Genomic DNA, 57,671 nt, shown 5'->3' with positions numbered 1-57,671 from the left:
GGCGGTGGTGGCGCCGAGGCCGTAGGCGCCGTGACGGGCGGCGGCCCAGGACGCCCAGCCGCGCAGCGCGCGGTCCGCCTCGTCCTCGCTGCCCCGCATCGCCCTGGGGCCCCACTTGTCCGGGTCGCCCGCGCTGTCCAGGACCACGCGGTCGGTGCGGCCGGGGAACAGCTGGGTGTAGACCGCGCCCAGGTAACTGCCGTAGGAGTAGCCGAGGAAGGAGATCCGGCGCTCCCCGAGGGCGCGGCGCACGAGGTCGAGGTCGCGGGCCGTGTCGCGGGTGTTGGCGTACGGGAGCACGTCGGCGTGACGCTCGGCGCAGCGCTCGGCCAGGTCGCGCTGCACCGCCACCTGGTGATCGAACCGGGCGCGGGTCGCGCCGGCCGAGCGGACCCACAGGCCGATGGGCCAGCCGCAGTCGAGCGGCGTGCTGCGCCCGACGAAACGCGGGTCCAGCCCGACGATGTCGTACCGGGCGGCGACGTCCTTCATGGCCGCGCGGGTCCGCAGGGGCATGTCCAGCGTGCTCTCGCCGGGGCCGCCGCTGTTGAGCACCAGAGTGCCGATGCGGTGGGCGCGGTCGGCGGCGGGGATGCGGGACAGCGCGAGTTCGATCGTGCGGCCGCCCGGCCTGGAGTGGTCGAGCGGGACGGTGAGCGTCGCGCAGCGTGCGCCCGCCCGGTCGAGCTCCTTGCCCACGGCGTCGTCGGAGCCCTGGGCGCACGGCTTCCAGTCGAGCGACGGGGGCGCGACGGCGTCGGCGCCGGCCGGGGGCGCGAAGGCGGACAGGGCGATCAAGGCGGTCAGGGCGGCGGCCGGGACCAGGCGTCTCGCACGTGTCGGTTTCATGGCCGGGGACGCTATTGCGGCCGCAGGCCCGGCACGATACAGCCGGCCGCACGCGCCTTGGTACAGCCCGCTGTAGTGTCCGGCGGGACATGGTGACAAATACTGGGATCCGTACGGAGTCGTGAGGAGGTGCGCATGCGTGACCGTGCGTTCTCCGGCTCGATCTACCTGCTGGGCACGCTGGCCACCGCCGTGGCCACGGCGCTCGCCCTGCCGGTGCTGCTCGCGCCGGCGGCCGGGCGGGGCTGGGCGGCCTGGCACCGCCGGCGGGCCGGCGGGCTGCTCGGCGTCCCGGCCGACGGGCGGCCGGGCGGGCGGCGGGATCTCCCCTGGGCCCTCGCGCACGTCGCCGCCGGGTTCCCGCTCGGGCTGGCCGCCCTGCTGTGCCTGGGCAACATCGTGGTCGCCGCGGTGGCGATGTCCCTGTGGTGGGCGTTCCCCGTCGGCGTGCGGCCCACGTTGTTCTCCTTCTACGACGTCCAGGTGGGCGACTGGGTGACCGCGCTGGTCGGGGGCGCCACGCAGATCGCCGTCCTCGGCGCGGCGGCCTGGTGGGGGCTGCCGGTGCTGGCGCGGCTGCACGCCCGGCTGTGCCTGGCGCTGCTCACGCCGTCGGCCCGCGAACGGCTCACCGAGCGGGTCGACGTGCTGACCAGGAGCCGCGTCGGCGTGGTCGACGCCCACGGCGCGGAGCTCCAGCGCATCGAACGCGATCTCCACGACGGGACGCAGGCGCGCCTGGTGACCATCGCCATGCATCTGGGCCTGGCCCGGGAGTCGCTCGCCGACGACCCGGAGACGGTCGCGGCGCTGCTCCGGCAGGCGCACGAGACGGCCGAGGAGGCGATGGCCGAACTGCGCACGGTGCTCCAGACGATCTACCCGCCGATCCTGGCCGACCGCGGGCTCGACGGCGCGCTGACGGCGCTGGCCGCCCGGTCGGGCGTGCCGGTCCACATCGAGCTCGCCGAGCTGGGCGTGCTCCCGGCGTCCGTGGAGACGGTGGCCTACTACGTGATCGCCGAGGCGCTGACGAACGTGGCCAAGCACGCCGCCGCCACCCGGGCGGCCCTGCGGGTCGAGCGGTCCGGCGACGTGCTGTCCATCGAGGTCACCGACGACGGGAAGGGCGGCGCCGACGAGGCGCGCGGCACCGGGATCCCCGGGATCCGCCGGCGGGTCGCCGCCCTCGACGGCGTGGTCCGCCTCGACAGCCCCGCGGGCGGCCCCACCACGCTCGCCGTCCGGATGCCGTGCGCATTGTGATCGTTTCAGGAGGTTCCGTGCGGGTCGTGATCGCCGAGGACAACGTTCTGCTGTCCAGCGGGCTGAAGCTGCTGCTGGCGGCGAAGGGCTGCGAGGTCGTGGCGGTCGTCGGCGACGGGGAGGCGTTCCTCGACGCCGTCGCCGAACACCGCCCCGACATCGCCATCGTGGACGTGCGGCTGCCGCCGTCGTTCCGCGACGAGGGGATCCACGCCGCGCTGCGGGCCCGCCGCGAGCACGGCGCGCTGCCGATCCTGGTGCTCTCGCAGTACGTCGAGCGCGAGTACGCCGGCGAGCTGCTCTCCGACGGCCGCGGCGGCATCGGCTACCTGCTCAAGGACCGGATCGGCCGGGTGGCCGAGTTCGTCGACGCCCTGCGCCGCGTCGCGGCCGGCGGCACCGCCATGGACCCCGAGGTGATCGCCCAGCTCTTCGCCCGCCGCCCCGACGACCCCCTCGCCGCCCTCACCGCCCGCGAGCGGGAGTCCCTGGCGCTCATGGCGCAGGGGCACGACAACGCCACCATCGCCGAGCGGATGCGCATCTCCGACAACGCCGTCCACAAGCACATCGGCAACGTCTTCGCCAAGCTCGGCCTGGCCCCGGACGACTCCGGCCACCGCCGCGTCCGGGCCGTGCTCGCCTACCTGGACGGCACCTCCCCTCCGGCCGAGCCGGACCCCGTCCGGGGGACGCGGCGCTGACCAGGCCGCACCCGGCGGACCGGCCGGGTCGTCAGAGCAGCGCGGCGAGGTCGTCCGGGCGCGAGAACATCGGCCAGTGGCCGGTCGGCAGCTCGACGAAGGTCCATTCGGGCGTGCCGAGCGGGGCGAACGCCGGGTTCCCCGAGGCGATCAGCTCGTGGATCAGCGCCACCGGCATCGTCGAGGCGACCATGGTCTTCGGCGTCGCCGGGATGTCCTGAGGCCGTTCGATCGGCTGGGTGACCGCGCCCCACGGGTGCGGCGTCGCCCTCTCGCGGACGCGCTCCCAGTCCTCCTCGGTCAGTCCGCCGAACCTGCCCGCCCCCTGCTCGTAGGCGGGCACGTCGAGCGCGTAACCGTCGCCGACCTGGGCGCGCCAGGCCTTCTGGGTGACCTCGTCGTTGAAGTCGATCACCGCCACGCCGGACGGCAGCGACGCGGTGTCGACGTACACGATCCGGGCGATCCGCTCGGGGTGCCGGTCGGCGACCGCGGTCACCGGGACGTTCGCGCCGCTGTGCCCGACCAGGACGACCTCCTCCCATCCGTCCATCGCGGCGAGGATGTCGGCGACATGCGTCTCCACGCCGACCTCCGGCGACAGCTCCGCGGCCCGCTCGGCCACCCCCGTCAGCGTGACCGCCCGCACCCGGTGCCCGGCGGCGCGCAGCCTCTCCGCCACCTGGTCCCAGGCCCAGGCGCCGAGCCAGAGTCCGGGCACCAGTACGTAGTTCGCCATCTCTTCGTCCTTCCAGTGAGCCGATGTCGCTACGCTAGAACCGAAAGCGGACAGAATCCGCCCGGATAAAGTGGGTGACCTGTGTCATATCCGGCGACCCGGATGCTGGCGATGCTCGAACTCCTCCAGGCGCACCACGTCCTGGGCGGCAGGGACCTGGCGCAGCGGCTCGGCGTGGACGAGCGGACCGTCCGGCGCTACGCCGCCCGGCTCGCCGACCTGGGCATCCCGGTCGCCGCCGAGCGCGGCCGCTACGGCGGCTACCGGCTGATGCCCGGCTACAAGCTGCCGCCGCTGATGCTCACCGACGACGAGGCCACCGCCGTGGTCCTCGGCCTGCTCGCCGGACGCCGCCTGGGCCTGGCCGCCGAGGCCACCGAAGCCGCCCTGGCCAAGATCCGGCGGGTGCTGCCGGCCACGCTGCGGGAGCAGGCCGGCGCGCTGGAGGAGACCCTGGACTTCACCCTCGCCGAGCGCGCGACGCCGACGCCCGCGAGCCGGGCCGTGCTGACCCTGGCCGCCGCGATCCGCGACCGCCGCCGGGTCACGCTGGCCTATCGCTCCTGGAAGGGCTCACGAACCGAACGCGAACTGGACGGCCACGGCCTGGTCCTCCACTCCGGCCGCTGGTACGTCACCGGCCTCGACCACCTGTCCGGCGAGATCCGCACCTTCCGCCTCGACCGGATCTCGTCCGTCGTCCCCGGGACGGCGTCCTATGAGATCCCCGAGGAGTCCGACCCGGTGCGGCAGGTCACCGCGTCGCTGGCGCGGGTGCCGTACGCGCACGCGGTCGAGGTCCTTCTGCACGTCCCCCTGGCCGAGGCGGCCCGTCGCATCCCGCCGTCGGTGGCCACGCTCACCGGCGCCCCGGACGGGACCCTCCTGCGGATGCGCGCCGAGTCGCTGGACGGCATGGCCGCCATGCTCGCCGGGCTCGGCTTCCCGTTCACGATCCGGTCGCCGCGCGAGCTGGGCGACGCCGTTCGCCGGCTGGCCCGGGGCCTGCTGGAGCAGACTCCCGAATGAGGCCGGCCACCCGCTCCCTCGATCTCACCCAGGCGGTGAAGCCCTCGACCGCGTCGACGACCGCCTCGAAGCGGACCGAGTGGTACAGGTCGAAGGCGTGGTTGCCGCCGCGCAGCTCGGCGTACACGACGGGGGACGCCGACGTCCGGCGCAGGCGGTCGGCGAAGTGCCGGGCGTCCGCCACGGGCACCAGCGGGTCCAGGTCGCCGTGGGCCACCAGGAACGGCGGTGCGTCGGCGGTGATGTGGGCCGGCGGCGAGGACTCGGGCCCCTGTCCGAAGTAGGGGCCGTACCAGCCGTTCAGATAGACGGCGCCGGTCACGGAGGTGTCGGCGTGCTCGAAGCCCGGCTGGAAGGCGGGGTCGTTGGGGGTGAGCGCGGCCAGCGCCGCCATGTGCCCGCCCGGCGAACTGCCCGCGACGAACAGCGTGGACGGGTCGGCGCCGTACTCGTGGGCGTGCTCGCGTACCCAGGCGATGATCTTCTTGAGGTCGATCAGGTGGTCCGGGTGCTGGGCCTGGGGCCGTAGCCGGTAGTTGGCGCTGACGCACACCCACCCCTGGGAGGCGAACCGGTAGAGCAACGGCAGCGACTGGCTGTTCTTGTGGCCCCCGGAGTAGCCGCCTCCGTGCAGGTGGATCAGCACGGGCGCGCCGGACGGGCGCGAGCGGTGGTGGTAGACGTCGAGCCGGTTGCGGCGGCGCGCCAGCCCGCGCCCAGCCCTTCCGTCATGGCGCGCTCGATCCTGGCCCGCTCCCCCAGCGCGCGGCGGGCGATGACCGTGAGCCCGATCGTGGTCACGACGGCCAGGGCGACGACGGCCCAGCCGCCCGCCGTGTGGATGTCACCCTCGGCGAACGCCAGCGCCGTCGGGAGCAGCAGCAGCCAGAAGAAGGCCGCGAACGGCAGTTCGTTGGCGGCCAGGCCGAAGGAGTAGCTCGGCCGGCCCCCCTCGGAGACGCTGCTCACCGTCACCGAGGCGGTCAAGAGCTTCATCGCCGAGCATCCCGGCGTCGCCGTACGCCTCTTCCAGGCGACCCCGCAGGTCATGGCCGACCGGCTGAGCGAGGGACAGGTCGACTTCTGCCTGGCCTCCGAGGAGCTGGAGGGGCCGGGGCTGGGCCATGAGGTGCTGGTCCGCGAGGAGGTCATGCTGGGCGTGCCGCTCGGGCACCGGCTCGCCGGACGGAGCGAGGTGACCATGGCCGACCTCGCGGGCGAACCCGTCGTCACCACCCGGCCGGGGATCTGGCAGCGCACGCTGGCCGAGCGGCTGTTCGCCGAGGCCGGGCTGGAGCTGGTGGTCGCCTGCGAGATCGACGAGGCGTCCACGGGCATCGAGATGGTCGGCGCCGGTCTGGGCGTGGGGTTCGGGCCCGCGTGGTATCTCCGCTCGCCGATGGCGTCGCGCACGCCGTTCGCGCCCGTACGGCTGGCCGCTCCCGGCGCCGAACGGGTGCTTCGGCTGTACTGGCGGGAGGGCGCGTACGTGTCCGAGGCGGCCCGCCGCTTCCGCCACCACCTGACCGCCTCGCTCACGCCGCCCTAGTGGGCCAGACGAGTTCGTCCGGGTCCGTCCAGCCTGCTGTCGGACACCCCGGCGGGCCCGCTTCCGTGGTTCGCGAGGCAGCCGACCGCCCCGCCCGCGCCCCGGCACCCGCCGGTGGCGCGGGCGGGAGCGCCGCGTCAGTTCGCCTGCCTGCCGGTCACCAGCTCGACCAGGTGCACCAGCACCTTGCGCCCGATGTCCCTGACCATCTCGGGCTCCCGTTTCCCGAACGCGGCCGCGACCTCCTCCGGGGTCCGCCTCGCGTCCTCGTTCGCGATCTCCCGGATCGTCGGCACGGCGCCCCTCGGCAGATCCGGAAGCCGGCCCTTGGAGTAGCGCACCCTGAGCGCGCGATGGGCGGTCGGCTGATCGGTCACGATGAAGTGGAATGTCGGCGCGCCGGTGTCGTCCATGAAGACCTCCTAGCGTGGGGTGCCCTCGACGGTAGGAAGCGCCTCGGGGGCGGGTCCACGAACAATCACCGGCAGGAACCTGACACCGGGCCGCGCGAAGCCGCCGGACCGCGTCGCCGGTCCCGGGCCATTGACAGGGCTGATATCCAGGCTGAAGCGCGTTCGCGCCGGGCCGTCGCGCGTCCACCGGCCATGAGCGACCGCGACAGCCGTCGAGAAGGGAATTCCTGCCACCGGTGGCCCTCCATGTCGCGGTCGTCGACCCCCTGCCCATGTACCGCGAGGGGGTCGCCGCAGTCCTGTCCGCGGCGGGTCATCGCGTCGAGGCTCCGGCGGAGGTGCTGGCCTGGGTACGGCAGGTCCAGCGCGGCGTGGTGCTGCTGACCCTGGAGCACGAGCGGGACTGGGACGTCCTCGGCCGGCTGCGTGACGTGGCCGCGACGCACGCCGTGATCGCGCTGATCGGGGAGGAGCCCGCCGTACTGGGGACGCGGGCGGTACGGGCCGGCGCCCGGTCGGTGCTGACGCGCGACGTGGCGGCGGGCGTGCTCAGGCGTACGGTGGAGGCGACCGCCGAGGGGCAGGCGGTGCTGCCCGCGGTCGTGGCCACGGCCCTAGCCACCGGCGCACACCGGACGGGCGGGGACACGAAGCCGCCGAGTCCCCGGCAGTTGTCCTGGCTGCGGCAGCTCGCGGAAGGCTCGACCGTGGCGCAGCTCGCCGGACGGGCCGGCTACTCCGAACGCGCCATGTTCCGGCTCCTCCAGGCCCTCTACCAGGAGATGGGCGTCGCCACCCGCGTCCAGGCGATCGTCCGGGCACAGGAACAGGGTTGGTTCGGCGCGGGGACGGGCCTCTCGGAAGACCTCGGCACCGGGCCCGGCCGGGTGCGGCGCTGAGCGGCCCGGCTCAGGCGGACGGCTCCTCGAAGGTCAGGACATCGCAGACCGGTTGCAACCGTCCGGGGGTCCGGCCGTACCCGTCGAGCTGCTTCAGCAGGAACAGCAGGCGGCCCACCAGCCCCGGGGTGGCGCGTGACGTCCTGTCGCGCGCCACGAGGAACGCGTGCATGGCCCCGGCCAGGGTGTCCTCGCTGTTCAGATGGAGGCCGCAGAGAGCGAAGCCCTTGAAGTTCCAAGCGGTGACGTCGTCCTCGTCTCGTTCGATGCGCCGGTTCGTCTCGTCCAGAAGCTCGCGGAACAGCCTGACCGCGTCGCCGGCCTGGCCGGACCGGGCGAGCGAGACCAGCGCCCGCAGGGCCGGGGTGAGCAGCGGACGGCCGACATAGCGGTATTGGGCGGCGCTCTCGATCTGCTGGAAGGCGTCGGCGAGGTCGTGCCGGGTCAGGTGGATCTGGCAGAGGGTCGTGCGCGCCCGCAACAGGATGATCGGATCGTTGTACCGCCGCGCGAGCTCCACCGCCTTCTGCGCCGCCCGCATCGCCTCATCGTCGTCGTGGCCGAGCCGTGCCTGGGCGATCCCGTCCTGGTAGCGGCTGTGCAACCAGTCCTCGTCGTGTCCGGTCAGCCTCTGCTCGACGGCCATGAGGGCGCCTTCCGCGGCCGCCAGATCGCCGAGCTCGGCGTGCCAGCGGGCCAGCTTCAGGTCGATGGAGACGCTTCCCGACAGGGCGAGGGCGTCGTCGGTGTCGGGATATCCGGTCGTTCCGGGCACGGCGCGTGCTTCTTCGGCGTACTGGATGGCCCTGTCGTAGTCGCCCCATTGACGATGGCAGTCCGCCAGCCCTTCCAGCGCGCTCATCCGGACCGGCAGCAGGGCGAGGTGTTCCTGCCGGCCGCTCCGGGCCAGCTTGTCGTGTTCGTGAAGCACGCCCTTGTAGTGTTCGCCGGCGTTCTTCGCGTCCCGGTTCCACCAGTACGCTGTCGCGAAGTTGGCCCGGACCCGCATGCGGCTGGGCACGTCGTGCCGGTCGTCAGCCTGCTGGAGCGCTCTGCCGTACGCCTCGCTCGCCTTGTCGAAATCGCCGCCGGAGGCGTAGATGTCCCCGAGCGCGGTGTCGTTCTCCAGCTCCCGCTCGGCGTTCCCATCGACGAGCCTGCCCCGCAGCCTCTCCCGTGGCTCGCGCAGCAGGAACGCGCAGTGCCGCTTGCGCAGCTCGCGATCGACGACCTCGATCCGGTTGTAGGCGGACTGCGGGCTGCCCGCCCGGATGTAGGCGCGCATCCCGGCGAGGTGCAGGCGCAGGTGCTCGACCGTCCGCGGGGACGACACGCGGCGGCCGGCGAGCACGCCACCGGCGTCGGTCAGCAGCTTCTTCTGCCTCGCCCCGACGGGTCCGTCCTCGCCGGGCAACCCGGCCCAGGCCCGCTCCTCCTCCGACAGGGCCAGGCAGTACTCCCCGTCGCGCGTCCTGTCCGCCACGCGTTTGTCCACCAGCCCCGCCAGGATGTCCCGCACGTCGCCGAGCCGGAGCCGGGTCCCGCCCTCCGCCTGGCCGAGCAGTTCGCGCACCGCCTCCGCGTCCACGGCGGTCCCGAAGGCGTCGAGCGCTTCGAGGATCGCGCGCTCTCCCGGGTCCAGGCCCCGCATGAGCCTCTCGATGAGGAATTCGGGCATTCTCCGGGTCTTCTCGTCCAGCTTCTTGAACAGCTGGGTGGTGTCGTCCTGCGGCGACTGGGCGACGACGCAGGCCAGCTCCGCCAGGCGGAGGTTGCCCCCGAACAAGTCGTAGTACTTGTCCGCCGCCCGGAGCATCGTGTGTTTCTGGTTGGTCCGGGCGCCGATGAATTTGAGGAAGAACGTCCGCTCCAGCCCGCCCACCTTGATCGGCGCGTGAGCCGCCCATCTGCCTGGTCCTGCGGTCTTCGGCGGTACCCGCGTCACGAGCACCACGGCGACGCGGTGGCCCTCGTCCGCGGCGAGCACCTCGAACACCGAGCTCAGCTCGGGATCGGCGAGCTGCCGGGTGGCCGGGTCGAGCAGGTTCTCCGCGCGCTCGACGACGATCACCGCCGGAGTGTTGCCGATCCTCTCCAGGCACGCTCGCACGTGATCGGCGGGCGGCGCGTCGCCGACCTCGGACCATCGCACCACCCCGTCGCCCTGCAGCGCTTCGAGGTCGGCGATCAGCGTCCTGGCGTCGAGGCCCAGGCCGGGAACGGCCTCGTGGCGGAAGATCGTCGGCAGCGGACCGGCCGATGCGCCCGCCAACTCGTCCACCACCCGGTCCACGAGCATCGTCTTACCGACTCCCCGTTCTCCCGTCACGACGACGACGCCCCACGGCCCCTGAGTCAGCCGGGTCAGGAGAAGGGCCTGCTCGTCCTTGCGATCGATGATGGCGCTTCGGTGAATGGTTCGCGGAGACCGGACCCCGGTCGTGGGGGGCCGTTCGGGCTCCCGCCGTTGTTCCGGCTCCACGGACGTACGCCGCGCGCGTTCCTTCTTGTCCCCGGCCAGGGTGACGAACAGGCTGACGACGCCGGCGACAGAGCCTCCGATGCCGGCCAGCCAGCCCACGGGTTCCGCCCAGGGCACATTGTTCTTGTCACCCACGAACGACCACCAGCCCGCCAGGACGCCCCAGGCGACGAGCGCCACCAGGAGTGCGGCAAGGCCGATGAACGGTAACTTCCCCTGCTTGCCCATACGGCGCACCCCGTCATCATCACGCCAACCCGAGTGACGGAAAAGTCAGGTTCATGCCACCTGGTCCGCAGATGCCGGCGGGGTTCAGCCGGTGGCGGAGTGCAGGACGCCGGTCCGGTGGAGATGGCGGCGGGCCGCCGCGATGGCCTCCGGCGTGGAGGCGAACACCTGCCCCGCCTCGTCCAGCCGGGCGATCGTGCCCAGGGCGCGCAGTGGCCGGTGATGGCCGTCCCGGATGCCGGAGACGTACACGATGATGCCGCGTCGTTCCAGGCGGGTGATGGCGTCGCCGAGCACCAGGGCGCCGCTGGCGTCGATCGTGGTGATGCGGGACATGCGCAGGATGATCACCGAGACGTCGGCGACCTCCGACAGCTCCAGCAGGAAGCGGTGCGCCGCGGCGAAGAACAGCGGCCCGTCCAGCCGGTAGGCGACGATGTGCTCGGCCAGCAGCTCGTGCTCTTCGGCGTCGTGGTCGTCCGGCAGGTCGGCCCGCAGGGGCACGGTGTCCAGGCGGACGTCGCGGGCGATGGCGCGCAGCGCGAGCGCCCCGGCCACGATCAGGCCGAGGATGACGGCGGTGACCAGGTCCAGGACGAGCGTGGCGATCGCGGTCGAGGCCAGGACGACGGCGTCGGCGCGGGTGGACCGCAACATCGCGCGCACCGAGCCGACCTCGACCATCCGCGCCGCGGTGGCCAGCAGCACGCCCGCCAGGGCCGCCAGCGGGATGCGGGCCACCAGGCCGGCGGCGGTGAACACGATTACGCCCAGGATCGCGGCGTGAGCGAGCGCGGCCAGCCGGGAGGAGGCGCCCGCGCGCACGTTGACCGCCGTACGGGCGATCGCGCCGGTGGCCGGGACCCCGCCGAACAGCGGGGCGATCAGGTTGGCCACGCCCTGGCCGAACAGTTCGCGGTCGGGGTCGTGCCGATGGTTGACGCTCATGCCGTCGGCGACCGCGGCCGACAACAACGACTCCAGCGCGGCCAGCGCGGCCACGGCGAACGCGGGGGCGACGAGGGAGCTCAGCGCGGCCACGTCCAGGAACTCCAGGGACGGCGCGGGCAGCCCCGCGGGCAGGGCGTCGATGCGCGCCACCGGCAGGTTCACCAGCTCCGCGACGAGGGTGGCGGCGACGACGGCCAGCAGCGAGAACGGCACCGAGGGCCGGAGACGCCCGCCGACCAGGATCAGCGCCGCCACCGCCGCGGTCATGGCGAGGGCGGCCCAGTTCGGACGGGCGGCGAAGTCGCGTATCGCCTGCCAGGCCACGGCCAGCACCTTGTCGCCCTCGGGTGTGGGAACGCCGAGCGCGGCGGGCACCTGCTGCATGCCGATCACACAGGCGATGCCCAGGGTGAACCCCTCCACCACCGGCGCGGGCACCAGCATCATGAACCGGCCCGCCCGCGCCAGAGCCAGGCCGAGCAGCAGCAGCCCGGCCAGCACCCCCACCGTCAGCACGCCGGAGGCGCCGTACGCGTGCATGATCGGCACCAGCACCACCGTCATCGCCCCGGTCGGCCCGGACACCTGCAGCGCGGAGCCGCCGAAGACGGCGGCCAGCGCGCCGGCCACCACCGCGGTGGCCAGCCCCGCCTGCGCGCCCAGCCCGCTGGAGATGCCGAAGCCGAGCGCCAGCGGCAGCGCCACGATCGCCACGGTCAGCCCGGCCAGCAGGTCACGGCGCGGATGACGGCCGAAGGCGGCCAGATCGGCCCGGGCGGGCAGAACGGGGCGCAGACGGGCCCAGCCCGCCCGGAGCACTGGGGTCACCGTTCGCCGGCCTCCGACTCGAGCAGCTCGTTCAGCAGCGCGTGCCGGCCCGAGAGCTTGGCCTGGAGCAGGTGACGGGCGGCGCGCAGCAGCTCCGCGACGTCCCCACCGGACAGCGCGTAGACGACGGTCGATCCGTCGCGGCGCGCGGTGACCAGCTCCGAGCGGCGCAGCACCGCCAGATGTTGCGACAGGCCGGCGGGCTCCACCTCGATCTCGGCCAGCAGGTCGCGCACCGGCATCGGCCCGTCCTGGAGCAGCTCCAGGACGCGGATGCGCACCGGATGCCCCAGCAGGCGGAACAGCTCGGCCTTGGCCTCGTACAGAGGGACGGACATCAGCGCGACTCCTCTCCCTCCGCGGCCTGGCGGGCCGGGGCGGGATCGGGGCTCCGGTCCGTGTCCACCCCGTGTGCGCGGGCCATCCGCAGCACCTCGTCCAGCCCTCCGGCGGCCGCCAGCGCCGCGTCGGCGTCGCCGTCCTGTTCAGCCGCGTGCAGCGCGCCGGCCGCCTCATCCACCCGGCGCCGGATCGCCGCAGCGAACGCCTCGCTCACCCCTGGTCCCCGCCTTCTGCCGACGTCCGGCGCGACTCCGCACCAGCCTTTCGGACATTAGTTTTCAACAAATTGCGAATCTTCGCAACTTCTATACTGGCCCGCTCGGGGCTCGTACAGAGGGAACCGGCGGTGATCAGGGGTGTCAGACGCCTGGACGTCGCGCCACCGCGACGGCGTCGGCGGGCTCCTTGCGGCGTGACCTGATCTCGTAGGCGAGCAGGGTGCCGCCGACGGCCACGGCGACCGCGCCGACGACCGGCAGCGCCTCCGCGGAGGAGGCGACCGCGGCGAACGCCAGGACCAGCAGCGCCACCACGACCCGGCTCAGCCAGGGGAAGCCCCACATCCGCAGCCTGAGCAGCTCGGGCGACTCGGCCTCCATACGGCGGCGCAGCCGGAGCTGGCTGAGCGCGACGAAGACGTAGAGCAACAACACCAGCAACCCGGCGGTGTTGATCAGCAGGTCGAAGGCGTCGTCACCGGCCGCGCTCGCACCGGCCATCAGGGCCAGCGCGAGCACGGCGCCGCCGAGCAGCGCGGGCGCGGGGACGCCGGACGCGCGCACCCGGCCCGCCGCGGCGGGGGCGTCGCCGCGGGCGGCCATGGCACGCAGGACGCGCGAGGCGGCGTACAGCGCGGCGTTCATCACCGACACGACCGCGACCAGGACGACCCAGGTCATCAGCGTCGCCGCGCCGGGGACGCCGAGCGCGGCGATGGCGGTCGCGAACGGGCTGTCGGCGCCGTTGGCCGGGACCCGGTCCCACGGCACGACCGCCAGGATGACCAGCACCGAGCCGACGTAGAAGATCAGCACCCGCCAGACCACCCGCAGGGTGGCCCGCGCGACCTCCTTGGCCGGTTCGGCCGACTCTGCGGCCGCGATGGTGACGATCTCCGCGCCGAAGTAGGAGAACAGCACGGTGACGAGGGCGGTGAGGACCGCGCCCCAGCCCTTGGGGGCGAACCCGCCGTGCCCGGTCAGCGTGGCGAGCCCGGCCCCGGCCCCGGCGGACGGCCACAGGCCCAGGACGTACAGCGCCCCGGCGGCGAGGAACGCCACGATCACCACGACCTTGACCGAGGCCAGCCAGAACTCGGTCTCGCCGAACAGCCGCACCGAGACCAGGTTGGCCGCGGTGAGCGCGGCCAGCAGCGCGACGGCCGTCGGCAGCACCGGGATGCCGCCGGACAGGGAGTGCAGCAGCTTGGCCCCCGCCACCCCCTCGAACGCCACCGCGACGATGGCGAACAGCCAGTAGCACCAGCCCACCAGGAACCCGGCGCGCGGGCCGAGGGCGGTACGGGCGTAGTCGGCGAACGAGCCCGCCGAGGGCCGGGCGGCGGCCATCTCGCCGAGCATCCGCATCACCAGGATGACGATCAGGCCGCCCAGGGCGTAGGCGACCAGCGCCGCCGGGCCGGTGTCGGCGATCACCTTGCCGCTGCTGACGAACAGGCCGGCGCTGATGACGCCGCCGAGCCCGATCATGGTCATGTGCCGTCGTCTGAGTCCGCGGTGGAGCGATCCTCCGCTGTCGTGCCCGGTCATTGGCGTTCGGCTCCCTGCTGTTCTCGGAAAGGGGAGGTCGGACCCCGGCCCATGGGCGGGCCGGGGTCTCATTGATCGCGAGGACGGTCAGTTTCCGCGGTAGACGGCGGGACGCCGCTCGACGAAGGACCGGACGCCTTCGAGCACGTCCTGGCCGCGCAGGCAGGCCAGCAGCCCTTCGGTCTCCAGGTCGAGCACCTGTTCCAGGTCCAGCTCCCAGACCCGCCGCATGGCCTTCTTGATCAGGCGTACCGGGGTGGGCGCGGCGGCGGCGACGCGTTCGGCCAGCTCCAACGCCGTGTCGAGCAGGTCGGCGTCGGGGACCAGGCGGCTGACCAGCCCGGCCCGGTACGCCTCGGCGGCGTCGACGGTCTCGCCCGACAGCAGCAGGTCCACCGCGCGGCCGTGGCCGATCAGGCGGGGCAGGGCGTACAGGACGCCGTTGCTCGGGAACAGGCCACGGTGCACCTCCTTGAAGGCGAACGAGGCGGCGTGGCCGGCCAGTCGCAGGTCGCTGGCGATGGCCAGCTCCACGCCGACGCCGACCGCGATCCCGTTGACCGCGGAGATGATCACCTTGGGGTGGGCGGTGAAGCGGCGGGTGAGGTCCTGGAGCGCGGCGATCCGTTCGACCAGGTCGGCGTCGGACCCGGCGGCCAGTTGCGCGCCGGCCTCCTTCAGGTCGGTGCCGGCCGAGAAGGCGCGGCCGGTGCCGGTGAGCACGACCGCGCCCACCGCGTCGTCGCGGGCGGCTTCGTCCAGGACGGCGACCAGCTCGCCGTAGGTGCGCTGCCGGAAGGCGTTGAGCACCTCGGGCCGGTCGAAGGCGACCACCAGGGCCGAGCCGGCGCGGCGCACCCGCAGATCGGTGCTCATCGGTCTTCCTCCCGGGAGTCGTAGGCGCCGCCGCGTCCGGCGGGCAGCAGGTGTTTGGCGACGCGTTCGGACGGCGTCATCGGGAACGCCTCGACGAACTCCACGTACCTCGGCGTCTTGAAGGCGGCCAGCCGCGCGCGGACGTAGGCCACCAGCTCGCGCGGCTCGACGGGCTCGGCGACCTGGACGAACGCCTTGACCTCCTCGCCGAACAGCTCGTCCGGCACCGGGACCACGGCGGCGGCGCGCACGGCCGGGTGGCCGGTCAGGACCGCCTCCACCTCGGCGGCGGCGATGTTCTCGCTGCCACGCCTGATCATGTCCTTGAGCCGCCCGACCAGGTGGTAGTGGCCGCGCGCGTCCCGGTAACCGAGGTCGCCCATGGGGTACCAGCCGTCGCGCAGCAGCGGCTCGTCCCGGTTCCAGTAGCCGGTCAGCATCGGCGCGCCGCGGGCCACGATCTCGCCGACCTCGCCGTCCGCGGCGTCGGTTCCGTCCTCCCGGACGACCTTGGCCTCCTTGCCGGGAACGGGCGACCCCATCGCGCCGGTGCCGACGCACGCGGTGTCCTCGGGCCGGACGGCCAGCACCACCCCAGCCTCGGTGCTGCCGTACGCCTCCCGCCAGGGCGCGCCCCAACGCTCCTCGATCGTGGCGTGCAGGGCGGGTGTGATCCCCGAGCACAGGACGAGCCGGACGCGGTGGGAGCGGTCCAGTCCGGCGTCGGGCGGCTGCTTGAGCAGCAGCAGCGGCATCGTGCCGAGGACGTAGAAGAAGGTGGCGCCGTGCTCGCGGACCGACGGCCAGAAGCCCGAGGCGGAGAAGCGCGGCAGGATCACCAGCGGGATGCCGGTCAGCAGGCACAGCACCGTGTTCCACTGCGGGTCCATGTAGTGGAAGGGCTGCGCGGTGAGGTCCACGTCGTCCGGCGTGACGGCGGCGACGTCGGCCGCGAGCTCGGCCAGGTGGAGCCAGTAGCGGTGGGTGAGCATGCAGCCTTTGGGAAAGCCGGTCGTGCCCGAGGTGTACTGGAGGTTGAGGAGGTCGTCCCAGCCGACGTCGGGCAGGTCGCGTAAGCCGGCCGCGACGGCCGCCTCGGCGCCCGCGTCGAAGGCGCCGGCGTGTACGGGGTCGGGTGCGGGCCCGGCGTCGGCGGGATCGAGCAGCCCGACCTCGCCGAAGTCCAGCGCGAGCAGAGCCTGCGCCGCGGCGGCCGAGCCGGCCAGGGCCAGCACCGGGCCGGAGTCCTTGACGATGTGAGCCAGGTCGGCGCTGCGGTAGCCCGGGTTCAGCGGGACGATCACCGCGCCGAGCCTGGCGATCGCCAGCCAGGCGACCGGGAACCCGACGCCGTTGTCCAGCATCACCGCGACCCGGTCGCCCCGGCGGACGCCGTGCGCGGCCAGCACGGCCGCCAGCCGGTCGGTGCGGTCCTCCACCTGCGCGACGGTGGTCTCGACCCCGGCGAAGCGGAACAGCACGCGGTCACCGTGGGCGACGGCCCGCTCCCGGAGCAACCCACCCAGGCCCCCCGCGACATGCCCGGCCACTCCCCCACCGAGCCCCCCGGCGACGTTCCCGGCAGCTCCCCCACCGGGCGGCGGCGCGGCGGTCACGCCCGCCGCCGGGTGGCCATGTCGAACATCATCGCCAGCTCGGCCGCGCAGTCGGCCAGGTCGATGGCCTCCTCGTCGAAGACCCACTGGAGCATCACGCCGTCGATCGCGCCCTGCACGGTGGCGGCCAGCGTGCGCGGCGAGAAGTCGCGGAAGTCGCCGCTGTCCTGGCCGCGCCGCAGGATGCCCTCCAGGTGGCGGCGGCACGGGTCGTACATGTCGGCGTTGAAGCGGCGTTTGGCCTCCGGCGATCCGAAGCTGCCCCAGATGTCCACCAGCGCGACGAAGTTGGCGCGGTTGGCCGCCATGAACTCGAAACTGGCCTCGATGAAGGCGCGCAACCGGTGCGGGGCGTCCGGCGCCCGGTCCACCCGGGCCTTGATGAACCGGTTGGTCTCGGCGAACAGGGCATTGACGACCTGCTGGATCAGTTCGTCCTTGCCGGCGAAATGGTAGGAGATCACGCCTCTGCTGACGCCGACGTCCTGGGCGATCCGGGCCAGCGACGCCTGGGGCAACCCGGTGCTGGCGATGGTGGAGATGGCGCCCTCCACGATCTGCCGTCGCCGGGCCTCCTCGATGAACGAGGCCTTCTTCTGGCTGTCCTGATCGATTTTTGACCGCATGGCCAGGATTCAAGCCTGACGGACGTCGCGCGGCAAGCCCCGGCCGCCGACTGTGCGGTTTCCCCCACCCGGGACGGTTCCGCGTTCCTCCCCGGGCCGGCCGGTCGCCGCCAGGTAGTGCAGCACCGCCAGCACCCGCCGGTTGCCGGCCGCCGACGCGGGCAGCCCCAGCTTGGCGAACACCGCGGTGACGTGCTTCTCCACCGCGCTCAGCGACACGAAGAGCCGGTCGGCGATGCCGGTGTTGGACCAGCCCTCGGCCATCAGGGCAAGCACCTCGCGCTCTCGGGGGAGCAGGGAATCGTCCCAGCCGGAAGCCTCGGGCATGGCGGCACCTCCTCGGTACGGGAAACCGCAGAATCCGGGCGAACCTCTTGTCTCACTCATACCATCTGGATTAAATCCTGGCCATGCGGTCAAAAATTCGCCACCAGGTTCAGAAATCTCGCCTGTTCGCCGCCGTCCTGGCCGGCGTGGTGCTCAGCAGCGGGCTCGCCGCCCCGGCCCTCGCCCGGACGGCCCGCGTCCCCGCCGCGGCTCAGGACGCCACCGACGAGCAGCTCCGCTGCTTACTGGACGGCGTCGTCAAGCCGCCCGTGCCCGGCGCGATCCTCACCGTGACCGGCCCCGGCCGCAGCTTCGACGGCGCGGCCGGCGTGTACGAGCTCGGCGGACGCCCCCTGCGCCCCTCCGACGCCTTCCGGGCGGCCAGCGTCACCAAGACGATGACCGCGGCCGTCGCCCTCCAGCTCGCCGAACGCGGCGACCTGCGCCTGGACGCCCCCATCGGCAGGTACCTGGACCGGAAGCTGGTCGCGCGCATCCCGTACGGGTCGCGCATCACCGTCCGGCAGCTCCTGGACCACACCGCCGGCCTGTACGACTACGTCGGGGACGAGAAATGGTTCCAGTACGTGCTCGACCACCCGGACAAGACCTGGAAGCCCCTGGAACTGGTGGACTGGGCGCTGCGCTCGGGCAAGCCCTACTTCGCGCCCGCCAAGGGCTACCACTACTCCGACACGGGCTACGTCCTGGCCGGGCTGGTCATCGAGAAGGCCGCCCGCAAGCCGCTGCACCAGGTGTACCGGTCGATGTTGCTGCGTCCGCTGAAGATGGACCGCACCTACCTCGAACACCCGGAGGCGCCCCGCGGCCCGCGCGCCCACAACTACCTCGGTGAGCGTGACACCTACGACTTCAACCCGACGTTCGACACGTTCGGCGGGGGCGGCCTGGTCTCCACGGGGGCCGACCTCAACCGGTTCATGCGCGGCCTGTTCGAGGGCAAGGTCTTCAAGCGCCCGGCGACGCTCCGGACGATGTTGCGCAGCACCCCGCAGAGCGTCAAGGCCGGCTCGCCGTACGGGCTGGGCATCGCCCGGCTGACGGCGACGGGCGACGCGGCCTACGGGCACAGCGGTTTCTTCGGCGCGTTCCAGGTCTACGTGCCGAAGAAGCGGGTCGCGGTGACCGGCTCCCTCACCCAGTCGGAGATGGTGACCAAGAAGCAGAGCAGCCGGTTCATCGAGAGCGCCCTCCGGCTGGCCGTCGGCAGACCGCCCGCCGACCTCTGCGAGGGCCGGTAGCGGCCGGGGCGCCGGCCGCCGCGCGCCTAGACTTGTCACCTGTCCGAAAAAGGAGTGAAGGTGGCCGGCACAACGACCCCTGACCCGCCCGCCGAGGTGCTGGCCGAGGCCGCGGCCGCCTTCGCGCTGCTGGCCTCGCCGCCCAGGCTGCACATCGTGTGGGCGCTGGCGCAGGGCGAGTGCGACGTGTCCGGGCTGGCCGAACGGGTGGGCGGCGCGCTGCCCGCGGTCAGCCAGCACCTGGCCAAGCTGAAACTGGCCGGCCTGGTCCGCTCCCGCCGCGAGGGCCGCAGGGTCGTCTACCTGATCGACGACGAGGACGTCGTGGCCACCGTGCGCGGCCTCGTCGGGCGGCTCTCGCAACGGGCCGGCGCCTCCGGAGGACGCGTCCATGGTCTGGGCGCCTGACGCGCCGACCAGGGCCGGCGGTCCGGCCACGCTGAGCCAGCTCCAGACCCTGCGCCTGCTCGACACCGGGCCACGCGGCCTGACGGAGGCGCAGGCCGAGGCCCGCCTGCTGGAACGCGGCGAGAACACGATCCCCGCCCAGCGGCCGGTGTCCTGGCCGCGCCGCCTGGCCCGCAGCCTGCGTGACCCGTTCACCATGACGCTGCTCGCGCTGGGGCTCGTCTCCGCCGCGATCACCTCCTGGGGGACGGCGGGCGTCATCGTCCTGCTGGTGGCGGCCAGTTGCCTGCTGCGCTCCAACGGCGAGTTCCGCGCCGACCGCTCGACCGCGGCCCTGCGCAGGCTCGTGGCCACCACGGCCACCGTGAGACGGCGCTCCCGCGACGGAGGCGAGCCGCGGGAGCGGGAGATCCCCGTCGACCAGCTCGTCCCCGGCGACGTGATCAAGCTGGGGCCGGGCGACCTGGTCCCCGCCGACGTACGGCTGTTACGGGCCGCCGGCCTGACCGTGCACCAGGCGGCGCTGACCGGCGAGTCCGCGCCCGTGCCCAAGCGGGCGCGCGACCTGCCCGAGGGGGACGACCATCTGTGCTGGCAGGGCAGCAGCGTGGCGTCCGGCAGCGCGCTCGCGGTGGTGACGGCCACGGGAGGCGGCACCCGGTTCGCCGGCGCCCACCACGCTCCGGCGCGCGGGCGTTCGGCCTTCGACCAGTCGGTGAACGGCATCTCCTGGATCCTGGTCCGGCTCATGCTGGTCATCCCGCCCGTGGCGCTGGTGGCCGGCGCGGTCCTGCGCGGCAAGGGGCTGGAGGCGCTGCCGTTCGCGGTGGCGGTGGCCGTGGGGCTGACGCCCGAGATGTTGCCGGTCGTGGTGACCACGGCGCTCGCCCGGGGAGCGGCGCTGCTGGCCCACCGGGGCGTGATCGTCAAGCGGCTGCCCGCGCTGCACGACGTGGGGGCGATCGACGTCCTGTGCATGGACAAGACCGGCACCCTGACGCGGGACCGGCCCGTGCTCAGCGCGTCCGTCGGCCCCGGCGGCGCGCCGGATCCCGAGGTGCTGCGCTGGGCGGCCGTCAACAGCTTCTGGACGCTGCACCTGACCGATCCCCCGATCCCCGACCCGCTGGACGAGGCGATCCTGGAGTGCGCGCCCGACCTGGGCGGCACCGAAGGGCTGGAGGCCACCCCCTTCGATCCCGCCCAGCGGCTCTCCCGCGCGGTGGTCCGGGACGGCGGCGCGAACGTCGTCGTGGTCAAGGGCGCCGTGGAGGCGGTGCTCGGCCGGTGCGCGATGAGCCCGGGTGATCGCCTGCGGGCGGGCGAGGTCGCCCGAGCCCTGGCCGAAGCCGGTGCGCGGGTGCTCGCGGTCGCCGTTGCCGATCAGTACGCCGATCAGCACGCCGATCAGTACGCCGAGCACTCCGCCGGGCACTCCCCCGGCGATCCCGTCGCGGAGGGCGGGCTGAGGCTCACCGGATTCCTCACCCTCGTCGACGAGCCGTCGCCGGACGCCGCCGCCGCGCTGGCGCTGCTGGCCCGCAGGGGCATCGCCCTGAAGGTGCTGACCGGCGACCACCCGGCCACCGCCGCCCGGACGTGCCGGGAGCTGGGCCTCGACGTGGGGGCGGTGATCGAGGCGGCCGACCTCACCCCCGCCGCCGCCGAACGGGCCACAGTGATCGCCCGCTGCACCCCGGACGACAAGGCCCGCGTCGTCCGGGTGCTGCGCGAGGCCGGGCACACGGTCGGCTTCCTCGGCGACGGCGTCAACGACTCGCCCGCCATGCGCGCCGCCGACGTCGGCATCTGCCCGCGCGCCGCCGTGGACGTCACCCGCGAGACCGCCGACGTCGTGCTGGCCGGCAAGGACCTGTCGGCGATCGACCACGCGATCGTCGCCGGACGGCGGAGCACCGGCAACATCGTCACCTATCTGCGCATCGCGCTGTCGTCCAACCTCGGGAACGTGATCGCGATGCTGGCGGCCGGGCTGGCGCTGCCGTTCCTGCCGATGTTGCCGGTCCAGGTGCTGCTGCAGAACGTCTGCTTCGACGTCGCCCAGCTCGCCTTCGCCTTCGACCGGGCCGCGCCGGCCGTCCTGCGGGGGCCGTTCGGGCTGCGTCCGCGCGGCATCCTCGGGTTCATCGCCGGTTTCGGGGCGCTCAACGCCGGCGTGGACCTGGCCACCTTCACCGTCCTGACCCAGGTCGTCGGCGTGGTCGACGAGCGGTCCTTCCACACGGGCTGGTTCATCGAGAACCTGCTCACCCAGGCCGTGATCATGCTGCTGCTGCGGCCCGTCGCCCCGGTCTCCCCGCCGCTGTGGCTGGCCGCGGGGTCGCTCGCGGCGATCGCGTTGCTGCTGCCGCTCTCGCCGCTGGCCGCTCCCGTCGGCCTGACCGCCCTGCCCGTCACGAGCTGTCTGTGGCTGGCGCTCGTGGCCGTCCTGTACGGCGGGGTGCTGGCCGTACTGAACCGCCGCAGACAGTTGTAGAGTTGCGCAATGTAGCAACTGTAATGCCGGGCCGGACCGCTAGGGCGAACACATGCGTGCAGGGGAGCATCGGAGGGTCGCCGCACTCATCGTGTGGGCGCTGGTGTGCGTGCTCGACGTCTGCCTGTGGGCCTGGATCGACTAGGCGGTGTTTCATAAGGCCTTGAGCCACTGGTCGATCGCGGCGATGGTGAGCGTGGCCTCGAACCGGACGGCGAGCTTGTCGTAGCGAGTGGCCATGCCACGGTTCTGCTTGAGCTGGCTGATGCCGCATTCCACGGAGTGACGCCAGCGGTAGAGGCCGGGGTCGAAGGCCGGCGGTCGCCCGCCCATGGAACCCTTGGCGCGCCGGTGGGCGTCCTGGTCGGCCTTGCTCGGAATGCACGCCTTGATCCCGCGCCGGCGCAGGTGAGCGCGGTTGGCCTTGCTGGTGTAAGCCCTGTCGGCCAGTACAAGATCGGGACGGGTCCGGGGTCGGCCGCCACCCGGGCGGCCGACCCGGATCTTGCCCAGCACCGCGATGAACTGCGGACTGTCTCCTCGGTGACCGGCTGTCACCAGCAGGGCCAGGGGTTTACGGCCCTGCTCACAGGCCAGATGCGTCTTGGTGGTCAGCCCACCCCGCGAGCGGCCCAGCGCGTGATCGTCCGGCTCGTTCCCCGTCCCACCGGGCGGTTCCTTCTGCAGGTGACCGTCCCGGCGCGCCCCCGCGGCGTGCTGATGGGCGCGGCTGGTCGTGGAGTCCACGCTCACCGTCCAGCCGATCTTCCCGGCGGCGTCCGCCCGCGTCTGCAACGCGGCCAGGATCTTGGCCCAGGTGCCATCACGCTGCCAGCGGCGGAACCGGCCGTAGACGGTGGACCAAGGTGCGTACAACGCGGGGACGTCCCGCCACGGCGCACCCGTCCGCACCCGCCACCGGATGGCGTCGATCAACTGGCGCCTGCTCCATTTCGGCGGACGACCACGTCCCGATGCAGAGGGTAACAGCGGCTCTAGCGCTGCCCACTGTTCATCGGTGAGGTCGTGCCGCCTCGTCACCGCTACGCTGGCCACGAGGTCTCCGGTATTTGGCTCTTCTTCGTCGTTGAACCAACTACCGGAGGCCTCGTCGTTTACCTACGACCGCCGCGCCGCGACTCCTCATCACCCTTTGAAAACGCGGCCTAGTAGTACTTTGTTAGGTCGGCGTGTTGTGGAGACGCTGTGCCGGTGTGGATAGTTTCATGCTGCGATGACCCCTCACGAGCTTTCGGTTGCGCGGCAACGCCTTGAGACGTTCGCCGCGGAGATGTTCGCGCCCATGGCCCGCTCCGATCAGCGGGCCAAAGGGGCGACGTACCTGCGTGGGTTGTTGCTGGACGGGCGGCGTAAGTCGATGCAGCCGATGGCGCAGCGGCTCGGGGTGGATCACCAGGCGTTGCAGCAGTTCGTGACCACCTCGACTTGGGACACCTGGGCGGTGCGGGCCAGACTGGCCCGACGGGCCATCGAGGTCGTGGAGCCGGTGGCGTGGGTGATCGACGACACGGGCTTCCCCAAGGACGGCAAGGGCTCACCGTGCGTGGCGCGGCAGTACTCCGGCACCCTGGGAAAGGTGGCCAACTGCCAGATCGGGGTGAGCGTCCATGCGGTCACCGACACCGCGTCCAGTCCGCTCGATTGGCGGCTGTTCGTGCCCACGTCGTGGGATGACCAGGCCTGTGATGCCGCCACCGGTCCACAGGTGGCCACGCGACGGGACCGCTGCGGGATCCCCGGACAGGAGCGGCATCGTCCGAAGTGGATGATGGCGGTGGAGATGCTCGATGCGCTGATCGAGCAAGGACTGCGGCCTCCGCTGGTCGTGGCCGATGCCGGTTACGGCGACAGCAGTCAGTTCCGCGGCGCCCTGGACGAGCGCGGGATCGGCTACATCGTGCAGGTCAAGGGCGACGCCCTCGCGCACGCCCCAGACGTGGTCGCAGTGCCCCGGGTCTGGTCCGGCCGAGGCCGGCCTCCCACCCGGACCGGCCTGCGCTACCCCGACACCGCCGTCAGCTTGGCCGTACACGTCCGGGCCGCAGGCCGTGACGCCGCGGTCACGCTCACCTGGCGCGAGGGCTCCAAGGGAGCCATGAGCTCGCAGTTCGTCTTCCTGCGGGTGCGTCCGGCCGGGCACCGCATCACTCGCGCCGACGACGGCACTCTGCCTGAGCGGTGGCTGATTGCGCAGTGGCCCGAAGGCGAGAGCGAGCCGGTCAAGTACTGGCTGTCCAGCCTGCCTGCCGATACCGAACCGGCCGACTTGATCCGGTACGGCAAGATCCGCTGGCGGATCGAGCACGACTACCGCGAGCTGAAGACCGGCCTGGGGCTGGACCATTTCGAAGGCCGATCCTGGACCGGCTGGCACCGCCACGTCACCCTTGTCACCGCTGCGCACTTGTTCATCACCATGCTGCGACTCGACCCAAAAGCGGCTGCGCCGGTCTGACTCTCTACAAGGTCATCCGCGAGTTACAACTGCTACTCGCGACCTGGACCGGCGCATGCCCTACCTGCCATCGAAGGCTGAAACCGTCACGCCGCAGCAGGCATAAGCAGACCTAACAAAGCACTACTAGGCCGCGCAGGAGTCCGACAACTTCCCCGACGACGCCATCGCCGTCCTGGTGGGCCTGGCGGACGGCGTACCGGACGGCGTGCTCGACGGTCCCGCGGACGGCGTGCCCATGGCGACGGGGGCGCGGTGCGAGCGGGCGATGGCCTTGCGGACGTCGGCGCGGATGCGCGGGAAGTCCGGATACGCCGGGTTGTAGCGTGGCGGGACGATGGACAAGGTCCCGACCCGCCCGCCCTTGACCTTGTCGGCCAGCGGCACCAGGTCCTGCAACAGCCCGCGCGGGATGTCGGTCCTGAAGGTCTGCCGGGCCGCGCCGGCCAGCTGCTTGAACTTCAGCAGCACGGTGGCCGGGTCGAGCTGGTCGAGCATGGCGGAGATGACGCAGTGCTGGCGCCGCATCCGGGCGTGGTTGTCGCCGCCGGCGCAGCTGGAGCCGTCGTGGTCGCGTGCCCTGCCGTACCAGAGCGCGTCGTTGCCGTTCAGCCGGCGGGTGCCCGCCTTGATGACGCCGCCGTCGCTGCGGCCGACGCCATAGCAGATGTCCTGCTCGACGTGGATGCGCACGCCGCCGAGCGCGTCGATCAGCCGGGCCACGCCCCACATGTTCACCAGCACGTAGTAGTCGATCTTGAGGCCGAGGATCTGGCCGACCGCGCCCTTGACGGCCTCCGGCGCCCGGGTGGGGGCGTTGTGGAACAGCGCGGGATGGGTGTCGGCGTAGGCCCAGACGCCGTTCAGCAGGTCCTCCGACCCGCGGCCCGCCCCCTGGACGTAGAAGCCCTTGGGCGGCGGGAACAGCCCGCCCATCACGCTGCCCTTGGGGAAGGGCGCGTTCTCCATCTCCCTGGGCAGCGCGAACAGCACGGTCTCGCCGGTCCTGACGTCGATGCTGGCCACGTTGAGGCTGTCGGTGCGGATGCTCGTCCCGGTGCGGCCGCGTGCGCCGTCGCCGCCGAGCAGCAGGATGTTCACCCTGGTACGTCCGGCCCAGGGGTCTTCGTGGTTGATGGGGGTGGGCTCCGGGGCGTCGAACACGTCGGTCAGCGCGGCGTCCATCTGCGACACCGTCTGCGAGGCCACCACGAACGGCGACACCACGGCCACGACCAGCAGCAGCGCCAGGCCGTCCGACCAGATCAGCCGCCGCCGCGGCCGCAGCACGGTGTACGAGGCGACCACCAGCAGCCCCCACGCGACGCCGACGCCGATCGCGCCGCCGCCGATCGCCTTGGCCCAGGTCGCCTGCGTCGCCACGGCCCAGCCGCCCGCCGAGATCGTCACGGCGGCCACCGCGACGCCCGCGGCCAGGAACAGCCCCAGCAGCGCCAGCCCGAGCACGCGGTACCCGGCCCGCAGATGGGCCGCGCCCGGAATCACGATCGACAGCGCCGCCCAGCCGATGGCTGCCCCCGCGCCCCGTTTGGTCCCCATGTGCCCTCATGATCTCTGTGCCACCCGACCCCGAGATCATAGATTCGGGCCTAATTGCCCATATGCGCAACTTTTTGACTAAATATCCACCCGAACACCCCACCCCCCCGAGCTCGGCCGACGGCCACGAGCCGGGGAGAAGGCGTCAGTCCACGTACGCCCACAGGTCGTAGGTGGGTGATTCTGCGACGCACCAGCTCTCCCCTCGTGAAGGTGTGAGAAGCGATCACCGTGAATTGCACGACAGGGCTCGCCCCCACCGCAAGATCGGCCCTCGACGGACCGCGGCGATCAGCGCGAACGTCTCGGAGGCGGTGAAAGGTTCATTTCGTCCTGACATCCGGCGGGTCCGTGGCGGTGCCGTGTCAGCACGACGTCGGCGCCGTGTCAGCGCGCCCGACGATGCTCTACGCATGAACAGCTCACCGGGCACGGCGCTCGCGCATCGGCCTCGGCTATTCAGCGTTGCTAAGTACCGCTAGTCCGTGTCACTATGTAGCAGTACTCAGCAGTGCTAGGTAGATGGCGAACCGGAGAAGAAGGAGGGACCGTCCGATGACGGCACAGCCGGTCCAGGCGATCCGCGTGCGGGGCCTGGAGAAGTCGTACAAGGAGCTGCACGTCCTGCGCGGCGTGGACTTCGAGGTGGCGCGGGGCAGCATCTTCGCCCTGCTCGGCTCCAACGGAGCCGGCAAGACCACGATGGTGAAGATCCTGGCCACGCTGCTCAAAGCCGACGCCGGCACGGCCACCGTCAACGGCCTCGACGTCGCCAAGCAGGCCGCGGACGTGCGCGAGTCCATCAGCCTGACCGGCCAGTTCGCCGCCGTGGACGAGATCCTCAGCGGGCGGGAGAACCTGGTGCTGGTCGCCCGGCTGCGGCACCTGAAGAACCCGGGGAAGATCGCCGACGATCTGCTCACCCGGTTCTCGCTGACCGAGGCGGGCGGGCGGAAGGTGGCGACGTACTCGGGCGGCATGCGACGCCGCCTCGACATCGCGATGAGCCTCATCGGCGACCCGCCGGTCATCTTCCTCGACGAGCCCACGACGGGGCTCGACCCCCAGGCCCGCATCGAGGTGTGGCAGGCCGTCAAGGAGCTCGCCGGACGCGGCACGACGGTGCTGCTCACCACCCAGTACCTGGACGAGGCCGAACAGCTCGCGGACCGGATCGCGATCCTGCACGAGGGCCGGATCATCGTCAACGGCACCCTCGCCGAGCTCAAGCAGCTCCTCCCGCCCGCCAAGGTCGAGTACGTCGAGAAGCAGCCGACCCTGGAGGACGTCTTCCTCACCCTCGTCGGCACGAAAGCCTAAGGACAACCACGATGAGCAAGCACTTCTTCGGTGACACCACCGTCCTGCTGGGACGGTCACTGCGCCACATCACGCGCAGCCCGGACACCATCATCACGACCGCGATCATGCCGATCGCCATGATGCTCATGTTCGTCTACGTCTTCGGCGGCGCGATCAGAACAGGGTCGGACTCGTATGTGAACTACATGCTGCCCGGCATCCTGCTCATCACGGTCGCCTCGGGCATCGCCTACACCGCGTACCGGCTGTTCATGGACATGAAGGGCGGCATCTTCGAGCGTTTCCAGTCGATGCCGACCGCGCGCTCGTCCGTGCTGTGGGCGCACGTGCTGACCTCGCTGATCGCCAACCTGATCTCCCTCGTGGTCGTGGTGCTCGTCGCCCTGCTCATGGGCTTCCGCTCGGGGGCCGGACCGCTTGCGTGGCTGGCGGTCGCGGGCATCTTGATCCTGTTCACCGTGGCGCTGACCTGGATCGCCGTCATCTCCGGCCTGTCGGCCAAGACCATGGAGGGCGCGAGCGCGTTCTCCTACCCGCTCATCTTCCTGCCGTTCCTCAGCTCGGCGTTCGTGCCCACCGACACCATGCCCACCGTGGTGCGGGTCTTCGCCGAGAACCAGCCGGTGACCTCCATCGTCAACGCCGTCCGCGCCCTGTTCAGCGAGCAGCCGGTCGGCAACGACATCTGGATCGCCCTGGCCTGGTGCGTCGGCATCCTCGTCGTCGCCTACTTCTTCGCCATGAACACCTACCGCCGCAAGATCTCCTAGGACGTGAAGGAACGACCATGACCGACTCCCTCCACACCCTCGCCTCCATGCCGACCGAGCGCCGCCGCGGCTGCCCGTTCGACCCGCCCGAGGCCCTGGTCGAGGCCCGCGAGCACGGCCCGATCAGCCGCTTCACCTTCCCCAGCGGCCACGAGGGCTGGCTGGTCACCGGCTACGACCTGGCCCGGTCGGTCCTGGCCGACCCGCGCTTCAGCTCCCGCAAGGAGCTCATGGTCCAGCACCCGCTGATCGACTACGGCGACATCGAGGTGCCCCCGGCGCCGCCCGGCGAGTTCCTGCTCATGGACGAGCCGCAGCACAGCCGGTACCGCAAGCCGCTGGTCGGCAAGTTCACCGTCCGCCGCATGCGCCTGCTGACCGAACGCGTCGAGCAGGTCACCGCCGAGCACCTGGACGCCATGGAGAAGGCCGGCACCCAGGCGGACCTGGTGACCGCGTTCGCCAAGCCCATCCCCGCCGTCGTCATCTGCGAGCTGCTCGGGGTTCCGTACGAGGACCGGGGCTTCTTCCAGGAGAACATCGACAAGTTCCTCGGCGGGGAGGTCGGCGACGACGAGCTGATCGCCGCCTACCTCGCGACCCAGCAGTACCTCGCCCAGCTCGTCGCCGCCAAGCGCGCCAACCCGACCGACGACGTGCTCAGCGACCTGCTCGACAGCGACCTCACCGACGAGGAGCTGCAGGGGATGGCCCTGATCCTGCTGTCGGCCGGGTTCGACACGACCGCGAACATGCTGGCGCTGGGCACGTTCGCGCTGCTGCAGAACCCGGACCAGCTCGCCGCGCTGCGCGACGACCCCGGGCTCGTGGACGACGCCGTGGAGGAGCTGCTGCGGTACCTGAGCGTCGCCAAGCAGTTCCACCGGGTCGCGCTGGAGGACGTCGAGCTGGTCGGCCACACCGTCAAGGCCGGTTCGACCGTCATCCTGTCCCTCAGCACCGCCAACCGCGACCCCGAGCGCTTCCCCGACCCGCACACGCTCGACCTGCGCCGGCAGGACGGCGGCCACCTGGCCTTCAGCCACGGCATCCACCAGTGCCTGGGGCAGCAGCTCGCCCGCGTCGAGATGCGGGTCGCCTTCCCCGCCCTGCTCAACCGCTTCCCCACGCTGAGGCTGGCCGTACCGGCCGAGGAGGTCGCCCTGCGCCCGGAGACCGCCGACATCTATGGGATGAAGAGCCTCCCGGTCGCCTGGGACGCCTGACCCCCGACCGGCGACGGCGATCGGCGAAGCGTCAACATCGCGTCGGAAGGCGTACGGAACCCGTATCGACGTCATGGCGAAGGCGCTGCGGGTCGCGGTGATGGGGGCCGCGGTCCTGGCCTACTCGCTCTGGTCCCGCAGCCTGGCCACGGGCCTGGCCGCCGGGGCCATGGGCTGGTTCCTCCGGTCGTCCCCGAGCGCTGAAACTCCAGGCCGAACGGCCCCCGTCTCCATACGCATCCATACGTTTTCTTGACGCCCTGACTCGGCCAAACCCCCTCAAACCGTCGCTAGGGTGCGATGCGTATTTACGCGGCCTTGACGGGGGGATGACCGGAAATGGTGCTGGCGAAACGGCCGGCGGCTACGGAAGGAACGCTGCGTTCCTGGCTCCTCCAGGGCCTGCAGACCGACCGGGGGCAGATCGAGCACGGCCCCCATGTGAAGCACCCGTGGTGGCGGGTCATGTGCCTGACCGGCGTCGACTACTTCTCCACCCTGGGCTACCAGCCCGGCATCGCGGCCCTGGCGGCCGGGTTCCTGTCGCCCCTGGCCACCCTGTTCCTGGTCGCACTCACCCTGCTGGGCGCGCTGCCGGTCTACCGCCGGGTCGCCGCCGAGAGCCCGTACGGCCAGGGCTCGATCGCGATGCTGGAGAAGCTCGCCCCGCAGTGGTGGGGCAAGATCTTCGTCCTGGCACTGCTCGGGTTCGCGGCCACCGACTTCGTCATCACCATGACGCTGTCGGCGGCCGACGCCACGGCGCACATCCTGGAGAACCCCTTCGTGCCCGACTTCCTGGCCGGGCGGCGGGTGATCGTCACCCTCGTGCTGCTGGCCGCGCTCGGCGGGGTGTTCCTGATGGGCTTCAGCGAGGCGATCGGCATCGCGGTGCTGCTCGTCCTCGTCTACCTCGCTCTGAACGCGGTCGTCGTCGCCACCGCCCTCACCCGGGTCGTCCAGGCGCCGCAGGTGGTCGTGGACTGGCAGCGTGCCCTGAGCCTCGACTTCAGCAGCCCGCTCACCATGATCGGGCTGTCGTTGCTGGTGATGCCCAAGCTGGCGCTCGGCCTGTCTGGGTTCGAGACCGGCGTGGCGGTGATGCCGGTGGTCAAGGGCGAGGTCGGGCAGCGGATCAAGGGCACCAAGCGGATGCTCACGGTCGCGGCGTCCATCATGAGCGTGTTCCTGATCTGTTCCAGCTTCGTCACCACCGTGCTGATCCCGCACGAGGAGTTCGAGGAGGGCGGCAGGGCGAGCGGCCGGGCCCTGGCCTATCTGGCGCACGGCTACCTGGGCGACTGGTTCGGCACCGTCTACGACGTCTCCACCATCACGATCCTGTGGTTCGCGGGGGCGTCGGCCATGGCGGGGCTGATCAACCTGGTGCCGCGCTACCTGCCCCGCTACGGCATGGCCCCGGAGTGGACCGGCGCGGTCCGTCCGCTGGTCCTGGTGTTCTCCGTGATCGCGTTCGCCATCACGATCATCTTCGACGCGGACGTGGAGGCCCAGGGAGGCGCGTACGCCACGGGCGTGCTGGTGCTCATGTTGTCGGCGGCGGTCGCGGTGACCCTGTCGGCGTACAAGAAGGGGCAGCGCGGGGCCACGGCCGGCTTCTCCCTGATCACGGCTGTGCTCGTCTACACGCTGGTCGACAACGTGATCGAGCGGCCGGACGGCGTGAAGATCGCCTCGTTCTTCATCGCGGCCATCGTCGTCACCTCGCTGATCTCCCGCGCCACCCGCTCCACGGAGTTGCGGGTGACCGAGGTGCGTCTGGACGCGCTGGCCGAGCAGTACGTCAACGACGCCTGCGGAGATCTCCACCTGATCGCGAACGAGCCCCACCAGCGCGACCAGGACGAGTACCACGACAAACTACGCGAGACCTGGCTCAACCACCGGCTGCGCAGCTCGGAGCCGGTGCTGTTCGTGGAGGTCTCGGTGCCGGACGCGTCCGAGTTCGAGACCGAGCTGCACGTCAGGGGCGAGGAGCGGTACGGGCACCGGATCCTCACCATCGAGAGCTCGGCCGTGCCCAACTCGCTGGCCGCGCTCCTGCTCCACCTGCGCGACCGGACCGGCTCGGTGCCGCACATCTACTTCCACTGGACCGAGGGCAACCCGGTCGTGGCGATGCTGCGCTACCTGGTCTTCGGCGGCGGGGACGTGCCGCCGCTGACCCGGGAGGTGCTGCGCCAGGCGGAGCCGGACCTGGAGCGCCGCCCGCACGTCCACGTGGGCTGACGCGCCTCGCGGAGGGGTCCGCGTATGGATCGCGTGAAGAATCGGGCCGCCGCCGTAGGGAAGCCGTCAAGAAACGCCAAACAGGGCTTTTCCCGGGTTTTCCTTGGTCTGGAACCGCTCATTCCGGGCGGTAAGGAAATGTTCCAGAGCTGAGGAGTGGGGATGGCAGACGTCATCTTCGTCGCCCTGACGATCGCGGTCTTCGTGGTCTTCGGGCTCGTGGTGAAGGCGGTGGAGCGCCTGTGAGCGCGATCAACGCCACCGGTCTCGTGGTGGCCGCGGCCCTGGTGATCTTCATGGTCGCCGCCCTGCTGTTCCCGGAGCGGTTCTGATGAGCACGACCGTCGCAGGAATGATCTTCATAGCCTCGCTGATCGCCGCGCTCGCGCTGGTGCACAAGCCGGTCGGCGACCACATGTACCGCGTCTACTCCACGACCAGGCACAACGCGGTCGAGCGCGGGATCTACCGGCTGCTCGGGGTGCGCGCCGACGCCGAGCAGAGCTGGCCGGTCTACGCGCGCGGCCTGCTCGCCTTCTCGGTCGTCTCCGTCCTGGTCGTGTACGGCCTCCAGCGCCTTCAGGACAAGCTGCCGCTCAGCCTGGGCATGGAACCGGTCACCGGTCACATCGCCTGGAACACCGCGATCAGCTTCGTCACCAACACCAACTGGCAGGCGTACTCGGGCGAGTCCACGATGGGCCACCTGACCCAGATGGCCGCCCTGGCCGTGCAGAACTTCGTCTCGGCGGCCGTCGGCATGGCGGTCGCCGTCGCCCTCGTCCGCGGGTTCGCCCGCCGCAGGTCCGGCACGATCGGCAACTTCTGGGTCGACCTGGTCCGCGGCACGCTGCGCATCCTGCTGCCGATCGCGTTCGTCGGGGCGCTGGTGCTGGTCGCGGGCGGCCTGGTGCAGAACTTCTCCGGCGTGCACGAGCTGACCACGCTGACCGGCGGCACGCAGGGCATCACCGGCGGCCCGGTGGCCTCCCAGGAGGTCATCAAGGAACTGGGCACCAACGGCGGCGGCTTCTACAACGCCAACTCCTCCCACCCGTTCGAGAACGCCACGAGCTGGACGAACTGGTTCGAGATCTTCCTGATCCTGGTGATCCCGTTCTCGCTCACCCGTACCTTCGGCCGGCTGGTCGGCCAGGTCCGCCAGGGGTACGCCATCCTCGCCGTGATGGGCGTCCTCGCGCTGACCAGCGTGATCCTCACCAACGTCTTCGAGCTGTCCGGGAACGCCACCGTCCCGCAGGCCGTCGGCGCGGCGATGGAGGGCAAGGAGCTGCGCTTCGGGGTGTCCAACTCGGCCACCTTCGGCGCGGCGACCACGCTCACCTCGACCGGGGCGGTGAACTCCTTCCACGACTCCTACACGCCGTTCGGCGGCATGATGACGATGGTCAACATGATGCTCGGCGAGGTCGCGCCCGGCGGCGTCGGCTCGGGCCTGTACGGCATGCTCATCCTCGCCGTGATCACCGTCTTCGTGGCGGGCCTGATGGTCGGCCGCACCCCCGAGTACCTGGGCAAGCGCATCGGCGCCCGCGAGATCAAGCTCGCCTCCCTGTACTTCCTGGTCACCCCGGCCCTGGTGCTCATCGGCACCGCCGCCGCGATGGGCTCGGCGGAGCAGCGCGCGGGCATGCTCAACGGCGGCCCGCACGGCCTGTCGGAGGTCCTCTACGCCTTCACCAGCGCCTCCAACAACAACGGCTCGGCCTTCGCCGGCCTGACCGTCAACACCCCCTGGTACGACGTGGCGCTCGGCCTGTGCATGGCCTTCGGCCGGTTCCTGCCGATCATCCTGGTGCTGGCCCTGGCCGGCTCGCTGGCGGCGCAGTCGCCCGTCCCGGAGGGCGCCGGCACGCTGCCCACGCACCGGCCGCAGTTCGTCGGCATGGTCGTCGGCGTGACGGTCGTCCTCGTCGCCCTCACCTTCCTCCCGGCACTCGCGCTCGGCCCGATCGCAGAAGGACTGTCCTGACATGTCAACCCCCGTACTGGACAAACCCTCCCCCGCACGCCGGGACGGCCGCGTGGGCGGCGGCCTGCTGGATCCCCGGCAGCTCGTCAGGTCCTTCCCCGACGCGGTCAGGAAGCTGAACCCGGCCACGTTGTGGCGCAACCCCGTCATGCTGATCGTCGAGGTCGGCGCGGTGTTCACCACCGTCCTGGCGGTCGTCGAGCCGTCGTTCTTCGCCTGGGCGACCGTCGTGTGGCTGTGGCTGACCGTGGTCTTCGCCAACCTGGCCGAGGCCGTCGCCGAAGGGCGCGGCAAGGCGCAGGCGGCCACGCTGCGCAAGGCCAAGACCGACACCCAGGCCCGCCGCCTGCGCGCCGGCGGCGGGACCGAGTGGGACCGGGTCGGCGCGCCCGACCTGCGGCAGGGCGACCTGGTGGTGGTCGAGGCCGGCGAGGTCATCCCCGGCGACGGCGACGTGGTCGAGGGCATCGCCTCGGTGGACGAGTCGGCCATCACCGGCGAGTCCGCGCCCGTCATCCGCGAGTCGGGCGGCGACCGCTCGGCGGTGACCGGCGGCACGAAGGTGCTCTCCGACCGGATCGTCGTCAAGATCACCCAGAAGCCCGGCGAGAGCTTCATCGACCGCATGATCGCCCTGGTCGAGGGCGCGAACCGGCAGAAGACGCCGAACGAGATCGCGCTCAACATCCTGCTGGCCGCCCTGACGATCGTCTTCCTCGTCGCCACCGTGACCATGCAGCCGCTGGCGATCTACTCCAAGCAGATCAACCCCGGCGTCCCCGACTCGGTCGCGCTCGACGCGAACGGCGTCACCGGCATCGTGCTGGTGTCGCTGCTGGTCTGCCTGATCCCGACGACGATCGGGGCGCTGCTGTCGGCCATCGGCATCGCCGGCATGGACCGCCTGGTCCAGCGCAACGTCCTGGCCATGTCGGGACGCGCGGTCGAGGCCGCGGGCGACGTGTCCACGCTGCTGCTGGACAAGACCGGCACGATCACGCTGGGCAACCGGCAGGCGGCCGAGTTCGTCCCCGTGAAGGGGATCGGCGAGCAGGAGCTCGCCGAGGCCGCCCAGCTCTCCAGCCTCGCCGACGAGACCCCCGAGGGCCGCTCGATCGTGGTGTTCGCCAAGGAGCGGTACGGCCTGCGCGAGCGCGAGATCCACGGCGCCGAATGGGTGCAGTTCACCGCGCAGACCCGCATGTCCGGCGTGAACCTGGACGGCCGCGAGGTCCGCAAGGGCGCGGCCACCGCGGTCATGAAGTGGGTGCGCGACAACGGCGGCCACCCCACCGACGACGTCGGCCACATCGTGGACGGCATCTCCGCCTCCGGCGGCACCCCGCTGGTCGTGGCCGAGCGGGGCCGCGTGCTCGGCGTCATCCACCTCAAGGACGTCGTCAAGCAGGGCATGCGCGAACGCTTCGACGAGATGCGCCGCATGGGCATCCGCACCGTCATGATCACCGGCGACAACCCGCTCACCGCCAAGGCCATCGCCGACGAGGCCGGCGTGGACGACTTCCTGGCCGAGGCCACCCCCGAGGACAAGCTCGCCCTGATCAGGAAGGAGCAGGAGGGCGGCCGCCTGGTCGCGATGACCGGCGACGGCACCAACGACGCCCCCGCCCTGGCCCAGTCGGACGTCGGCGTGGCCATGAACACCGGCACCTCGGCCGCCAAGGAGGCCGGGAACATGGTGGACCTGGACTCCAACCCGACCAAGCTCATCGAGATCGTCGAGATCGGCAAGCAGTTGCTGATCACCCGGGGCGCGCTGACCACGTTCTCGATCGCCAACGACATCGCCAAGTACTTCGCGATCATCCCGGCCATGTTCGCCGCCGTCTACCCGGGCCTGGACGCGCTCAACGTCATGCGCCTGGCCAGCCCCCAGTCGGCCATCCTGTCGGCGGTCGTCTTCAACGCGCTGGTCATCGTCGCGCTCATCCCGCTGGCCCTGCGCGGAGTGCGCTACCGGCCCTCCAGCGCCTCCAAACTGCTCTCCCGCAACCTGTACGTCTACGGCCTGGGCGGCATCGTCGCCCCCTTCGCCGGCATCAAGCTCATTGACCTGCTGATCCAGTTCCTTCCGGGGATGTCATAAATGGAACGCCTGCCAAGCTGGGTCCGCCAGCACCTCGCCGCCCTGCGCGCCGTCGCCGTCCTGACCGCGCTGCTCGGCGTCGTCTACCCGCTGGTCACCACCGGCGTCGCCCAGGCGCTGTTCAACGGCCGGGCCAACGGCTCGATCGTCGACGGCGGCCACGGCAGCGCCCTGATCGGCCAGTCCTTCACCGACAAGGACGGCAACCCGGTCAGGACGTACTTCCAGTCCCGTCCCTCGGCCGCCGGCGACGGGTACGACCCGACCTCGTCGGGGGCGAGCAACCTCGGTCCTGAGGATGTCGTGGACACGCTGCCGGGCGCGGGCGGGGAGGGCAGGCAGTCGCTGCTCACCCGGGTCTGCGCCCGTTCCAGGGCGGCCGGCGAGCTGGAGGGCGTCAGCGGCGCCCGCCCGTACTGCACGGCCGACGGGGTCGGCGCGGTGCTGAAGGTCTTCCCCGGCCGGGTCGTCAGCGTCAACCAGGCGTGCCCCGCCGTCCCGTTCGTCGCCTCCTACCAGGGCGTCACGGTCGAGTGCGGCAGGCCGGGCGAGGACTACTCCGCCGGGCGAACCGTGCCCGTCAGGGGGAACGCCAGGGCGGTCGTCCCCGCCGACGCGGTCACGGCCAGCGGTTCCGGCCTCGACCCGCACATCTCGGTCGCCTACGCCGAGCTCCAGGCGCCCCGCGTGGCCAGGGAGCGCGGCCTCGACCTCGCCCGGGTCAAGGGGCTGATCGGCGAGCACACCACCGGCCGCGTCCTCGGCTTCATGGGCGAGCCCGCGGTCAACGTGCTCGAACTCAACCTCGCGCTCGACAGGGCGTGAGGTGAGGGGCCGGCTGCGGGTCTACCTCGGGGCGGCGCCCGGGGTCGGCAAGACGTACGCGATGCTCGGCGAGGGCCGCAGGGCCCACGAGCGCGGCCGGGACGTGGTCGTGGGGTTCGTCGAGACCCACGGCCGGGCCCGGACCGCCGCCCTGCTGGAGGGCATGGAGATCGTCCCCCGCCGGACGCTCGTCCACCGCGGCGCCACCTTCACCGAGCTGGACACCGACGCCGTGATCGCCCGCCGGCCGCGGGTGGCGCTGATCGACGAGCTGGCCCACACCAACGTGCCCGGCTCGAAGAACGCCAAGCGCTGGCAGGACATCGACGACATCCTGGACGCCGGCATCGACGTGATCTCCACGGTGAACATCCAGCACCTGGAGTCGGTCAACGACGTCGTCCAGGAGATCACCGGTGTGCCGCAGCGCGAGACCGTGCCCGACGAGGTCGTGCGCCGGGCCGACCAGATCGAGCTGGTGGACATGTCGCCCGAGGCGCTGCGCAGGCGGATGGCCCACGGCAACGTGTACGCCCCCGAGAAGGTGAACGCGGCGCTGTCGAACTACTTCCGCGTCGGCAACCTCACCGCGCTGCGCGAGCTGGCGCTGCTGTGGGTGGCCGGCAAGGTGGACGACCAGCTCGACCGCTACCGCGCCGACCACGGCATCGCGACCACGTGGGAGACCCGCGAACGCGTCGTCGTCGCCCTGACCGGCGGCCCCGAGGGCGACACGCTGGTCCGGCGGGCCGCCCGCATCGCCGCCCGCACCAAGGGCGCCGACCTGCTCGCGGTGCACGTGACCAGCGCCGACGGGCTGGCCGGGGCCGACCCGGGCAGCCTGGCCCGCCAGCGCACACTGGTGGAGGACATGGGCGGCACCTACCACCAGGTCGTCGGCGACGACGTCCCGCGGGCGCTGCTCGACTTCGCCCGCGGCGTCAACGCCACCCAGCTCGTCCTCGGCGCCTCGCGCAGGGGGCGGTTCGCGCAGATCTTCTCCCGCGGCGTCGGCGTGGAGACCACCGCCCGGTCCGGCTCGATCGACGTGCACATGATCACGCACGAGGAGGCCAAGAAGGGCCGGCGGCCGGGCCGCTCGCGCGCCGCGCTCACCCGCGCCCGCCGCACGACCGGCTGGGTGCTCGCGGTGGCCGGGATGCCGCTGCTGACGGCCGCGCTGTGGCCGTTCCGGGACCTGCTGTCGCTGCCCAGCGAGATCCTGTTCTTCCTCTGCCTGACCGTGGGCGTGGCGCTGGCCGGCGGCATGTGGCCGGCCATCACCGCGGCCGTCGGCGGGTCGCTGCTGCTCAACTGGTTCTTCACGCCGCCGGTCGGGGAGTTCACCATCGCCGCCCCGGAGAACCTGTTCGCGCTGGTCGTGTTCCTGCTGGTGGCGGCGGCGGTGAGCACGATCGTGGACATCGCGGCCCGCCGCACCCGGCAGGCCGCCCGCGCGAGCGCCGACGCCGAACTGCTGTCCACGCTGGCCGGGCACGTGCTGCGCGGCGAGGCCGCCGTGCCGTCCCTGCTGGAACGCACCCGCGAGACGTTCGGCCTGAGCTCGGTCACCCTGCTGGAACGCCGGCCCGACGCCGCCCACACCCCCGACGACCAGTCAGACCCGGACGTCTGGCGGATCGTCGCCACCTCCGGCGGCGCCCCCTCCACCTGCCCCGGCCAGTCCGACACCGACGTCGTCATCGGCGAGGACCTGGTCCTGGCGGCCAAGGGCGGCCCGCTGGAGGCCTCCGACCGCGCGGTGCTGGAGGCGTTCGCCGCCGAGGCCGCCGTCGCGCTGCGCCAGGAACGCCTCCAGGAGGCGGCCGAACACGCCCGCCCACTGGCCGAGGCCGACCGCATGCGCACCGCGCTGCTGGCCGCCGTCAGCCACGACCTGCGCACGCCGCTCGCCTCGGCCAAGGCCGCCGTCGAGAGCCTGGGCAGCACCGAGATCGCCTGGTCGGAACGGGACCGCTCGGAGCTGCTGGCCACCGCGGAGGAGTCGCTGGACAAGCTGGACCGGCTGGTGGCGAACCTGCTGGACATGAGCCGGTTGCAGGCGGGCGTGCTCGGGGTGAGCGCGCAGCCCCTGGCACTTGAGGAGATCGTGCCGCGGGCCATCGACGACCTGGGCCCGCTCCAGGAGCGCATCGACGGCGACGTCTCCGTCGAGCTGCCCGACGTCCTGGCCGACCCCGCGCTGCTCGAACGCGTCCTGGTCAATCTCATGTCCAACGCCGTGCGCTACAGCCCGCCCGGCCGGACCGTGCTGATCACCGCCAGCGGGCACGGCGACCACGTCGAGATCCGGGTGATCGATCGCGGCCCGGGCATCCCGCCGGAGGCGCACGACCGGGTCTTCCAGCCGTTCCAGCGGCTCGGCGACCGCGACAACCACTCCGGCGTCGGGCTCGGGCTCGCCCTGTCACGCGGGCTCGCCGAGGCCATGGGCGGCACGCTCGTACCCGAAGAGACGCCTGGGGGCGGTCTGACCATGATCCTCACCCTGCCCGTCGCCACCCCGCGGAGGACGACCCGGTGACCCGCATCCTCGTCGTGGACGACGAGCCGCAGATCCTGCGCGCCCTGCGCATCAACCTGGTCGCCCGGCACTACGACGTCACCATCGCGGCCGACGGCGCGTCCGCGCTCAGGGCCGCCGTCGACGCCGCCCCGGACCTGGTCATCCTCGACCTGGGCCTGCCTGACCTGGACGGCGTGGAGGTGATCCACGGCCTGCGCGGCTGGAGCGGCATCCCGATCATCGTGCTGTCCGGCCGGGCCGGGAACCAGGACAAGATCGAGGCCCTGGACGCCGGCGCCGACGACTACGTGACGAAACCGTTCGGCATCGACGAGCTGCTGGCCCGGGTGCGGGCCGTGACCCGGCGCACCGCCATCCAGGAGGCCGAGCTGGCGAGCATCCGGATCGGCGACCACGTCATCGACCTGACGAACAAGACGATCTCCGGCGACGTCCGGCTGACGCCGACGGAGTGGCACATCCTCGACCTGCTGCTGCGCCACCCCGGCAAGCTGATCAGCCAGCGCCGGGTCCTCACCGAGGTGTGGGGCGCGACGTTCGTCAAGGAGACCCACTACCTGCGCCAGTACATGGCGCAGATCCGCCGCAAGCTCGAACGGGACCCGTCCCGGCCGGTCCATCTGATCACCGAACCCGGGATGGGTTACCGCTTCAGACCCTGACCGCGGACGTGCCGCCGCCCGGTCAGGGGCGGAGCAGGGCGCGTACCCGGTCGATGGTCGCGGCGGCGCGTTCCAGGTTCTCCTGGAGGGCGCCGGTCGCGGCGCGCAGGTGCTCGGCGACGAGCCGGCGGTCGGCCAGAAGCGCGTTGCCGCCGAGAAGGGCCTCGGTTCTGGCGCGTTCCTCGGCTTCGGCCCGTTCCCGCGCCTGCTGGATCAGGTCGAGGATCGTCCCGGCGAGCCGGCCGGAGTCCAGCCGCATGGCCCGCGGGTCGAGGCGCAGGTCCAGCACGCCCGCCGCGCAGCTGTACTCGACGCTCACCCAGCCGTCCCGGGACTCGGCCCGTGCCGTCGCGGCCTCGCCGGGCGGCCGTCCCAGCAGGCTGAAGAGGCGGTCGGCGTCGGCCGCGAGCCGCTCGGGGTCGATCCCGAGCTCTTCCTCGAAGTTCATGGACGCTCCCATTGGTCACTCCCAGGGGAAGAGGTACGAGCCGTCGGCGTTCTGCTCCGGCGTGAGGCGGCCGGTCAGCGTCTGGCCGCCGGTCATGAGATCGTTGACCGCCTTGCCGCCCGCCGCCTGCGGCAGTCCTGGCGGCAGAGCCGCGCCCGCCCGCCCGCCCGACCAGGGGCCGGAGGACGGGAACCGGCCGCTGAGGCCGTGCGCGGTCAGGTCGCGCTCGATCCGGTCGGCCGTGCCCCAGACCAGCATGGGCCCCTGGGCGAAGGTCGCCGCGGCGAGGTCGTTCAGGCCGTCGCGGTCACCGCGGACGGTCCGGACGCCCAGGTCGGCCGCCACCGCCGCGGTCAGGGCGGCGGCGCAGCCGTGCAGCAGCGCGTCGAGCATCGACTCCACCGCCTGGTAGCCCTCGAAGAGCTTGATCAGGCACTGCATGGCCAGGAGCCGGGCCGAGGCCAGGCTGAGCGGCGTGACGGCCGCGGTCAGCGTCCACAACGCCACCGCCGCCATGGCCGCCGCGACCAGGAACTGGAACAGCACCATCGCCGCCAGTGCGGCCCCCGCCGTGAACAGGGTGAGCGCGGTGACCAGCGCGCGGAGCTCGATGCCGCGGAGGTCGGCCAGGTAGGCGTCCATGCGGCGCTGGAAGGCGCGTCCGTCCTCGCTGCGCCAGCTCGTCGCGGCCACCCCGGCGACGAGGGCCTCGACGTCCAGCCGGGCGGCGACGACGTCGTCGTGGACCGACGACCAGGTGGTGGCGGCGTCGAAGAACGCCTGCGGGTCGTACTGGTGGACGTACATCTTGCCGATGAACGGCCAGGCCGCCGGAACGCCCAGGGCCGACAGCGTCAGCGCCGCGCCCGTGCCCACCATGAGGCCGTGCCGCCCCAGGGCCGCGAGGTTCACCACCGGCTCACGGAACTGGCACGCTCGGCGCTCTCCCAGGTCGCGATGGACGCGGTCAGGCCGTCCTGGATGCGTGCCACGTCCTCGACCCGGTGGCGCGCCTCCACCATCGTGAACGCCTCGACCTCGTTGTAGGCCAGGGCGAGCGAATAGGTGAAGGACGTGAAGGCGGACTCCGCCACCGTGAGCCCGGCCAGGCTCGGCAGCACGCCGCCGAGCGGCCGGACGGCGTCGGGGAGCCGGGATCTGATCTCCCTGAGCCGGGAACGCTCGATCTCCACGTCGTACGGGGTGGGGGGCTGTTCAGGAGTGGGATTGGTAGGCATGTGTCGCTTTCGTCCGCATCGTTGACGCCCCCAGCCTCACCCCCCGCGCCCGTGACCGGGGACGTTTTGACGCCATCCCTATACGAACACGGCGCCCCCCTGCACGATCTTGACGGCGCCGCCGTCGTCCCGGTTCACGACGGCGGCGGCGTCGTGATCACCCGAACCTCTTCATCCCCGACAGGGCCGCGCCTTCATCGGCTCGCGGGCGGGCCGAACCAGCGGGAGAGATGGGCGTCCAGGTCGTGCTGGTCGTCGCCGGCCCAGGCCACGTGGCCGTCGGGGCGCAGCAGGACGCACGGGACGTCCAGGGCCGCGGTGCGATCCGCCACGTGGTCGACCCGGTCCGACCAGCCGCCGGCGGTCAGGCGTTCGGTGCGGTCCAGCAGCAGGCCGCGGCCGTGACGCAGCAGGCCGTAGAGGCGGCCCTCCTTCACGTCGAGGTCGGGCAGGCGGCGGCCGAGCAGGTCGGGGCCCTCGCCGAAGTCGTAGCGGACGCCGACCGCGGTGATCTTCTCGATCAGGTGGCGGTTCACCTCGTCGATGTCCATGAGTTCGGTGAGCAGCCTGCGCACGGCCTGCGGGCCCGGTTCGGGGGACAGCAGCTCCTTCTGGGCGCGGGTGTTGTCCAGCACGTCCGCGGCGACCGGGTGGCGTTCGGCCTCGTAGGTGTCCAGCAGTGTGGCCGGCGCCCAGCCGCGGACCTGCGCGGCCAGCTTCCAGCCGAGGTTGAACGCGTCCTGGACGCCGAGGTTGAGGCCCTGTCCGCCGATGGGTGGATGGATGTGCGCCGCGTCGCCGGCCAGCAGCACCCGCCCGAGCCGATAACGTTCGGCCAGCCGGGTGGCGTCGCCGAAGCGGGACAACCAGCGCGGCGAGTGCACGCCGAAATCGGTTCCGGCGAGGGCGCGCAGCGCCTGCCGGAAGTCCTCAAGGGTCGGCGGTTCCGCGCGGTCGCCTGTTCCGACGGCCGGGACGACGACGCTGTAGACCCCGTTGCCGAAGGGCCGGATCCAGAACGGCCTGTGGGGCTCGTGGAGCTCGGCCGCCCTGGCGGTGATCTCCTCCTGCGGCACGCCCGCTTCCATCTCGCCCATCAGCGTCTCGGTACGCGACGGCTCGCCGGGGAAGCCGACGCCGAGCAGTTTGCGCACCGTACTGCGTGCGCCGTCGCAGCCGACGAGAAAGCGTGCGCGCAGCCGTTCCCCGTCGGCCAGTTCGACGGTCACGCCTTCGTCGTCCTGTTCGAGGGCGGTCACCGCGCGACCGCGGCGGATCTGCGCTCCGAGGTCGATCGCGTGCTCTTCGAGCAGGCGCTCGATGACCGGCTGCGGAATGCCCAGCAAATAGGCGTGCGCGGAATCCAGGCCCTTGGGCACGGGTTTGTCGATGGCGGCGAAGAAACCGGCGGCCGGACGCCGTCTTCCGTGTTCGAGAACGCGTTCCAGCAAGCCGCGCATCGCCATGATCTCAAGGCTGCGAATATGCAGCCCGACTATGCGGACGAACGACTTGGGCTCGGTCTCCTTCTCCAGGACGAGTACCCGTACGTCGTGCAGCCGCAGTTCGGCGGCCAGCATCGCGCCGGTCGGCCCGCAGCCGGCGATGATCACGTCGTACGCGAGGGGCACGCGGTCGGCGCCGGCGTTCGACGGCGGCTCTGTGGCGTTGGCGTGCGGAGAGTGCATGGCGTTGCCTTTCGGGAGTGCCTTGTCGGAGGCGCTCCCGGCGACGCCTACGTCAGCCGCCCGGCCGTGACGGAATGGGGGAGCACCCACAGCGGAACTGCGTTCATGGGGCTCACCTCCTCGGGCGGTGTCACGGTCGCCTGCAAGCTACAAGCCCGGCCGTCGTCGCGTCCAGTCCTTTTCCCCTGGGGAGGCCCGTCTGCGGGACGGCCCCGGCCGAGAGGATCACGGTGTCCCGGCGCCCCGGAGCAGTGGAGAGAAGGCCGCACGCCTCGCCCAGGTCCGGAGCCGCACGATCAGCCCGGTGCCGGTCCAGGAGGTTTGCGCGTGTTGGCCCATGCTGCGCGCCGAGGTCCCTGACCGCCCGCCGAGCCGTCCCGAGCCGATCGGCCGTCGACGTTGCCCTGCTGCAAGCAAGATCACGGCAGGTTCCAAGTCAGCGGCAAGCCGGGTCACCGATGCTGCTGTGCGGAGGACCCGGTCTTCGGTGAAGGGAGCAGGTGACCGTAGAAGACACTCCCCGCCGCCCCCGTCGGCCCCGCCGGCCATGCGACAGCCGCCCGCACGACCCCCCGCGCGCCCAGCGACGACCTCGCCCGGGCCCGCGTGCCGTCCCGGAGGAGCGGGCCCGTTCGAGACCGCCCACCCGGGCACGTTCGATCTTTGCTGGAAAGAGGACACATGAATACGGATGTGACGGGCGCGAACCGCCCTCTCACAGACTCGCCCAGCCGCCTCCACCAGGCTCTGGAGGCGCAGTGCCGGCGGACGCCCGATCGCCTCGCCGTCGTCGCGGGCACGAGCCGGCTGACCTACGCCGAGCTCGACCGCAGGGCCAACGGGGTCGCCCACGCCCTGGCCGCCCGCGGTGTCGGACGCGGCGACCTGGCGGGGATCTGCCTGGACCGCGACGAGTGGCTGGTGCCCGCGCTGATCGGGGTGCTGAAGGCGGGGGCGGCCTACGTCCCGCTGGACCCGGCCTACCCGGCGGAACGGTTACGTTTCATGGCCGAGGACGCCGCCGTGAGCGCGGTGGTCACCTCGGCCGCGCGGCGCGACACCGCGTCGCTGACCGGCGCCGCCACGGTGCTCGTCGACGACGTGACGCCCGCAGCGTCCGGGCCCGAGGTGCCCGGCGAGCCGGGCGACGCCGCGTACGTCATCTACACCTCCGGCTCGACCGGCCGCCCCAAGGGTGTGGTCGTGGAGCATCGCAACACCCTGAACCTGGTGCGCTGGGAGGCGGCCGCCTACACCGCCGAGGAGTTGAGCGGCATGCTGGCCGGCTCCTCCATCTGCTTCGACGCCTCCATCACCCAGATCTTCACGCCGCTGTTCGCCGGCGGGACCGTGATCATGGCGGACAACGTGCTGGCGCTGCCGACGCTGCCGGCCCGCGACGAGGTGCGCACGGTCTTCGGCGTCCCGTCCGCGCTGTCGGTGCTGCTGCGCGAGCCGCTGCCGGACGGCGTCCGCATGGTGCTGTCGGGCGGCGAACGGCTGACCGCGGCCCTGGTCGCGCGCATGTTCGCCAACCCGGGCGTACGCCGGGTGCTCAACATGTACGGCCCCACCGAGTGCACCACCGGCTCCACCATGTTCGAGGTGACCCGCGACCACCAGGGCGAACCGCCGCTGGGCGAGCCGATGGCGGGCGCGCTGCTCAGCGTGCGCGACGACGCGGGCAGGCCGGTCCCGGACGGAGAGACCGGCGAGTTGTGGATCGGCGGCCCCGGCGTGACCCGCGGCTACCTGGGCCACGAGTCGCAGGCCTTCCGCACCGAGCCCGACGGCGCCCGCGTCTACCGCAGCGGCGACCTGGTCCGACGGGTGGACGGCGAGCTGCGGTACGTGGGCCGCGCCGACGACCAGGTCAAGATCCGCGGCTACCGGGTGGAGCTGGGCGAGGTCGAGTCGGCGCTGGACCGCCACCCCGCGGTGCGCCGCGCGGTCGTGCTGGCCCACACCGACGACGACGGCATCGCCTACCTCGCCGCGCACGTGGCCGCCTCCGGCGTGACCGAGCCCGACCTGCGCGACTGGCTGCGCGACCGCCTGCCCGACCACCTGGTCCCGGCCAGGATCGGCGTGACCGGCGACCTGCCGATCGGCCCCACCGGCAAGGTGGACCGCGCGGCCCTGCCCAAGCTGGGCGCCGCCCGGACGGGGAACGCGGCCCCGGTCGCGCCGCGCACGGACGACGAACGCCAGGTGGCCGAGGTGATCGCGGACGTGCTGGGCCTGCCGGAGGTGGGCGTGCACGACCGGTTCGCCGACCTGGGCGGGCACTCGCTGGCCGCCGCCCGGGTGGTGACCGAGCTGTCACGGCGGCTCGGGCACACCGTGCCCCTGGCGTCGTTCCTGACCGAGCCGACCGCGGCCGGGCTGGCGGCCCGGCTGCGCGAGCCGGGATCGGCGCCGGTGCGGCGGACCGGCCGGACCCGGCACCCGCTCACCGCCGCGCAACGCGAGTTCTGGACGTTGCGCCAGCTCCACCCGCACAGCCCGGTCACCACCGTGTCGGTCCGGCTGCGCGTGCGCGGCCTGAGCGGGAGCGCGCCGCTGCGCCCGGCACTCGACGCGGTCCTGCGCCGGCACGAGGCCCTGCGCAGCACGGTCTCCGTCGGCGAGGACGGCGTCCCGTACGCGGTCGTGCACCCGCCCGTCGCCGTCCCGCTGGTCGAGCACCCGGCGGGCGCGGACCCGGTGAAGGTGGCCCGGGCCGCGGCGGAGCACGTGTTCGACGTGACGAACGAGGTGCCGCTGCTGCGCGCGAGCCTGTGCCCCGTCGGGGACGACGTGGCCGAGCTGGTGCTCGTGACCGACCACCTCGCCTTCGACGGCGGTTCGGTCGGCGTGCTCATGGACGAGCTGGCCGCCGAGCTGGCGGGCGAGCCCGTTCCCGAGCCCGCGGTGCAGCTCGGCGACGTGGCGGTGCGCGAGCAGGAGGAACGGCCCGACCTCGCGCGGCTGCGGGAGTTCTGGCGCGGCGAGCTGGCGGGGGCGCCGGTGGCGGGGCCGCCGCCGCGTGACCTGACGACGTGCCGGGTGACCAGGCCGCTGCCCGAAGAGCTCACGGACGGCGTGGCCGCGCTGGCCCGCGCGTGCGGCGCGACCCCGTTCGCGGTGTACGTGGCCGCCGTCGCCCTGGCCGCCGGGGAGCCGGACACGCTGGTCGGCATGGTCGCGGCGCGGCGTGCCAGGCCGGAGCTGGCCCGGGTCGTCGGGCCGCTGATCGACACGGTGCCGGTGCGGCTGCGGCCGGACGCCGAGCCGACCTTCCGCGACCTGGTCAGGCAGGCCGGGGAGGCCACCACGCGGGCGCTCGTCCACCAGGAGGCGCCACCCGCCGACCTGCCCCGCGCCCCCGTGCTGCTGGCCATGCAGCACGCCGAGGTGCCGGTGCGCGCGGGCTGCCTCGAACTGCTGACCGAGGTCGGCTCCGGCGCTGCCGTGCACGAGTTCAGCGTGCTCGTCAACCGCACGGCGGCCGGCGCCGAGCTGCACCTGGAGTACGCGGTCGCGCTGCTCGGCCGGGAGGCGGCCGGGGCGTACCTGGACCGGCTGCTGTGGCTGCTGCGGCGCGCGGTGGCCGAGCCGGACCTGCTGATCGCGGCGTTCGAGCCGGTCACCCCGGACGAACGCGCCGCGCTGCTGGCCCGCGCGGCCGGCCCGCGGCTGCCGGACGACCTGCCGCCGGTGCCCCGGGCCCTCGCGGCCCACAGAACCGGCACGGCGAGCACGGCGGGCACAGTGGGCACGGCGGTGGTCGGCCCGGACGGCGCCGCGCTGAGCCACGCCGAGCTGAACGACCGCGCCGACCGGATCGCGGCCGGGCTGCTGGCGCACGGGGTGTCGCGGGGCGACGTGGTCGGCGTCCACGTGCCGCGGGACCGGATGTTGCCCGTGGTGCTGCTGGGCGTGTGGCGGGCGGGGGCGGCGTACCTGCCGCTGGACCCCGAACACCCGGCCGAGCGGCTGCGCCTGCTGGCCGCGGACGCGGGCGCCCGCGTGGTGCTCACCCGCGGCGACACCCCCTTCGACCCAGCCCCGCCGTCCACCCCGAACGAACCGGCGACGCCCGCCCCGCACCACCCGGCGACGCCCGCCCCGAACGGCCCGGCGACCCCTGCCGGGCACCGGCCGGTGGTGCTCGACGCGGACCGGCTCGCGGCCGGCCCGCTCGCGGACCTGCCCGAGGTGCGCTCCGAGGACCTGGCGTACGTCACCTACACCTCCGGCTCCACCGGCGCCCCCAAGGGGGTCGAGGTCACCCACGGCGGCCTGGCCGCCCTCGTGGCCGGGATGATCTTGACGCTCCGCCTCGGCCCGGCCGACGTGCAACTCGCGGTCGCGCCGCTGAGCTTCGACGCCTCCGCCTCCGAGCTGTGGAGCGTCCTGACCGCCGGCGGCACGTCGGTGGTGGTGGACAGGGCCACGGCCACCGACGGGCACGCGCTGGCCGAGCTGATCGGCACGAGCGCGGCCACGGTGATCGACCTGGTGCCGACCGCGTACCGGATGCTGATCGCGGCCGGCTGGGCGGGCGGCCCGGCGCTGCGCGCCGTCGCGGGCGGGGAGGCGCTGGACCCGGCGCTGGCCGAGCAGATCCTGCGCCGCGTCGGCGAGTTGTGGAACGCCTACGGGCCCACCGAGACCACCGTCACCTCGACGCTGCACCGGGTGCGCGCGCACGAGGGCGACCGGGTGCCGATCGGGTCGCCGATGCCGGGCGAGCGGGCGTACGTGGTCGACGCGCGGCTGCGGCTGGTGCCGCCGGGCACGGTCGGCGAACTGCTGCTGGGCGGCGCCGGGGTGGCCCGCGGCTACCGGAACCGGCCGGACCTGACCGCGACCGCCTTCGTGGCCGACCCGTTCACGCCGGACGGCCGCTGCTACCGCACCGGTGACCTGGCCCGATGGCGGCCGGACGGGACGCTGGAGTTCCATGGCCGCCGCGACCACCAGGTGAAGGTCCGCGGATACCGGATCGAGCTGGGCGAGATCGAGGCCGTGCTGCGCGAGCTGGCCGAGGCCGCCGTGACCGTCGCGGGGACGGACGCGCACGCCCACCTGGTCGGCTACGTCGCGCCGGAGACGGCGGACCTGGCCGCGATCGAGCGGCACGCCCGGTCCCGGCTGCCCGGCCACATGGTGCCGCGCCGCTGGGTCGCCCTGCCCGCCCTGCCCACGCTGCCCAGCGGCAAGGTCGACCGCCACGCGCTGCCCGAGCCGGACACCGGCCCGGACCCGGCGCGGGTCGCGCCGGACACCGGCGCCGAGCGGCTGGTGGCCGCCGTCTGGGCCGAGGTGCTCGAACGGCCCGAGGTCTGGGCCGGCGATGACTTCTTCGCCCTCGGCGGAGCCTCGTTCGCCGCGACCAGGGTGGCCGCCCGCCTGCGCGAGATGTTGCAGGTCACCGTGCCCGTGCGGTTGCTGTTCGACCGTCCGGTGCTCGCCGACTTCGCCGCCGCGCTCGAAGAGCTGCTGGCCGCCGACCTGATGGAGGGGGACGAGGGATGACCGAGACACGTGAGGACCGGATCGCCGAACTCGTCCGGTCCAGGATCGACGCCGCCCTGAAGCAGAAGGAGAAGAAGGCCGCCCCCGCCCCCGGCATCCCGGCGACGTCGGCCGCGGACATGCCGCTGTCGCCGGCGCAGGAACGGCTGTGGTTCCTGGCCCAGCTCGAACCGGACACGCCTGCCTACAACGTGCCGCTGACGCTGCGGCTGCGCGGCCCGGTGGACGTCGCCGCCCTCACCGGCGCGGTGGCGGACCTGGCCGAACGGCACTGGGTCCTGCGCGGCGTCATCGACGAGGGACGCGTGCGACCCGTCGCCGCCGTCCCGGTGCCCGTGGTGGACGTGGACGGGACGGAGCTGGACCGGGAGCTGGCCGCACACGCCTGGCGGCCGTTCCGGCTGGACGCCGAGCCGCCCCTGCGGGCCACGGTGTTCCGGCTCGGCGACGAGGAGTGCGTGCTCGCGCTCACCCTGCACCACATCGCCACCGACGCCTGGTCGGAACGCGTGCTGCTGGACGACCTCACCCGCCTGTACGCCGCCCGCCTCGGCCTGGAGCCGCCCCCCGCTCCCCCGGCCCTGCAGTACGCGGACGTGGCCGCCTGGGAGGCCGGACGGCCGGACGCCGACCTCGACTGGTGGGCCGGGCGCCTGGCGGGCCTGCCGCCGGTGCTCGACCTGCCGCTCGCCCGCCCGCGCCCGTCCGTGCCCACGTGGGAGGGGGCGGCCGTCGCGGTGGAGGTGCCCGAGGCGCTGTCGGCGAAGGTGCGCGCGGTGGCGGGGACGTCGCCGTTCATGGTGTTCCTGGCCGGGTTGCAGGCGTTGCTGAGCCGACTGTCCGGCGTCGACGACATCGCCGTCGGGGTGCCGCACGCGGGCCGCCACCACCCCGACGCCGAGCGGGTCGTCGGCTGTTTCATCAACACGCTGGTGGTACGCGGCGACACCTCGGGCGACCCGACCGGCGCGGAGCTGCTGGCGCGGGCGCGCACGGCGGCGCTGGACGCGTTCGCGCACGCCGGCACGCCGTTCGAGCGGGTCGTGGAGCGCCTGCAGCCGGAGCGGAACCTCGCGGTCACGCCGCTGTTCCAGGTGATGCTCAACGTCTACGAGACCGGCGCGCCGATGTCGCTGCCGGGGCTGGAGGTCGTGGCCGGGACGCCGCCCGCGCCGACCGCCAAGTTCGACCTGAACCTGGAGCTCGGCGACGACGGCACCCGGTTCTCGGGCGAGTTGCGGTACCGCACCGACCTGTTCGACGAGGCCACCGTGAGCCGGCTGGCCGGCTGGTACCTGGAACTGCTGGACGGCCTGCTCACCGACCCCGCCGCGCCGGTGCGGCTGCCGGCCGGCGACGACCTGCGCGGCCGGGACGCCGCGCTGCCGGTGGACGTGCCGCTGCACACGCTGGTCGAGCGGGTGGCCGACGCCCGCCCGGACGCGGTCGCCGTCGGCTCGCTCAGCTACGCGGAGCTGGACCGCCGCGCCAACCAGGTGGCCCATTGGCTGCTGGCGAGCGGGGTGCGTCCGGAGGAGCCGGTCGGGGTGCTGCTGGAGCGGCGTCCCGAGCTGGTGGTCGCCATGCTCGGCGTGCTCAAGGCGGGGGCGGCCTACCTGCCGCTCGACCCGGTCTATCCGGAGCGGCGCAACCGGGCGGTGATCGCCGACGCCGGTGCGCGGTTCGTGCTCACGGACGCCGAGCTCGCCGCCGCGGCGGAGGCGGCCGGCGAGCGTCCCGGCCTGGCGGTGCGGCCGGAGCACCTGGCGTACGTGATCTACACGTCGGGCTCGACCGGACGGCCGAAGGGCGTCGCGGTCGAGCACCGGCACATCACGCACTACCTCGGCGCGGTGGCCGAGGTCGTCCCCGCCGGGATGACGTCGTTCGCGCTGGTCTCCACCGCCGCCGCCGACCTCGGCATGACGAACGTGTGGTGCGCGCTCACCACGGGCGCCACCCTCCACCTGATCGACCACGAGACGGCCACCGACCCGGCCGCGTTCGCCGCCCGCCTGGCGGCGCACCCGGTGGACGCGATCAAGATGGTGCCCAGCCAGCTCGAACTCCTCGGCACGGCCGCGTTACCCGGGAAGCTGCTGATCCTGGCCGGCGAGGCGGTGCCGGCGGACCTGGTGGCGCGAGTCCGGGAGGCGCGGCCGGACCTGGAGGTGCAGATCCACTACGGCCCCACCGAGACCACGGTGTCGGTGCTGGCCTGCGACGCGGCCGAGGCCCTGGCCGGGCTGGGCCCGGGCCGGGCGCCGCTGGGCCGGCCGCTGGCCGACGTGCTGTGCCGGGTGGCCGACCCGTCCGGACGGGCGCTGCCGCCCGGTGTGCCCGGTGAGCTGTGGATCGGCGGGCCCAGCGTGGCCCGCGGCTACCTGGGCCGCCCCGACCTCACCGCGGAACGTTTCACCGGCGGCTGGTACCGCACCGGCGACCGCGTCCGGGTGACCGGGGACGGGCTGGTCGAGTTCCTGGGGCGGATCGACGACCAGGTGAAGGTGCGCGGCTTCCGCGTCGAGCTGGGCGAGGTCGCCGCGGCTCTGCGGGCCCTGCCGCAGGTCGCGGAGGCGTACGTGCAGCCGGTCGGCGAGGGCCTGGAGCGGCGCCTGGCCGCCTGGGTGACGCCGGCCGCGATGGACCCGGTGGACGTGGCCCAGGTGCGGGCGGCGCTGCGCGAGCGGCTGCCCGACTACATGGTGCCGGCCGCGATCGGCGTGCTGGAGGCGCTGCCGCTCACCCCGAACGGCAAGGTGGACCGGGCGGCGCTGCCCGTGCCCGAGGCGGGGCCCGCGGTGCGGGTGCCGCTGGGCACCGCCGGGGAGCGCCTGGTGGGCGAGGTCTGGGCCGACGTGCTCGGGCTCCCCGAGGTCTGGGCGGACGACGACTTCTTCGCCCTCGGCGGGCACTCGTTCGCGGCGACCCGGGTGGCAGGGCGGCTGCGGGAGCGGCTGGGCGCGGCGGTGCCGGTACGGCTGCTGTTCGAGCACCCGGTGCTGGCCGACCTGGCCGCCGCGCTCCCCCGTCCGGCGGACGCCGTTCGCGTGCGGCGCGCGCCGGCGGACGGGCCGGTGCCGCTGTCCGGCGTGCAGGCCAGGCTGTGGTTCCTGGCCCAGCTCGAACCGGACAGCAGCGCCTACAACGTGCCGGTGGCGCTGCGGCTGCGCGGCCCGCTGCGGGCGGACGCCCTGCTCGACGCCGTACGCGACCTGGCCGAGCGGCACCACGTGCTGCGCGGCGTGGTCGACGACTCCGGCCCCGAGCCGGTGATCGTGGTCCGGGACGCCGCCGAGGTGCCCGTGTCCACCACGCGCGTGGACCGCTCGGAGGTCGAGGACGTGCTGGCCGCGCACCTGGCGACGCCGTTCGCGCTGGACCGCGAGCCGCCGATGCGGGCGGTGCTGCTCACCGTCGGCGAGCCTGGGGCCGACGACGAGCACGTGCTCTCGCTCACCTTCCACCACATCGCCACCGACGCCTGGACGCGCGGACTGCTGCTGTCGGAACTGTCCGGCCTGTACGCCGCCCGCCTCGGCCTGCGCCCGCCGCTGGACCCGCCGCCGGCGCAGTACGCCGAGGTGTCCCCCGTCCCCGACCCGGCCGACCTGGACTGGTGGGCCGGGCACCTGGACGGCCTGCCGCCGGTGCTCGACCTGCCCACCGACCGGCCGCGTCCCGCGGTGCCCGACCCGGGCGGGGCCGCGCTCGACCTGGAGCTGCCGGCTGGGCTGAGCGAGCGGATCAGGGCGGTGGCCGCCGCCTACCGGTCCACGCCGTTCATCGTGCTGCTGGCCGGACTGCAGGCGCTGCTGGCCCGGCTGTCGGCCACTGCGGACGTCGCGGTCGGCGTGCCGGTCTCCGGCCGCGACCACCCGGACACCGAAGGCGTGGTGGGCTGCTTCCTCAACACCGTCGTCGTGCGGACCGACGTGGGCGGCGACCCGACCGGGCGCGACCTGCTGGCCCGCGCGCGGGAGTCCGCGCTGGGCGCGCTCGCGCACGCGGGCACGCCGTTCGACCGGGTGGTGGACCGGCTGCGGCCGGAGCGGAACCTGGCGGCCACGCCGCTGTTCCAGGTGATGCTCAACTACATCCCCGGCGGGGCCGGGCCGGAGCTGCCCGGCCTGGAGGCGTCCGAGATCCACCTGCCGGAGCTGACCACCAAGTTCGACCTGAGCTGGCACGTCGTCGACGACGGGCCGGGCGCGCCGCTGCGCGGCGGGCTCGGCTACCGGACCGACCTGTTCGAGCCGGGCACCGCGGCCAAGCTGACCCGCTGGTACGCGGCCCTGCTCGACGGGCTGCTCGCCGACCTGGACGCGCCGGTGGGCGCGGTGCCGCTGGAGCCGGTGACCGGCCCCGCCGTGGACGGCGGGCCGCCGCCCGAGCCGCCCGCCGGGGCGGTGCACCACCTGATCGAGCGCTGGGTGGACGAGACGCCCGGCGCGCCGGCCGTGGTGGGCGCCGACCGCGCCCTGACGTACGCGGAGCTGGAGGCGTCCGCGAACCGGATCGCGCACTGGCTGCTGGAGGCCGGGGTGGGCGCCGACGAGCCGGTCGGCGTGCTGCTGGAGCCGGGCGCGGACCTGGCGTGCGCGTTGTTCGGCATCCAGAAGTCGGGCGGCGGGTACCTGCCGATGGACCCGGCGTACCCGGCGGCGCGGATCGCCGCGATGCTGGAGGCCGCCGGGGTGCGGGCCGTGGTGACGGTGAGCGAGTTCGCGCCGCTGATCGGGGACGGCCGGCGGGTGCTGGCGCTCGACCGGCCGCCGTCCCTGCCGGACACCCGTCCCCGGGTCGAGGTGCTGCCGGAGCACCTGCACCACGTGATCTTCACGTCGGGGTCCACCGGCACGCCCAAGGCGGTGGCCGCCGAGCACGGCGGCGTCCTGAACTACCTGGGCGGCATGCTGCCGCGCATCGGCGTGCCCGGCGGGTCGTTCGCGGTGGTCTCCACGCCCGCCGCCGACTTCGGCCTGACCTGCGTGTTCGGCGCGCTGACCACGGGCGGGACGGTGCACCTGGTCCCCCGCGAGACCGCCATGGACCCGGCCGCGTTCGCCGGCTACCTGGCCGAGCACCGGGTGGACGTCGTCAAGTGTGTCCCGAGCCACCTGGAGCTGCTGGCCTCGGGCGGCGACCTGGCCGCCGTGCTGCCGCGCGAGCTGCTGATCCTGGCGGGCGAGGCCTGCCCGTGGGACCTGGTGGAGCGGGCTCGGGCCGCCCGGCCCGGACTGCGGATCCAGAGCCACTACGGCCACACCGAGTCCACGATGATCTGCCTGGTCTGCGACACCGAGGAGATCCCCGCCGACCGGCGGACCGGCATCGTGCCGCTGGGCCGTCCGCTGCCCGGCGTGTACGGGCACCTCGTGGACGCCGCCCTGCGCCCGGTGCCGCCCGGCGTGCCCGGCGAGCTGGTGGTCGGCGGCCCCGGCGTCACCCGCGGCTACATCGGCCGGCCCGAGCTGACCGCCGAGCGGTTCGTCCCCGACCCGCTGACCGCCGAGGGACGCTGCTACCGCAGCGGCGACCTGCTGCGCGTCACCTCCGACGGGCGGATCGAGTTCCGCGGCCGGGTGGACGACCAGGTCAAGGTGCGCGGCTACCGCGTCGAGCTGGGCGAGGTCACCACCGCGCTGCGGGCGCTGCCCCAGGTCGCCGAGGCCGTGGTGCTGCCCGTCGGCGAGGGGAAGGCCAGGCAGCTCGCCGCGTGGGTGACGCCCGCGACCGTGGAGGCCGCGTCCGTACGGTCGGCGCTGCGCGAGCGGCTGCCCGACTACATGGTGCCGGCGCACGTCATGGCCCTGGACCGGCTGCCGCTCAACCCGAACGGGAAGATCGACCGGGCCGCGCTGCCCGAGCCGGTGGCCGAGCAGGCCGCGTACGCGCCGCCCTCGACGCCGAACGAGGAGCTGGTCGCCGGGGCCTTCGCCCGGGTGCTCGGCGTGGAACGGGTAGGTGCGGGCGACGACTTCTTCGCCCTCGGCGGCGACTCGTTCGCCGCGGTGCGCGCGGTCAAGGAGATCGGCCGCGGGCTGCGGGTGATCGACCTGTTCACCCGGCCCGCCGTGGCCGAGCTGGCCGCGTTCCTGGGCCGCGAGGACACCGGCGGGCTGCTGCACCGCCTGGGCGGCGGCCGGGCCGGCGAGTTCACGCTGGTCTGCGTGCCGTACGGCGGCGGGTCGGCGGCGGTGTACCAGCCGCTGGCCCAGGCGCTGGGCGACCGGGTCGAGGTGCTCTCCGCCGAACTGCCCGGCCACGACCCCGCCCGCCCGGACGAGCCGCCGCTCCCGCTGGAGCAGCTCGTGGACGTGCTGGCCGCCGAGGTGGCCGCGACCGCGTCGGGTCCCGTCGCGATCTACGGCCACTGCGTGGGCTCCGCGACCGCCGTCGCGCTGGCACGCCGGCTGGAGGCGGACGGCGTGCCCGTGCTGGGCGTGATCGCCGCCGCGAGCTTCCCGGCGGCACGGCTGCCCGGTCCGGTCAGGCGGCTGTTCGGCGGCGACCGCTGGGTGTCGGACCGGATGTTCCGGGACGCGCTGCGCGCCTCCGGCGGGCTGCTCGACGACATGGACGAGGCCGCCAAGCGCACCGCCGTACGCGCCATGCGGCATGACGCCGACCAGGCGCAGGAGTGGTTCGGCCAGGAGCTGGCCGGCGAGGGTGCGCCGCTGCGCGCCCCGATCCTGAGCCTGGTCGGGGAACGCGACCGCGCCACCGAGCTGCACGAGGAGCGCCACACCGAATGGGCGGCGTTCGCGCCGCGGGTGGAGCGGGCCGTGCTGCCCAGGGCCGGGCACTACTTCCTGCGTCACCAGGCCGAGCCGCTGGCCGCCCTGGTGCTGGCGCACCTGACCCGCTGGGCGGCCGGGACGCTGCCCGACCCGGTGCGTCCGCCCGAACGCGCCAGGCTGCGGCCCTTCTACACGGTCGCGGGCGGGCAGATCGTCTCGGCGCTGGGCACGGCGCTGAGCTCGTTCGCGCTCGGCGTGTGGGCCTACCAGCGCAGCGGCGAGATCCTGGACCTGGCGCTGGTCACGATGCTGGCGCAGATCCCGGCCGTGCTGCTCACCCCGCTGGGCGGCGCGCTGGCCGACCGGGTGGACCGGCGCAGGATCATGCTGGCCTGCGACGCGCTGTCCGGGCTGTCCATGGTGGCGCTGGTGCTGCTGCTGACCACCGGGCGGCTGGAGTTCTGGAACGTCTGCCTCATCGTGGGCGTGACCTCCGTCGTGTCGGCGTTCCAGCAGCCCGCGTGGCTGGCGGCGATCGCGCAACTGGTGCCGAAACCGTACCTGCCGCAGGCCAACGCGCTGGCGAACGTGGGCTTCGGCGCGGGCAACGTGGTCGCGCCGCTCGCGGGCGGCGCGCTGATCGGCCTGTTCGGGTTGTCGGCCGTGGTGGCCGTGGACGTGGCCACGTTCGCGATCGGCGTGCTGACGCTGCTGCTGGTGCGCTTCCCCGACCGGCTGTTCCACCGGCGCGAGGAGACGTTCACGGCGGCGCTCACCGGCGGGTGGCGGTTCCTGCGCAGGCGGCGTCCGCTGATGGTGATGGCGCTCTACTTCGCGGTCGTGAACTTCTGCACCGCGCTGATGTGGGTGCTCGTCACCCCCGTCGTGCTGGCCATCGGCACCTCCGCGGACCTGGGCCTGGTGACCGCCGTCGGCGGCGTCGGCGCGGCCGTGGGCACCGGCGTGGTGCTGGTGTGGGGCGGCATCCGGCGACGGGCCACCGGGATGATCGGTTTCGTCGTCGGGTCCGGGCTCGGCGTGGTGCTGATGGGCGTGTGGCCGGTCGTGTGGCTGGTCGCGGCCGGGTTGTTCGTCCGGCTGGCGTGCATGAGCATCGGCAACGCGCACTGGCTGTCCATCATCCAGGTCAAGGTGGGTCCGGAGCTGCAGGGACGGGTGCTCGCGGTGAACATCATGATCGCCACGGCCATGCAGCCGATCGGCTTCCTCGCCGCCGGACCGCTGGCGGAGTGGGCCGGACGGTTCGCCGGCGGGCCCGGCGGGGGCGCGGGGGTCGTGCTGCTCGCCAGCGGCGTGTTCCTGGTGCTGTGGGGCTTGGTGGGGCTGCGGCACCGGCCGCTGCATCACCTGGAGGACCTCGTCCCGGACGCCGCCCCGCCGTCGGAGGCCGCGGCCGACCTGGACGCCATCCAGGAGAGGGTGCTGAGCGCATGAACCCGGAACCCACGGAAGGCGCGGACGGCACGACTCACACCGGGCTTGTCACCGGGCTCGACACCGGGCCCGGCACCGGGCTTGGCACCGGGCTTGTCACCGGGCTTGTCACCGGGCTTGTCACCGCGGCCGACGTCCGGGCCGCCGGTGACCGTATCGCGCCGTACGTCCGGCGCACGCCGCTGCTGCGGGTGCCCGGCGAACGGCTCTGGGTCAAGCCGGAGAACCGCCAGCCGACCCGCTCGTTCAAGGTGCGCGGCGCGGCCAACGCCGTGGGCCGGCTGGCCGGGCGCGGCGTCCGGCACGTGATCGTCCAGTCGTCGGGCAACCACGCCCAGGCCATCGCGTACGCCGCCGCCGAACACGGGGTGCGGGCGACCGTCGTCCTGCCGGACACGGCCCCGGACCTGAAGGTGCGCGCCGCCCGCCGGCTCGGCGCCGAGGTGGTGATCGTGCCGCCCGCCCTGCGGGAGGAGGCGTGCCTCGCTCTGGCCGACCGGTTCGGCGCGACGGTCGTCGGCTCCGACGCGTACGACGTCATCGCCGGGCACGGCACCGCCGGGACCGAACTCTGCCTGGACCTGCCGGACGCGGGGACCGTCCTGGTGCCCGTCTGCAACGGCGGCCTGCTGGCCGGGATCGCGGTGGCGGTCAAGGCCGCCGACCCGACGATCCGGGTGATCGGCGTCGAACCCGAACTGGCCGCCGACGGTGCGGCCAGCTTCCGGACGGGCACGCGGACCGCATGGCCGGTGGAACTGACCTACCGCACACGAGCCGACGGCCTGCGCGCCCCGGTACTGGGCGCCCTGGCCTGGGAACACATCCACCGTCACGTGGACGACATGCTCACCGTGACCGAGGACGCCATCGACGCCGCCGCCGACCTGCTCTGGCGCGAGCTGGGCGAACGCGCCGAACCCAGCGGCGCGACCGCCACAGCCGCCTACCTCACCCACCAGGCACACCTGCCACCGGGCCCGGTGGTCGCGATCCTGTCCGGCGGCAACGTCGCGATCGACGCGGAGACCAGGGAGGAGCCACTGGCGCGGAGCACGTGATCCCCTGTCGTGGGGGGGGGGGGGGGGGGGGGGGGGGGGGGGGGGGGGGGGGGGGGGGGGGGGGGGGGGGGGGGGGGGGCCCAGGGGGGTGGGGGTTACGGTCTCGGACACGGGC

Annotated in this window: 42 protein-coding genes (1 of these 42 cut by a window edge); 22 read left to right on the top strand and 20 right to left on the bottom strand. The window is 73.1% G+C overall.

The annotated features are described in order from the left end of the window. On the bottom strand, nt 1-849 hold the 5' portion of the coding sequence (locus ACIA8R_RS26170; RefSeq protein ID WP_397040890.1) for an alpha/beta hydrolase. 666 nt of this gene lie to the left of the window's left edge; 849 of the gene's 1,515 nt are visible here — the first part of the coding sequence; the start codon lies at nt 847-849; its stop codon lies beyond the left edge, outside the window. A gap of 135 nt (nt 850-984) precedes the next feature. On the opposite strand from ACIA8R_RS26170, the gene ACIA8R_RS26165 reads away from it, so the two are divergent. Then, on the top strand, nt 985-2,115 hold the full coding sequence (locus tag ACIA8R_RS26165) for a histidine kinase (RefSeq protein WP_397040888.1): 1,131 nt from the start codon (nt 985-987) through the stop codon (nt 2,113-2,115). 17 nt (nt 2,116-2,132) lie between these two features. Continuing rightward, nucleotides 2,133-2,819 carry a response regulator transcription factor gene (locus tag ACIA8R_RS26160; protein WP_364100860.1) on the top strand — a complete coding sequence of 229 codons (687 nt, stop codon included), beginning with the start codon at nt 2,133-2,135 and terminating at the stop codon, nt 2,817-2,819. A gap of 31 nt (nt 2,820-2,850) precedes the next feature. On the opposite strand, the gene ACIA8R_RS26155 is transcribed toward ACIA8R_RS26160, so the two are convergent. Continuing rightward, nucleotides 2,851-3,558 carry an alpha/beta fold hydrolase gene (locus ACIA8R_RS26155; RefSeq protein WP_397040886.1) on the bottom strand — a complete coding sequence of 236 codons (708 nt, stop codon included), beginning with the start codon at nt 3,556-3,558 and terminating at the stop codon, nt 2,851-2,853. 81 nt (nt 3,559-3,639) lie between these two features. Here ACIA8R_RS26155 and ACIA8R_RS26150 point away from each other — a divergent pair, with 81 nt between their 5' ends. Continuing rightward, the gene (locus tag ACIA8R_RS26150; protein WP_397040884.1) at nt 3,640-4,587 is read left to right on the top strand and encodes a helix-turn-helix transcriptional regulator; all 948 of its coding nucleotides are present in this window, start codon (nt 3,640-3,642) and stop codon (nt 4,585-4,587) included. On the opposite strand, the gene ACIA8R_RS26145 is transcribed toward ACIA8R_RS26150, so the two are convergent. Next, a complete protein-coding gene (locus ACIA8R_RS26145) occupies nt 4,508-5,233 on the bottom strand; it encodes an alpha/beta hydrolase (protein WP_397040882.1) in 726 nt (241 codons plus the stop codon). The two genes, ACIA8R_RS26150 and ACIA8R_RS26145, sit on opposite strands and share 80 nt — an antisense overlap. Continuing rightward, entirely contained in the window at nt 5,227-5,583 is a 357-nt protein-coding gene (locus ACIA8R_RS26140) for a hypothetical protein (RefSeq protein ID WP_397040880.1), read from the bottom strand. Before ACIA8R_RS26140 ends, ACIA8R_RS26145 begins: the two co-directional genes overlap by 7 nt. Here ACIA8R_RS26140 and ACIA8R_RS26135 point away from each other — a divergent pair. After that, nucleotides 5,549-6,136, top strand: a complete 588-nt coding sequence (locus ACIA8R_RS26135; protein ID WP_397041149.1) for a LysR family transcriptional regulator substrate-binding protein — start codon at nt 5,549-5,551, stop codon at nt 6,134-6,136. The genes ACIA8R_RS26140 and ACIA8R_RS26135 overlap by 35 nt on opposite strands. Before the next feature lie 137 nt (nt 6,137-6,273). On the opposite strand, the gene ACIA8R_RS26130 is transcribed toward ACIA8R_RS26135, so the two are convergent. Continuing rightward, nucleotides 6,274-6,549: a hypothetical protein gene (locus ACIA8R_RS26130; protein ID WP_357700467.1), complete on the bottom strand. Its 276-nt coding sequence runs from the start codon at nt 6,547-6,549 to the stop codon at nt 6,274-6,276. Between the two features lie 236 nt (nt 6,550-6,785). On the opposite strand from ACIA8R_RS26130, the gene ACIA8R_RS26125 reads away from it, so the two are divergent. Beyond that, nucleotides 6,786-7,448 (top strand): hypothetical protein, encoded by a 663-nt coding sequence (locus ACIA8R_RS26125; RefSeq protein ID WP_364100842.1) that lies wholly within the window; start codon nt 6,786-6,788, stop codon nt 7,446-7,448. 10 nt (nt 7,449-7,458) lie between these two features. On the opposite strand, the gene ACIA8R_RS26120 is transcribed toward ACIA8R_RS26125, so the two are convergent. From ACIA8R_RS26120 to ACIA8R_RS26080, 9 genes are all read right to left on the bottom strand, one after another. Beyond that, nucleotides 7,459-10,158 carry a hypothetical protein gene (locus ACIA8R_RS26120; RefSeq protein WP_397040878.1) on the bottom strand — a complete coding sequence of 900 codons (2,700 nt, stop codon included), beginning with the start codon at nt 10,156-10,158 and terminating at the stop codon, nt 7,459-7,461. 84 nt (nt 10,159-10,242) lie between these two features. Further along, nucleotides 10,243-11,937, bottom strand: coding sequence for a SulP family inorganic anion transporter (locus ACIA8R_RS26115; RefSeq protein ID WP_397040876.1), 1,695 nt, complete (start codon nt 11,935-11,937; stop codon nt 10,243-10,245). Continuing rightward, entirely contained in the window at nt 11,934-12,275 is a 342-nt protein-coding gene (locus ACIA8R_RS26110; protein WP_357700459.1) for a metalloregulator ArsR/SmtB family transcription factor, read from the bottom strand. Before ACIA8R_RS26110 ends, ACIA8R_RS26115 begins: the two co-directional genes overlap by 4 nt. Further along, the gene (locus ACIA8R_RS26105; protein WP_357700457.1) at nt 12,275-12,493 is read right to left on the bottom strand and encodes a hypothetical protein; all 219 of its coding nucleotides are present in this window, start codon (nt 12,491-12,493) and stop codon (nt 12,275-12,277) included. Before ACIA8R_RS26105 ends, ACIA8R_RS26110 begins: the two co-directional genes overlap by 1 nt. 145 nt (nt 12,494-12,638) lie before the next feature. Next, a complete protein-coding gene (locus ACIA8R_RS26100; protein ID WP_397040873.1) occupies nt 12,639-13,994 on the bottom strand; it encodes an amino acid permease in 1,356 nt (451 codons plus the stop codon). Between the two features lie 141 nt (nt 13,995-14,135). Further along, a complete protein-coding gene (locus tag ACIA8R_RS26095) occupies nt 14,136-14,924 on the bottom strand; it encodes an enoyl-CoA hydratase/isomerase family protein (protein WP_364100830.1) in 789 nt (262 codons plus the stop codon). Beyond that, nucleotides 14,921-16,474, bottom strand: a complete 1,554-nt coding sequence (locus ACIA8R_RS26090; RefSeq protein WP_397041147.1) for an AMP-binding protein — start codon at nt 16,472-16,474, stop codon at nt 14,921-14,923. Before ACIA8R_RS26090 ends, ACIA8R_RS26095 begins: the two co-directional genes overlap by 4 nt. 62 nt (nt 16,475-16,536) lie before the next feature. Further along, the gene (locus ACIA8R_RS26085; protein WP_364100827.1) at nt 16,537-17,166 is read right to left on the bottom strand and encodes a TetR/AcrR family transcriptional regulator; all 630 of its coding nucleotides are present in this window, start codon (nt 17,164-17,166) and stop codon (nt 16,537-16,539) included. A gap of 9 nt (nt 17,167-17,175) precedes the next feature. After that, entirely contained in the window at nt 17,176-17,493 is a 318-nt protein-coding gene (locus ACIA8R_RS26080) for a response regulator transcription factor (protein WP_397040871.1), read from the bottom strand. An 83-nt stretch (nt 17,494-17,576) separates the two neighbouring features. Here ACIA8R_RS26080 and ACIA8R_RS26075 point away from each other — a divergent pair, with 83 nt between their 5' ends. From ACIA8R_RS26075 to mgtA, 3 genes are read left to right on the top strand one after another with little or no spacing between them, the layout of a single operon-like run. Continuing rightward, complete coding sequence (locus ACIA8R_RS26075) at nt 17,577-18,755, top strand: serine hydrolase domain-containing protein (protein ID WP_364100824.1); 1,179 nt, start codon at nt 17,577-17,579, stop codon at nt 18,753-18,755. Nucleotides 18,756-18,815: 60 nt separating this feature from the next. Then, nucleotides 18,816-19,163: a metalloregulator ArsR/SmtB family transcription factor gene (locus ACIA8R_RS26070; RefSeq protein ID WP_357700445.1), complete on the top strand. Its 348-nt coding sequence runs from the start codon at nt 18,816-18,818 to the stop codon at nt 19,161-19,163. Then, nucleotides 19,147-21,660 carry a magnesium-translocating P-type ATPase gene (mgtA, locus tag ACIA8R_RS26065; RefSeq protein ID WP_397040869.1) on the top strand — a complete coding sequence of 838 codons (2,514 nt, stop codon included), beginning with the start codon at nt 19,147-19,149 and terminating at the stop codon, nt 21,658-21,660. Before ACIA8R_RS26070 ends, mgtA begins: the two co-directional genes overlap by 17 nt. Nucleotides 21,661-21,813: 153 nt before the next feature. Here mgtA and ACIA8R_RS26060 read toward each other — a convergent pair whose 3' ends face one another. Beyond that, on the bottom strand, nt 21,814-22,716 hold the full coding sequence (locus tag ACIA8R_RS26060; protein WP_397040867.1) for an IS5 family transposase: 903 nt from the start codon (nt 22,714-22,716) through the stop codon (nt 21,814-21,816). 178 nt (nt 22,717-22,894) lie between these two features. On the opposite strand from ACIA8R_RS26060, the gene ACIA8R_RS26055 reads away from it, so the two are divergent. Continuing rightward, nucleotides 22,895-24,136, top strand: coding sequence for an IS701 family transposase (locus ACIA8R_RS26055; protein WP_397040865.1), 1,242 nt, complete (start codon nt 22,895-22,897; stop codon nt 24,134-24,136). A gap of 126 nt (nt 24,137-24,262) precedes the next feature. On the opposite strand, the gene ACIA8R_RS26050 is transcribed toward ACIA8R_RS26055, so the two are convergent. Beyond that, complete coding sequence (locus ACIA8R_RS26050) at nt 24,263-25,696, bottom strand: LCP family protein (protein ID WP_397040863.1); 1,434 nt, start codon at nt 25,694-25,696, stop codon at nt 24,263-24,265. A 555-nt stretch (nt 25,697-26,251) separates the two neighbouring features. On the opposite strand from ACIA8R_RS26050, the gene ACIA8R_RS26045 reads away from it, so the two are divergent. From ACIA8R_RS26045 to ACIA8R_RS26000, 10 genes are all read left to right on the top strand, one after another. Continuing rightward, nucleotides 26,252-27,016, top strand: coding sequence for an ATP-binding cassette domain-containing protein (locus ACIA8R_RS26045; protein ID WP_357700437.1), 765 nt, complete (start codon nt 26,252-26,254; stop codon nt 27,014-27,016). Between the two features lie 11 nt (nt 27,017-27,027). Next, nucleotides 27,028-27,789 (top strand): ABC transporter permease, encoded by a 762-nt coding sequence (locus ACIA8R_RS26040; RefSeq protein WP_364100813.1) that lies wholly within the window; start codon nt 27,028-27,030, stop codon nt 27,787-27,789. A 17-nt stretch (nt 27,790-27,806) separates the two neighbouring features. Beyond that, the gene (locus ACIA8R_RS26035; protein ID WP_397040861.1) at nt 27,807-29,015 is read left to right on the top strand and encodes a cytochrome P450; all 1,209 of its coding nucleotides are present in this window, start codon (nt 27,807-27,809) and stop codon (nt 29,013-29,015) included. Nucleotides 29,016-29,354: 339 nt separating this feature from the next. Further along, entirely contained in the window at nt 29,355-31,265 is a 1,911-nt protein-coding gene (locus tag ACIA8R_RS26030) for an amino acid transporter (protein ID WP_397040858.1), read from the top strand. Between the two features lie 242 nt (nt 31,266-31,507). Then, the gene (gene kdpF, locus ACIA8R_RS26025) at nt 31,508-31,597 is read left to right on the top strand and encodes a K(+)-transporting ATPase subunit F (protein WP_357700429.1); all 90 of its coding nucleotides are present in this window, start codon (nt 31,508-31,510) and stop codon (nt 31,595-31,597) included. Next, entirely contained in the window at nt 31,597-33,258 is a 1,662-nt protein-coding gene (kdpA, locus tag ACIA8R_RS26020; protein WP_397040856.1) for a potassium-transporting ATPase subunit KdpA, read from the top strand. The genes kdpF and kdpA overlap by 1 nt, the downstream gene beginning before the upstream one ends. 1 nt (nt 33,259) lies before the next feature. Continuing rightward, complete coding sequence (gene kdpB / locus ACIA8R_RS26015) at nt 33,260-35,365, top strand: potassium-transporting ATPase subunit KdpB (protein ID WP_397040854.1); 2,106 nt, start codon at nt 33,260-33,262, stop codon at nt 35,363-35,365. Then, complete coding sequence (locus ACIA8R_RS26010) at nt 35,366-36,190, top strand: potassium-transporting ATPase subunit C (RefSeq protein WP_357700423.1); 825 nt, start codon at nt 35,366-35,368, stop codon at nt 36,188-36,190. Nucleotides 36,191-36,251: 61 nt separating this feature from the next. Further along, nucleotides 36,252-38,735 (top strand): ATP-binding protein, encoded by a 2,484-nt coding sequence (locus ACIA8R_RS26005; protein WP_397041146.1) that lies wholly within the window; start codon nt 36,252-36,254, stop codon nt 38,733-38,735. Continuing rightward, nucleotides 38,732-39,400 (top strand): response regulator, encoded by a 669-nt coding sequence (locus ACIA8R_RS26000; protein WP_397040852.1) that lies wholly within the window; start codon nt 38,732-38,734, stop codon nt 39,398-39,400. The genes ACIA8R_RS26005 and ACIA8R_RS26000 overlap by 4 nt, the downstream gene beginning before the upstream one ends. A gap of 22 nt (nt 39,401-39,422) precedes the next feature. On the opposite strand, the gene ACIA8R_RS25995 is transcribed toward ACIA8R_RS26000, so the two are convergent. The 4 genes from ACIA8R_RS25995 to ACIA8R_RS25980 form a co-directional block, all read right to left on the bottom strand. Further along, nucleotides 39,423-39,848 carry a YbaB/EbfC family nucleoid-associated protein gene (locus ACIA8R_RS25995; protein ID WP_397040850.1) on the bottom strand — a complete coding sequence of 142 codons (426 nt, stop codon included), beginning with the start codon at nt 39,846-39,848 and terminating at the stop codon, nt 39,423-39,425. 15 nt (nt 39,849-39,863) lie between these two features. After that, nucleotides 39,864-40,763, bottom strand: coding sequence for a hypothetical protein (locus tag ACIA8R_RS25990; protein WP_364100788.1), 900 nt, complete (start codon nt 40,761-40,763; stop codon nt 39,864-39,866). Further along, nucleotides 40,757-41,086 (bottom strand): hypothetical protein, encoded by a 330-nt coding sequence (locus ACIA8R_RS25985; RefSeq protein ID WP_397040848.1) that lies wholly within the window; start codon nt 41,084-41,086, stop codon nt 40,757-40,759. Before ACIA8R_RS25985 ends, ACIA8R_RS25990 begins: the two co-directional genes overlap by 7 nt. A gap of 194 nt (nt 41,087-41,280) precedes the next feature. Continuing rightward, a complete protein-coding gene (locus tag ACIA8R_RS25980) occupies nt 41,281-42,666 on the bottom strand; it encodes an FAD-dependent monooxygenase (RefSeq protein ID WP_397041144.1) in 1,386 nt (461 codons plus the stop codon). Between the two features lie 789 nt (nt 42,667-43,455). On the opposite strand from ACIA8R_RS25980, the gene ACIA8R_RS25975 reads away from it, so the two are divergent. Genes ACIA8R_RS25975 through ACIA8R_RS25965 form a run of 3 tightly spaced genes read left to right on the top strand, consistent with a single transcriptional unit; the run spans nt 43,456 to nt 57,556 of the window. Continuing rightward, a complete protein-coding gene (locus tag ACIA8R_RS25975; protein WP_397040846.1) occupies nt 43,456-48,297 on the top strand; it encodes an amino acid adenylation domain-containing protein in 4,842 nt (1,613 codons plus the stop codon). Beyond that, nucleotides 48,294-56,495 carry an amino acid adenylation domain-containing protein gene (locus tag ACIA8R_RS25970; protein ID WP_397040844.1) on the top strand — a complete coding sequence of 2,734 codons (8,202 nt, stop codon included), beginning with the start codon at nt 48,294-48,296 and terminating at the stop codon, nt 56,493-56,495. Before ACIA8R_RS25975 ends, ACIA8R_RS25970 begins: the two co-directional genes overlap by 4 nt. Further along, complete coding sequence (locus ACIA8R_RS25965) at nt 56,492-57,556, top strand: threonine/serine dehydratase (RefSeq protein ID WP_397040842.1); 1,065 nt, start codon at nt 56,492-56,494, stop codon at nt 57,554-57,556. The genes ACIA8R_RS25970 and ACIA8R_RS25965 overlap by 4 nt, the downstream gene beginning before the upstream one ends. Nucleotides 57,557-57,671 lie beyond the last annotated feature (115 nt).

The organism is Nonomuraea sp. NPDC051191 (assembly GCF_044455665.1).
GTDB lineage: Bacteria > Actinomycetota > Actinomycetes > Streptosporangiales > Streptosporangiaceae > Nonomuraea.
The sequence above is the reverse complement of the archived record's forward strand: the minus strand, read 5'-3'. Positions and strand labels throughout refer to the sequence as shown.

Coding starts and splice junctions, on each gene's coding strand:
- ACIA8R_RS26050 (WP_397040863.1), bottom strand. CDS start 25,696: ATGGGGACCAAACGGGGCGCGGGGGCAGCCATCGGCTGGGCGGCGCTG.
- ACIA8R_RS26055 (WP_397040865.1), top strand. CDS start 22,895: ATGACCCCTCACGAGCTTTCGGTTGCGCGGCAACGCCTTGAGACGTTC.
- ACIA8R_RS26155 (WP_397040886.1), bottom strand. CDS start 3,558: ATGGCGAACTACGTACTGGTGCCCGGACTCTGGCTCGGCGCCTGGGCC.
- ACIA8R_RS25995 (WP_397040850.1), bottom strand. CDS start 39,848: ATGAACTTCGAGGAAGAGCTCGGGATCGACCCCGAGCGGCTCGCGGCC.
- kdpB (WP_397040854.1), top strand. CDS start 33,260: ATGTCAACCCCCGTACTGGACAAACCCTCCCCCGCACGCCGGGACGGC.
- ACIA8R_RS26040 (WP_364100813.1), top strand. CDS start 27,028: ATGAGCAAGCACTTCTTCGGTGACACCACCGTCCTGCTGGGACGGTCA.
- ACIA8R_RS26165 (WP_397040888.1), top strand. CDS start 985: ATGCGTGACCGTGCGTTCTCCGGCTCGATCTACCTGCTGGGCACGCTG.
- kdpA (WP_397040856.1), top strand. CDS start 31,597: ATGAGCACGACCGTCGCAGGAATGATCTTCATAGCCTCGCTGATCGCC.
- ACIA8R_RS25975 (WP_397040846.1), top strand. CDS start 43,456: ATGAATACGGATGTGACGGGCGCGAACCGCCCTCTCACAGACTCGCCC.
- ACIA8R_RS26035 (WP_397040861.1), top strand. CDS start 27,807: ATGACCGACTCCCTCCACACCCTCGCCTCCATGCCGACCGAGCGCCGC.
- ACIA8R_RS25980 (WP_397041144.1), bottom strand. CDS start 42,666: ATGCTGGCCGCCGAACTGCGGCTGCACGACGTACGGGTACTCGTCCTG.
- ACIA8R_RS26010 (WP_357700423.1), top strand. CDS start 35,366: ATGGAACGCCTGCCAAGCTGGGTCCGCCAGCACCTCGCCGCCCTGCGC.
- ACIA8R_RS26030 (WP_397040858.1), top strand. CDS start 29,355: ATGGTGCTGGCGAAACGGCCGGCGGCTACGGAAGGAACGCTGCGTTCC.
- mgtA (WP_397040869.1), top strand. CDS start 19,147: ATGGTCTGGGCGCCTGACGCGCCGACCAGGGCCGGCGGTCCGGCCACG.
- ACIA8R_RS26120 (WP_397040878.1), bottom strand. CDS start 10,158: ATGGGCAAGCAGGGGAAGTTACCGTTCATCGGCCTTGCCGCACTCCTG.
- ACIA8R_RS26110 (WP_357700459.1), bottom strand. CDS start 12,275: ATGTCCGTCCCTCTGTACGAGGCCAAGGCCGAGCTGTTCCGCCTGCTG.
- ACIA8R_RS26100 (WP_397040873.1), bottom strand. CDS start 13,994: ATGACCATGATCGGGCTCGGCGGCGTCATCAGCGCCGGCCTGTTCGTC.
- ACIA8R_RS26140 (WP_397040880.1), bottom strand. CDS start 5,583: ATGAAGCTCTTGACCGCCTCGGTGACGGTGAGCAGCGTCTCCGAGGGG.
- ACIA8R_RS26005 (WP_397041146.1), top strand. CDS start 36,252: ATGCTCGGCGAGGGCCGCAGGGCCCACGAGCGCGGCCGGGACGTGGTC.
- ACIA8R_RS26075 (WP_364100824.1), top strand. CDS start 17,577: ATGCGGTCAAAAATTCGCCACCAGGTTCAGAAATCTCGCCTGTTCGCC.
- ACIA8R_RS25985 (WP_397040848.1), bottom strand. CDS start 41,086: ATGCCTACCAATCCCACTCCTGAACAGCCCCCCACCCCGTACGACGTG.
- ACIA8R_RS26045 (WP_357700437.1), top strand. CDS start 26,252: ATGACGGCACAGCCGGTCCAGGCGATCCGCGTGCGGGGCCTGGAGAAG.
- ACIA8R_RS26080 (WP_397040871.1), bottom strand. CDS start 17,493: ATGCCCGAGGCTTCCGGCTGGGACGATTCCCTGCTCCCCCGAGAGCGC.
- ACIA8R_RS25965 (WP_397040842.1), top strand. CDS start 56,492: ATGAACCCGGAACCCACGGAAGGCGCGGACGGCACGACTCACACCGGG.
- ACIA8R_RS26085 (WP_364100827.1), bottom strand. CDS start 17,166: ATGCGGTCAAAAATCGATCAGGACAGCCAGAAGAAGGCCTCGTTCATC.
- ACIA8R_RS25970 (WP_397040844.1), top strand. CDS start 48,294: ATGACCGAGACACGTGAGGACCGGATCGCCGAACTCGTCCGGTCCAGG.
- ACIA8R_RS26095 (WP_364100830.1), bottom strand. CDS start 14,924: ATGAGCACCGATCTGCGGGTGCGCCGCGCCGGCTCGGCCCTGGTGGTC.
- ACIA8R_RS26130 (WP_357700467.1), bottom strand. CDS start 6,549: ATGGACGACACCGGCGCGCCGACATTCCACTTCATCGTGACCGATCAG.